General features: G+C 74.1%; 49 protein-coding genes and 1 riboswitch (1 of these 50 running past the window's edge). Of the genes, 24 read left to right on the top strand and 25 right to left on the bottom strand.

Going from position 1 to position 57,232, the window contains the following annotated elements:
• Positions 1-1,999, top strand: partial view of an AAA family ATPase gene (locus ACZ5OX_RS11835; RefSeq protein ID WP_465630128.1) — the 3' portion only. The gene continues 182 nt to the left of window position 1, outside the view; only the last 1,999 of its 2,181 coding nucleotides appear in the window; the start codon falls outside the window, past its left edge; it ends in the stop codon at positions 1,997-1,999.
• Between the two features lie 81 nt (positions 2,000-2,080).
• Here the strand turns inward: ACZ5OX_RS11835 and ACZ5OX_RS11830 are convergent, their stop codons facing one another.
• From ACZ5OX_RS11830 to ACZ5OX_RS11780, 11 genes are all read right to left on the bottom strand, one after another.
• Positions 2,081-3,067 (bottom strand): NAD-dependent epimerase/dehydratase family protein, encoded by a 987-nt coding sequence (locus ACZ5OX_RS11830; RefSeq protein WP_465629756.1) that lies wholly within the window; start codon positions 3,065-3,067, stop codon positions 2,081-2,083.
• 106 nt (positions 3,068-3,173) lie between these two features.
• The gene (locus tag ACZ5OX_RS11825) at positions 3,174-4,220 is read right to left on the bottom strand and encodes a hemolysin family protein (protein ID WP_449792906.1); all 1,047 of its coding nucleotides are present in this window, start codon (positions 4,218-4,220) and stop codon (positions 3,174-3,176) included.
• A complete protein-coding gene (locus ACZ5OX_RS11820) occupies positions 4,217-5,560 on the bottom strand; it encodes a hemolysin family protein (RefSeq protein WP_465629755.1) in 1,344 nt (447 codons plus the stop codon). The genes ACZ5OX_RS11825 and ACZ5OX_RS11820 overlap by 4 nt, the downstream gene beginning before the upstream one ends.
• Positions 5,561-5,923: 363 nt before the next feature.
• The gene (locus ACZ5OX_RS11815; protein ID WP_392918960.1) at positions 5,924-6,364 is read right to left on the bottom strand and encodes a PH domain-containing protein; all 441 of its coding nucleotides are present in this window, start codon (positions 6,362-6,364) and stop codon (positions 5,924-5,926) included.
• A gap of 156 nt (positions 6,365-6,520) precedes the next feature.
• Entirely contained in the window at positions 6,521-7,369 is an 849-nt protein-coding gene (gene hisG, locus ACZ5OX_RS11810; protein ID WP_449792909.1) for an ATP phosphoribosyltransferase, read from the bottom strand.
• Positions 7,370-7,426: 57 nt separating this feature from the next.
• Positions 7,427-7,699: a phosphoribosyl-ATP diphosphatase gene (locus ACZ5OX_RS11805; protein ID WP_097238956.1), complete on the bottom strand. Its 273-nt coding sequence runs from the start codon at positions 7,697-7,699 to the stop codon at positions 7,427-7,429.
• 102 nt (positions 7,700-7,801) lie between these two features.
• Entirely contained in the window at positions 7,802-8,275 is a 474-nt protein-coding gene (ribH, locus tag ACZ5OX_RS11800) for a 6,7-dimethyl-8-ribityllumazine synthase (protein WP_465629754.1), read from the bottom strand.
• A gap of 140 nt (positions 8,276-8,415) precedes the next feature.
• Entirely contained in the window at positions 8,416-9,720 is a 1,305-nt protein-coding gene (locus ACZ5OX_RS11795; RefSeq protein ID WP_465630127.1) for a bifunctional 3,4-dihydroxy-2-butanone-4-phosphate synthase/GTP cyclohydrolase II, read from the bottom strand.
• 5 nt (positions 9,721-9,725) lie between these two features.
• Positions 9,726-10,373 carry a nicotinamide mononucleotide transporter family protein gene (locus ACZ5OX_RS11790; RefSeq protein WP_465629753.1) on the bottom strand — a complete coding sequence of 216 codons (648 nt, stop codon included), beginning with the start codon at positions 10,371-10,373 and terminating at the stop codon, positions 9,726-9,728.
• Positions 10,370-11,089: a riboflavin synthase gene (locus tag ACZ5OX_RS11785; protein ID WP_465629752.1), complete on the bottom strand. Its 720-nt coding sequence runs from the start codon at positions 11,087-11,089 to the stop codon at positions 10,370-10,372. Before ACZ5OX_RS11785 ends, ACZ5OX_RS11790 begins: the two co-directional genes overlap by 4 nt.
• A 224-nt stretch (positions 11,090-11,313) precedes the next feature.
• Positions 11,314-11,441: riboswitch (FMN riboswitch) on the bottom strand.
• A 142-nt stretch (positions 11,442-11,583) separates the two neighbouring features.
• Complete coding sequence (locus ACZ5OX_RS11780) at positions 11,584-11,898, bottom strand: antibiotic biosynthesis monooxygenase family protein (RefSeq protein ID WP_465629751.1); 315 nt, start codon at positions 11,896-11,898, stop codon at positions 11,584-11,586.
• Positions 11,899-12,210: 312 nt separating this feature from the next.
• Here ACZ5OX_RS11780 and ACZ5OX_RS11775 point away from each other — a divergent pair, with 312 nt between their 5' ends.
• The 7 genes from ACZ5OX_RS11775 to ACZ5OX_RS11745 all read left to right on the top strand — a co-directional run bounded on the left by ACZ5OX_RS11775 (position 12,211) and on the right by ACZ5OX_RS11745 (position 21,887).
• A complete protein-coding gene (locus tag ACZ5OX_RS11775; protein WP_465629750.1) occupies positions 12,211-12,906 on the top strand; it encodes an MSMEG_1061 family FMN-dependent PPOX-type flavoprotein in 696 nt (231 codons plus the stop codon).
• A 236-nt stretch (positions 12,907-13,142) separates the two neighbouring features.
• Positions 13,143-13,556: an HIT family protein gene (locus ACZ5OX_RS11770; protein WP_392918971.1), complete on the top strand. Its 414-nt coding sequence runs from the start codon at positions 13,143-13,145 to the stop codon at positions 13,554-13,556.
• A 186-nt stretch (positions 13,557-13,742) separates the two neighbouring features.
• Positions 13,743-14,807, top strand: a complete 1,065-nt coding sequence (locus ACZ5OX_RS11765; protein ID WP_465629749.1) for a serine hydrolase domain-containing protein — start codon at positions 13,743-13,745, stop codon at positions 14,805-14,807.
• A 410-nt stretch (positions 14,808-15,217) separates the two neighbouring features.
• Positions 15,218-16,045, top strand: a complete 828-nt coding sequence (locus tag ACZ5OX_RS11760) for a hypothetical protein (RefSeq protein WP_465629748.1) — start codon at positions 15,218-15,220, stop codon at positions 16,043-16,045.
• A 180-nt stretch (positions 16,046-16,225) separates the two neighbouring features.
• Entirely contained in the window at positions 16,226-17,422 is a 1,197-nt protein-coding gene (locus tag ACZ5OX_RS11755) for an alpha/beta hydrolase family protein (RefSeq protein WP_465629747.1), read from the top strand.
• Between the two features lie 211 nt (positions 17,423-17,633).
• The gene (locus tag ACZ5OX_RS11750; protein WP_465629746.1) at positions 17,634-18,122 is read left to right on the top strand and encodes an Imm21 family immunity protein; all 489 of its coding nucleotides are present in this window, start codon (positions 17,634-17,636) and stop codon (positions 18,120-18,122) included.
• Between the two features lie 81 nt (positions 18,123-18,203).
• Entirely contained in the window at positions 18,204-21,887 is a 3,684-nt protein-coding gene (locus ACZ5OX_RS11745; RefSeq protein ID WP_465629745.1) for a SpoIIE family protein phosphatase, read from the top strand.
• Positions 21,888-21,999: 112 nt separating this feature from the next.
• On the opposite strand, the gene ACZ5OX_RS11740 is transcribed toward ACZ5OX_RS11745, so the two are convergent.
• Positions 22,000-23,088 carry an S-adenosylmethionine:tRNA ribosyltransferase-isomerase gene (locus tag ACZ5OX_RS11740; protein WP_465629744.1) on the bottom strand — a complete coding sequence of 363 codons (1,089 nt, stop codon included), beginning with the start codon at positions 23,086-23,088 and terminating at the stop codon, positions 22,000-22,002.
• Positions 23,085-23,891 carry an SDR family NAD(P)-dependent oxidoreductase gene (locus ACZ5OX_RS11735; protein ID WP_465629743.1) on the bottom strand — a complete coding sequence of 269 codons (807 nt, stop codon included), beginning with the start codon at positions 23,889-23,891 and terminating at the stop codon, positions 23,085-23,087. Before ACZ5OX_RS11735 ends, ACZ5OX_RS11740 begins: the two co-directional genes overlap by 4 nt.
• Positions 23,892-24,387: 496 nt before the next feature.
• Between ACZ5OX_RS11735 and ACZ5OX_RS11730 the strand changes: the two genes are divergently transcribed.
• The 4 genes from ACZ5OX_RS11730 to ACZ5OX_RS11715 all read left to right on the top strand — a co-directional run bounded on the left by ACZ5OX_RS11730 (position 24,388) and on the right by ACZ5OX_RS11715 (position 30,237).
• A complete protein-coding gene (locus ACZ5OX_RS11730; protein ID WP_465629742.1) occupies positions 24,388-25,593 on the top strand; it encodes a cytochrome P450 in 1,206 nt (401 codons plus the stop codon).
• Between the two features lie 346 nt (positions 25,594-25,939).
• Positions 25,940-26,995 (top strand): type III polyketide synthase, encoded by a 1,056-nt coding sequence (locus ACZ5OX_RS11725; RefSeq protein WP_465629741.1) that lies wholly within the window; start codon positions 25,940-25,942, stop codon positions 26,993-26,995.
• 392 nt (positions 26,996-27,387) lie between these two features.
• Positions 27,388-28,248: a DUF1259 domain-containing protein gene (locus tag ACZ5OX_RS11720; RefSeq protein ID WP_465629740.1), complete on the top strand. Its 861-nt coding sequence runs from the start codon at positions 27,388-27,390 to the stop codon at positions 28,246-28,248.
• A gap of 339 nt (positions 28,249-28,587) precedes the next feature.
• On the top strand, positions 28,588-30,237 hold the full coding sequence (locus tag ACZ5OX_RS11715; protein WP_465629739.1) for a multicopper oxidase family protein: 1,650 nt from the start codon (positions 28,588-28,590) through the stop codon (positions 30,235-30,237).
• Positions 30,238-30,427: 190 nt separating this feature from the next.
• Here the strand turns inward: ACZ5OX_RS11715 and ACZ5OX_RS11710 are convergent, their stop codons facing one another.
• The gene (locus ACZ5OX_RS11710) at positions 30,428-31,378 is read right to left on the bottom strand and encodes a pseudouridine synthase (protein WP_465629738.1); all 951 of its coding nucleotides are present in this window, start codon (positions 31,376-31,378) and stop codon (positions 30,428-30,430) included.
• A gap of 114 nt (positions 31,379-31,492) precedes the next feature.
• On the opposite strand from ACZ5OX_RS11710, the gene ACZ5OX_RS11705 reads away from it, so the two are divergent.
• On the top strand, positions 31,493-32,584 hold the full coding sequence (locus ACZ5OX_RS11705) for a PP2C family protein-serine/threonine phosphatase (protein ID WP_465629737.1): 1,092 nt from the start codon (positions 31,493-31,495) through the stop codon (positions 32,582-32,584).
• Positions 32,585-32,705: 121 nt separating this feature from the next.
• Positions 32,706-33,095 (top strand): DUF3224 domain-containing protein, encoded by a 390-nt coding sequence (locus ACZ5OX_RS11700; RefSeq protein ID WP_449792782.1) that lies wholly within the window; start codon positions 32,706-32,708, stop codon positions 33,093-33,095.
• 37 nt (positions 33,096-33,132) lie between these two features.
• On the opposite strand, the gene ACZ5OX_RS11695 is transcribed toward ACZ5OX_RS11700, so the two are convergent.
• Positions 33,133-33,972, bottom strand: a complete 840-nt coding sequence (locus ACZ5OX_RS11695; RefSeq protein ID WP_465630126.1) for a poly-gamma-glutamate hydrolase family protein — start codon at positions 33,970-33,972, stop codon at positions 33,133-33,135.
• Between the two features lie 189 nt (positions 33,973-34,161).
• Here ACZ5OX_RS11695 and ACZ5OX_RS11690 point away from each other — a divergent pair, with 189 nt between their 5' ends.
• Positions 34,162-35,088, top strand: a complete 927-nt coding sequence (locus ACZ5OX_RS11690; RefSeq protein ID WP_465629736.1) for a DUF5995 family protein — start codon at positions 34,162-34,164, stop codon at positions 35,086-35,088.
• Here the strand turns inward: ACZ5OX_RS11690 and ACZ5OX_RS11685 are convergent.
• On the bottom strand, positions 35,049-36,488 hold the full coding sequence (locus tag ACZ5OX_RS11685) for a GuaB1 family IMP dehydrogenase-related protein (RefSeq protein WP_465629735.1): 1,440 nt from the start codon (positions 36,486-36,488) through the stop codon (positions 35,049-35,051). The genes ACZ5OX_RS11690 and ACZ5OX_RS11685 overlap by 40 nt on opposite strands.
• Positions 36,489-36,851: 363 nt before the next feature.
• Between ACZ5OX_RS11685 and ACZ5OX_RS11680 the strand changes: the two genes are divergently transcribed.
• On the top strand, positions 36,852-38,339 hold the full coding sequence (locus tag ACZ5OX_RS11680) for an SDR family NAD(P)-dependent oxidoreductase (protein WP_465630125.1): 1,488 nt from the start codon (positions 36,852-36,854) through the stop codon (positions 38,337-38,339).
• A 21-nt stretch (positions 38,340-38,360) separates the two neighbouring features.
• Positions 38,361-38,849 carry a nucleotide triphosphate diphosphatase NUDT15 gene (locus tag ACZ5OX_RS11675; protein WP_465629734.1) on the top strand — a complete coding sequence of 163 codons (489 nt, stop codon included), beginning with the start codon at positions 38,361-38,363 and terminating at the stop codon, positions 38,847-38,849.
• Positions 38,850-38,941: 92 nt separating this feature from the next.
• On the opposite strand, the gene ACZ5OX_RS11670 is transcribed toward ACZ5OX_RS11675, so the two are convergent.
• From ACZ5OX_RS11670 to ACZ5OX_RS11660, 3 genes are read right to left on the bottom strand one after another with little or no spacing between them, the layout of a single operon-like run.
• Positions 38,942-41,176 (bottom strand): ABC transporter permease, encoded by a 2,235-nt coding sequence (locus tag ACZ5OX_RS11670; RefSeq protein ID WP_465629733.1) that lies wholly within the window; start codon positions 41,174-41,176, stop codon positions 38,942-38,944.
• Complete coding sequence (locus ACZ5OX_RS11665; RefSeq protein ID WP_465629732.1) at positions 41,173-41,859, bottom strand: ABC transporter ATP-binding protein; 687 nt, start codon at positions 41,857-41,859, stop codon at positions 41,173-41,175. Before ACZ5OX_RS11665 ends, ACZ5OX_RS11670 begins: the two co-directional genes overlap by 4 nt.
• The gene (locus ACZ5OX_RS11660; RefSeq protein ID WP_449792788.1) at positions 41,856-42,380 is read right to left on the bottom strand and encodes a PadR family transcriptional regulator; all 525 of its coding nucleotides are present in this window, start codon (positions 42,378-42,380) and stop codon (positions 41,856-41,858) included. The genes ACZ5OX_RS11665 and ACZ5OX_RS11660 overlap by 4 nt, the downstream gene beginning before the upstream one ends.
• A 416-nt stretch (positions 42,381-42,796) precedes the next feature.
• Between ACZ5OX_RS11660 and ACZ5OX_RS11655 the strand changes: the two genes are divergently transcribed.
• Entirely contained in the window at positions 42,797-43,459 is a 663-nt protein-coding gene (locus tag ACZ5OX_RS11655) for an Rv1733c family protein (protein WP_465629731.1), read from the top strand.
• Between the two features lie 78 nt (positions 43,460-43,537).
• Here ACZ5OX_RS11655 and ACZ5OX_RS11650 read toward each other — a convergent pair whose 3' ends face one another.
• Both ACZ5OX_RS11650 and ACZ5OX_RS11645 read right to left on the bottom strand, forming a co-directional pair.
• A complete protein-coding gene (locus ACZ5OX_RS11650; RefSeq protein WP_465629730.1) occupies positions 43,538-44,215 on the bottom strand; it encodes a YoaK family protein in 678 nt (225 codons plus the stop codon).
• 77 nt (positions 44,216-44,292) lie between these two features.
• Complete coding sequence (locus tag ACZ5OX_RS11645) at positions 44,293-45,027, bottom strand: MgtC/SapB family protein (RefSeq protein WP_449792791.1); 735 nt, start codon at positions 45,025-45,027, stop codon at positions 44,293-44,295.
• On the opposite strand from ACZ5OX_RS11645, the gene ACZ5OX_RS11640 reads away from it, so the two are divergent.
• From ACZ5OX_RS11640 to ACZ5OX_RS11620, 5 genes are all read left to right on the top strand, one after another.
• Complete coding sequence (locus tag ACZ5OX_RS11640; protein WP_465629729.1) at positions 45,022-45,171, top strand: hypothetical protein; 150 nt, start codon at positions 45,022-45,024, stop codon at positions 45,169-45,171. The genes ACZ5OX_RS11645 and ACZ5OX_RS11640 overlap by 6 nt on opposite strands.
• Positions 45,172-45,444: 273 nt before the next feature.
• A complete protein-coding gene (locus ACZ5OX_RS11635) occupies positions 45,445-46,251 on the top strand; it encodes an ABC transporter ATP-binding protein (RefSeq protein ID WP_465629728.1) in 807 nt (268 codons plus the stop codon).
• On the top strand, positions 46,248-48,989 hold the full coding sequence (locus tag ACZ5OX_RS11630) for an FtsX-like permease family protein (RefSeq protein WP_465629727.1): 2,742 nt from the start codon (positions 46,248-46,250) through the stop codon (positions 48,987-48,989). The genes ACZ5OX_RS11635 and ACZ5OX_RS11630 overlap by 4 nt, the downstream gene beginning before the upstream one ends.
• A gap of 226 nt (positions 48,990-49,215) precedes the next feature.
• On the top strand, positions 49,216-49,587 hold the full coding sequence (locus tag ACZ5OX_RS11625; RefSeq protein ID WP_465629726.1) for a BlaI/MecI/CopY family transcriptional regulator: 372 nt from the start codon (positions 49,216-49,218) through the stop codon (positions 49,585-49,587).
• A complete protein-coding gene (locus ACZ5OX_RS11620; protein ID WP_465629725.1) occupies positions 49,584-50,519 on the top strand; it encodes a M56 family metallopeptidase in 936 nt (311 codons plus the stop codon). The genes ACZ5OX_RS11625 and ACZ5OX_RS11620 overlap by 4 nt, the downstream gene beginning before the upstream one ends.
• A gap of 258 nt (positions 50,520-50,777) precedes the next feature.
• Here ACZ5OX_RS11620 and ACZ5OX_RS11615 read toward each other — a convergent pair whose 3' ends face one another.
• The 3 genes from ACZ5OX_RS11615 to ACZ5OX_RS11605 form a co-directional block, all read right to left on the bottom strand.
• Positions 50,778-51,797, bottom strand: coding sequence for an acetamidase/formamidase family protein (locus ACZ5OX_RS11615; protein WP_465629724.1), 1,020 nt, complete (start codon positions 51,795-51,797; stop codon positions 50,778-50,780).
• Positions 51,794-53,254 (bottom strand): APC family permease, encoded by a 1,461-nt coding sequence (locus ACZ5OX_RS11610; protein WP_465629723.1) that lies wholly within the window; start codon positions 53,252-53,254, stop codon positions 51,794-51,796. Before ACZ5OX_RS11610 ends, ACZ5OX_RS11615 begins: the two co-directional genes overlap by 4 nt.
• 116 nt (positions 53,255-53,370) lie before the next feature.
• Complete coding sequence (locus tag ACZ5OX_RS11605; protein WP_465629722.1) at positions 53,371-54,447, bottom strand: ABC transporter substrate-binding protein; 1,077 nt, start codon at positions 54,445-54,447, stop codon at positions 53,371-53,373.
• 56 nt (positions 54,448-54,503) lie between these two features.
• On the opposite strand from ACZ5OX_RS11605, the gene ACZ5OX_RS11600 reads away from it, so the two are divergent.
• Entirely contained in the window at positions 54,504-54,971 is a 468-nt protein-coding gene (locus tag ACZ5OX_RS11600; protein WP_392880005.1) for a MarR family winged helix-turn-helix transcriptional regulator, read from the top strand.
• A gap of 108 nt (positions 54,972-55,079) precedes the next feature.
• On the opposite strand, the gene ACZ5OX_RS11595 is transcribed toward ACZ5OX_RS11600, so the two are convergent.
• Positions 55,080-57,032 carry a hypothetical protein gene (locus ACZ5OX_RS11595; protein ID WP_465629721.1) on the bottom strand — a complete coding sequence of 651 codons (1,953 nt, stop codon included), beginning with the start codon at positions 57,030-57,032 and terminating at the stop codon, positions 55,080-55,082.
• Positions 57,033-57,232: the final 200 nt, after the last annotated feature.

Below are 57,232 nucleotides of genomic sequence, written 5' to 3'. Positions count from 1 at the left end.
CCGACGGCCGCTCAGCTCCTGGTACTGGCTGGGCTGGTGGGTCCAGCCGGTGCTGGAGGACGCCCGCGACCTCGCGCTGGCACACGCCTCGCACTGGCTGGACGGCCGCCACCTGGCCGAGCTGGACGGGGCGTTGGAGCAGTGCCCGGCACCCGGCGAGGACCCGTCCGCCCGCTTCCTGTACGCCTGCCGGTCCTACCTGCTCAAGGACTGGGAGCAGTTGATCCGGGACACCGACCGGCTGCTGGACGACCCGCTGCTCGGCATCGAGGCCGGGCTGTTCGCCGGCATGGCGCGGGTGCGCCTCGACATGTGCGCCCAGGCGCAGGCCCCGCTGGCCGCCTCGCTGGCCCGCTGCCGTTCCGAGCAGCCGCAGCGCAAGGAGCTGCGGTACTGGCTGGCCCGGGCGTACGAGGGGGCCGGGCGCAGCGCCGCGGCACTGCCGCTCTACCGGGCGGTGCACCGGGCGGATCCGGCGTTCATGGACGCCGCGGCCCGGCTGGCGGCCATCTCGGCCGAGGACGGGCTGGCGGACGGACTGACCGACGTGCTCGCGGACGGGCTGCCGACGGGCGGGCGCCCGGGTGCGGGCGACGCCGCGGGACCGGGCGGGCCGGGTGTCGGCGCCGGGTTTCCGGAGGAGGCCGGGTTTCCGGAGGAGGCCGGATTTCCGGAGGAGACCGGGTTCGCCGGACTGCCCGGGTTCGCCGGACTGCCCGGGTACGGCGGGGAGTTCGGGGAGGCGACGGGCGGGCCGAGCGGCGCGACCGTCTCCGGCGACGGGGTGTCGAACGGCACCGTGCCGACCGGCGGGTTCCCCGACGGCGGGCCTTCGGTGGACACCACCCTGTCGGAGGCCGGACTGGTCGACGCCGGGCTGGTGGACGCCGGACCGGTCGACGGCCCCCCGGCGGACGGGGCCCTGAACGGTGGCGGCCTGACCGGTAGCGCCCTGGACGGTGGCGGCCTGACCGGCGGCGCCCTGCTGGACGGCTCGCCGGCCGACGGCGCGCCGCGGGCCGCCGGGGAGCGCTCCGGCTCGGGCGCCCCGCCCGGCGGCGCCGCCGTACCACCGCCACTGCCCGCCCCCGGCCGGGTGCAGCCCCGCGCCGCCGCCGTGCCCGAGCCCCGGGCCGGCGGCGACGAGCGGGAGCTGGACGCGGCCCTGACGGAACTCTCGCTGATGGTCGGCATGGAGCCGGTCAAGCGCCAAGTACGGGCACTGTCAGCCCAGTTGAGAATGTCCCGGCTGCGGGCCGAACAGGGCCTGCCGGTCCAGCCGCCGAAGCGCCACTTCGTCTTCTCCGGCCCCTCGGGCACCGGGAAGACGACCGTGGCCCGCATCCTCGGCCGGGTCTTCCACGCCCTCGGGCTGCTCTCCGGCGACCACCTGGTGGAGGCCCAACGTGCCGACCTGGTGGGCGAGTTCCTCGGCCAGACCGCCGTGAAGGCGAACGAACTGATCGACTCCGCGCTGGACGGCGTGCTGTTCATCGACGAGGCGTACAGCCTCTCCAACTCCGGCTACACCAAGGGCGACGCGTACGGCGACGAGGCGCTCCAGGTACTGCTCAAGCGCGCCGAGGACAACCGGGACCGGCTGGTGGTGATCCTGGCCGGCTACCCCGAGGGGATGAACCGGCTGCTCGCCACCAACCCCGGTCTCAACTCCCGCTTCACCACCAGGGTCGACTTCCCCAGCTACCGCCCCGGCGAGCTGACCGCGATCGGCGCGGCGCTGGCCGGCCGGGACGGCGACGGCTGGGACGAGGACGCCGCCGAGGAGCTGGCCAGCATCTGCACCCACGTCGTGCGCGAGGGCTGGATCGACGAGCTGGGCAACGGCCGCTTCATCCGCACCCTGTACGAGAAGTCCTGCGCGTACCGGGACCTGCGGCTGTCGCTGCTGCGGGAGCCGCCGGGCCGGGAGGACCTGGCCACCCTGCGGCTACCGGATCTGGTCCAGGCGTACGGGGAGCTGATCGACGGCCGGGGCTGAGCGGCGGCCGGGGCCGATCGGCGGCCGCGTCCGCGGCCGAGCGGGCGGGCGAGCGGGCGGGCGGGCGGGCGGGCAAACCGTTCAGCTCTGGAGGAGCGCGGCCTCCCGCGCCCGGTCCAGCCCGACCGTGGCCCGGTCGGCCCGCTGCGGCGCGCTGCCGCCGATCGACCTCAGCCAGGCCCAGGTGTCCTCGACGGTCTCGGCGACCGGGCGGCAGCGCAGCCCGGCACCCAGCGCGCGCTCGACCGAGCCGGTGTGCAGGAAGTCGTACAGCTCGCCGGGCGCCAGCCAGATCGGCAGCTCGGTCCACGGCTCGATGCCCGCCGCGAGGATCCGCTCCGGGTCCGTCCAGCGCAGTTCGGCGTCCGAGCCGGTGGCCCGTACGCAGGCCTCCAGCAGCTCGCCCATGGTGGCGTGGCCGGACGGGCCGACCAGGTTGTACGGGCCGCCGAGCCGGGCGACCACGGCGTCCAGGGTCCAGGCCGCGAGGTCGCGCACGTCGATGTACTGGAGGGGGAGCTCGCGCGGGCCCGGGGCGAGCACCGGGCCGCCCTCGGCGATCCGGTTGAGCCACCAGGGCAGCCGACCGATGTCCTCGTACGGGCCGATGATCAGCCCGGCGCGGGCCAGCAGCGCCCGCCCGCCGAACTCCGCCTCCAACGCCAGTTCCGCGCCGCGCTTGGTCTCGGCGTAGGGCACCTCACCGGTGAGGTCCGGGGAGGAGTCGACCACCGGCGCCGCCTCGCCGGCTCCTGGCACCAGCGGGTAGTCGTACACCGACCGGCTGGAGACGTACGCGTAGTGGCCGACCCTGCCGTTGAGGAGGCGGGCGCTGTCGCGCACCGCCGCGGGCGCCCAGGACCAGGTGTCCACCACCGCGTCCCACTCCCCCGTGCCGAGCGCCGCGAGGCCGTCCTCGGCGGTGCGGTCGCCCGTCAGCTGCCGGACGCCCTCGGGCGCGGGCCGCGTGCCGCGGTTGAGGGCCGTCACCTCCCAGCCCCTGGCCAGCGCCTCCTCGGCGACGGCCCGTCCGACGAACTTGGTTCCACCCAGCAGGAGAAGTCTCATGCCCACCACCCTGGTGCCAGGGTGGTGGGCATGGAACGGCTGCCTGCTGTCAGCAGAATCGCCGGGAGCGAACGCTCGTCGGTGAGGGCCCGCGCGAGGGCGGCCGTCAGGCCGTGGCGCGGTGGTCCGGGTCGTGCATCTCGCCGACCAGCTCCTCCAGCACGTCCTCCAGCATGACCACGCCGAGCGTGCGCCCGTCCTGGTCCAGCACGGCGGCCTGGTGGCAGGCGGCCCGGCGCATCGCCCCGAGGGCGTCGTCCAGCGGGAGGCTGCCGCGCAGCACCGTGATCGGCCGCCACAGGCGGGCCGGGACGGGCGCCGACGGGTCGTCCACGTCGAGGATGTCCTTGAGGTGGACGTAGCCGAGGTAGCCGTGGCCGGCCGGGTCCCCGTCGGTGACCGGGAAGCGCGAGAAGCCGGTGCGCAGCGCCAGCTCCTCGACCTCGGCGGCGGTCGCCTTGGTGTCCACGGTGACCAGCTGCTCGGGCTTGAGCAGCACCTCGGTGACCGGGCGGCGGCCCAGCTCCAGGGCGTCCTCCAGGCGCTCCTGGCGGCTCTCGTCGAGCAGGCCGGCGTCCCGGGAGTCCGCCAGCAGGTACATCAGCTGCTCGGTGGTGAAGACCGACTCGACCTCGTCCTTGGCGTCCACCCGGAAGAGCTTCAGGACGCCGTTGGCGAAGGCGTTCAGCGCCCGGATCACCGGGGTGAGCCAGCGGGCCAGCCGGTCCAGCGGCGGGCCGAGCCAGAGCGCGGCCCGCTCGGGGCCGGCCATGGCCATGTTCTTCGGCACCATCTCGCCCATCACCATGTGCAGGAAGACCACGACGGCGAGCGAGATCCCGTACGAGAGCGGGTGCATCAGGCCGGACGGGACACCGATCGCGTGGAACGGGCCCTCCAGCAGGGAGGCGATGGTCGGCTCGGCGAGGGCACCGAGGCCCAGCGAGCAGACGGTGATGCCGAGCTGGGCGGCGGCCAGCATCGCGGAGACGTTGGACAGCGCGTGCAGCACGGTGCGGGCGCGCTTGTGCCCGGCCTCGGCGAGCGGCTCGATCTGGCTGCGGCGCACCGACACCACGGCGAACTCGGCGCCGACGAAGAAGGCGTTGCCGAGCAGGAGCAGCAGCGCGACGGCCAGTTGCAGGGCGGTCACCGGCTCTCCTCCCGGTCCTCGTCGAACAGCCCGGGCGCGGTGGTGCGCTCCACCCGGACCGCGGTGGTGCGGTGGCGGTCGACACCGGTCACGGTGAAGCGCCAGCCGGGCAGCTCGGCCCGCTCGCCCACCTCGGGGAGCTTGCCGAGCAGGTCGGAGACCAGGCCGGCCAGGGTCTCGTACGGCCCGTCCGGGGCGTTCAGGCCGATCCGCTCCAGCTGGTCGATCCGGGCGCGGCCGTCGGCCTCCCAGACCGGCAGGCCGTCGACGGGCGGCAGCGGCAGCAGCTCGGGGTGGTCCTCGGGGTCGTGCTCGTCCTGCACCTCGCCGACGATCTCCTCCACGATGTCCTCGACGGTGACGACGCCGGCGGTGCCGCCGTACTCGTCGACCACGATGGCCATCGGCTGGAGCCGGCGCAGCCGGTCGAGCAGCCGCTCGGCGGGCAGCGTCTCGGGCACCAGCAGCGGCGGCGAGGCCAGCTCGCCGACCGGGACCAGGCCGCGCCGGTCGGCCGGGACGGACAGGGCGTCCTTGAGCGTGACGATGCCGGTGACCTCGTCCAGGCTGCCGGTGTAGACCGGGAAGCGGGACAGGCCGGTGGCCCGGGTCAGGTTGATGACGTCGGAGGCGGTGGCGTTGCGCTGGAGCGCGGCCACGTCCACGCGCGGGGTCATCACGGACTCGGCGGTCAGCTCGCTCAGGGCCAGGGTGCGGACGAACAGGGTCGCCGACTCCTCGTCTATCGCGCCGGCCTTGGCCGAGTGGCGGGCCAGCGAAACCAGCTCGTCCGGGGTGCGGGCGTGGCCCAGCTCCTCCTGCGGCTCGATGCCGAAGGCCCGGACGGTCCGGTCGGCGGCGCCGTTCAGGAAGCTGATCAGCGGGCGGCACGCGAAGGAGAACGCCATGTGCGGGGCGGCGACCGCGCGGGCCACCTGGAGCGGGCGGGAGATCGCCCAGTTCTTCGGCACCAGCTCGCCGATCACCATCTGGACGACGGTGGCCAGCACCATGCCGACGACCACGGAGACCCCGCGGGCGGCCGAGTCGGGCACGCCGATGGCGGACATGACGGGTGCGAGCAGGGTGGACAGGGCCGGCTCGGCGAGCATGCCGACCACCAGCGAGGTGACGGTGATGCCGAGCTGGGCGCCGGAGAGTTCGAAGGAGAGGTGCCGCAGGGCCCTGCCGACGCGGCGGGACTTGGCGTCGCCCGCCTCGGCGGAGCGCTCCACCGCGCCGCGCTCGACGGTCACGAAGGCGAACTCGGCGGCCACGAACAGGCCGTTGGCGAGGATCAGGAGAACGGCTGCGAGCAACAGCAGCCAGGCGGTGATCACAGTGCCGCCTGCCTTCCGGAGGTCGGAAGCGAGGCGGCGCAGGTACTACCGGACGGATCGTCCATCGAGGGGGAGTGTCACTCCTCAGGTCGGGTTCGGGCACTCGATTCGGGGCAAGGCGGACTTTGCCCCGTTTTTACCAGCGTAGACCATACCCGGATGGCGAAAGAAGGCCGTGCGGCCCGCCGGGGCCACGGAACCGCAGGTGGGAGGCGGATCCGGGCCCGGACCAGAGCTCCGGGCCCGGATCAGGGCTCGCTTCCGGGCTCGTTCACGGGCTCGGAGCCGGGTTCAGGCCCGGGTTCAGGGTTCAGGCCCGGCTCGCTTCCGGGCTCGTTCACGGGCTCGGAGCCGGGTGCGGGCTCAGGCCTGGGCGTGCTGTTCGACCAGGTCGCGCAGCGCGCGGGCGTCCGCGATCGCCTGGGCCTTGCCGACGCCGGGCTGGATGCCCACCGCGGCGAGCGAGGTGCCGTCGGAGAGGTCGAGGGTGGCCCACGGGTCGCCCTGGCGGAGGTTGACCCGGACGATCTCGGCCCAGGCGAGCCGGCGGCGGCGAACGAAGTTGACCACGGTCACGCCGTCCGCGTCGGCGCTCACCCGCGGGCGGGCCAGCATCAGGCCGACGGCGGCGAACAGGACCCCGCTGGCCGTCATCATGATCCGGTCGTTCAGCTGCCAGTTCTCCGGGAGCAGCACGGCCATCGCGGAGAACAGCACCACCAGCAGCACGCAGACCGGGAGCAGCACGGCGCGGGTGCGGCGCGGGGCCCAGGTGACGGGGAACTGGACGGGCGGCGTGGACACGTGGGGTCTCCGGGGGTGGATCTGGTTGCGGCAGCACGAGGGGCGGGGACGCGGTCGGCGTCCCCGCCCATTGAACCGTTCTTTACCCGCGGACCGGCGGGCAGGTCACCCGGGCGCGCCGGTCACCGGGCGCGGGGCGCCCGGCGCGCGGGCAGGTCAGAGGCGGCAGGCGTGGATGTTGGTGACCAGGATGGCCCGGGCGCCGATGCCCCACAGGTCGTCCATGATCTGCTGGGCCTCCTTGCGGAGCACCATCGAGCGCACCGCGACCCAGCCCTCGGTGTGCAGCGGCGAGACGGTCGGCGACTCCAGGCCCGGGGTCAGCGCGACGGCGGCGCCCACCTTCTCGGCGCGGATGTCGTAGTCCATCAGCACGTAGCGGCGGGCCACCAGCACGCCCTGGAGGCGGCGCAGGAACTGCTCCACCCGGGCGTCCTCGCCCGCGCCCTTGGGCCGGATCACCACCGCGTCGGAGACCAGGATCGGGTCGCCGAACACCTCCAGGCCGGCGTTGCGCAGGCTGGTGCCGGTCTCCACCACGTCGGCGATCACGTCGGCGACGCCCAGCTGCACCGCGGTCTCGACCGCGCCGTCCAGCTTGGTGACCGTCGCCTTCACGCCGTGGTCGGCCAGGTGCTGCTCGACCAGGCCGGTGTACGAGGTGGCGATCCGCAGGCCCTCCAGGCCCTTGACGTCCTCGACGGCCACGCCCTCGGGGCGGGCGAAGCGGAAGGTCGACCCGGCGAAGCCGAGGGCGAGCACCTCCTCGGCGTTGGAGTGCGAGTCCAGCAGCAGGTCGCGGCCGGTGATGCCGACGTCGAGGCGGCCGGAGCCGACGTAGACGGCGATGTCACGCGGACGCAGGAAGAAGAACTCCACCTCGTTGTTCGGGTCGACGAGGACGAGCTCCTTGGGATCCTTCCGCTGGCGGTAGCCGGCCTCATGGAGCATCTCCGCCGCGGGACCCGAGAGAGAACCCTTGTTGGGGACGGCGATGCGCAGCATGGGAGGTTGCTTCCTTACCTGTTGGGAGGATGGGTGAGCTCGGGCGAGCGGGGGTGTCTAGAGGTACTTGTAGACGTCGTCGAGCGTCAGGCCGCGGGCGATCATCATCACCTGCAGGTGGTAGAGGAGCTGCGAGATCTCCTCCGCCGTCTGCTCGTCCGACTGGAACTCGGCGGCCATCCATACCTCGGCGGCCTCCTCGACGACCTTCTTGCCGATCGCATGGACGCCCTGCTGGACGAGCTGCGCGGTACGGGAGGACGAGGGGTCGCCGGTGGCGGCCTTCTGCTGGAGCTCGGCGAAGAGCTCCTCGAATGTCTTCGAAGCCATGATGGGGCCACCTTACGGCGTGCGGGCGGACAGACGGTAAACGGTCCCGGAGCGTGGACAGTCCAGTGGACGTTTCACCCTCCGGGACCGGGGCGGCCGGGGTCAGGGCGCGGCGCGCAGCACCACGGCGGTGGCGACGGCGGCGGTGACGGCCTCGTGGCCCTTGTCCTCGGCGGAGCCCGGCAGGCCCGCGCGGTCGATCGCCTGCTCCTCGTTGTCGCAGGTCAGCACGCCGAAGCCGACCGGGACGCCGGTGTCCACGCTGACCTGGGTGAGGCCCGAGGTGGCGGCCTGGCAGACGTAGTCGAAGTGCGGGGTGCCACCGCGGATCACCACGCCGAGGGCCACCACGGCGTCGTAGCCGCGCTCGGCGAGGCGCTTGGCGGCGACCGGCAGCTCGAAGGTGCCGGGCACCCGCAGCACGGTCGGCTCGGCGACCCCCAGCTCCTTGAGCGCGCGGTGGGCGCCGTCCAGCAGGCCGTTCATCACGGTGTCGTGCCACTGGGCGGCGACGACGGCGACCTTGAGGTCGGCGGCGCCGTCGATGGTCAGCTGGGGGGCTCCGTGGCCGCTCATGTCTCGTACTTCCTGTCTGTGCGGTCTGTCGCTGGCTGTCTTCGGTCGGGATTGATTCGGACCCGGTCGGGGTCGGTTCAGGCGCGGTCGGGGTCGGTTCAGACCCGGTCGGGGTCGGTTCAGGCGCGGTCGGGGTCGGTTCAGGAACCGAGGCCGGGCAGGTCGTGGCCCATCCGGTCGCGTTTGGTCCGCAGGTAGCGCACGTTGTGCTCGCCGGGCGCGATCTCGACGGCTTCGCGCCCCTTGACCTTGAGCCCGTGGTCGGTGAGCGCGGTCAGCTTCCGCGGGTTGTTGGTGAGCAGGGTGAGCGAGCGGACGCCGAGGTCCACCAGCATCTGGGCCGCGATGCTGTAGTCCCGGGCGTCGGCGGGCAGGCCGAGGTCCAGGTTGGCGTCGACGGTGTCCCGGCCCTGCTCCTGGAGTTCGTACGCGCGCAGCTTGTGCGCCAGGCCGATCCCCCGGCCCTCGTGGCCGCGCAGGTACAGCACCACGCCGCGCCCGGCCTCGGCGACCCGCCGCAGCGAGGCCTCCAGCTGCGGGCCGCAGTCGCAGCGCAGCGAGCCGAAGACGTCACCGGTCAGGCACTCGGAGTGGACCCGCACCAGGACGTCCTCGTCCTGCGGCAGCCGCCCCTCCGCGTCCAGGCCGCCGGCCACCAGCGCGATGTGCTCGACGCCGTCGATGGTGCCCTTGTAGCCGACGGCGGTGAACTCCCCGTGCGCGGTGGGCAGGGCGGTGACGGCGGCCCGGTCGACGTGCAGCTCGGTGCGGCGGCGGTAGGCGATCAGGTCCTCGATGGAGATGATCGCGAGGCCGTGCTCGCGGGCGAAGGCGACCAGCTCGGGCAGCCGGGCCATGGTGCCGTCGTCGTTGACCACCTCGGCGATCGCGCCGGCCGGCGGCAGCCCGGCGAGCCGGGCCAGGTCGACGGCGGCCTCGGTGTGGCCGGGGCGGACCAGCACGCCGCCCTCGACGGCGCGCAGCGGGAAGACGTGCCCGGGGCGGGTGAGGTCGCCGGGCTCGGTGCCGGGCGAGGAGAGCAGCCGTACGGTGCGGGCGCGGTCGGCGGCGGAGATGCCGGTGTCGACCCCCTCCCGGGCGTCCACCGAGACGGTGTACGCGGTGCCCTTGCGGTCCTCGTTGACCTGGGTCATCGGCGGGAGCCTGAGGCGGTCCAGCTCCTCGCCGGTCATCGGGGCGCAGATCACGCCGGAGCTGTAGCGGATGGTGAAGGCCATCAGCTCGGCGGTCGCGGCGGAGGCGGCGAAGACGAGGTCGCCCTCGTTCTCCCGGTCCTCGTCGTCGACCACGACCACGGCGCGGCCGAGGGCGATGTCGGCGATCGCGCGCTCGACCGGGTCGAGGACGAGCTCGGGCTCGGACTGGGGTTCGGGCCGGGCTTCGGGCCGGGTGGCGCCGCTGCTGCTGGACGGGTTCTCGGTCATCTCGGTCATGCCGTGGCTCCCTGGGGGACGGAGGCGGACTTGGCGCGCGACTCACGGGTGTTCAGCCACCAGGAGCGCAGGCCGAACAGCACCAGGACGAAGTAGACGGAGTAGGTGAGGCCGGAGAAGGTGTAACCGCTGTTGAAGGCGAACGGGACGCCGACCGCGTCGACCGCGATCCAGGCGAACCAGAACTCCACCCAGCCGCGGGCCTGGGCGACCATCGCGGCCAGCGTGCCGACGAAGATGTAGGCGTCCGACCAGGGGCTCCAGGACAAGCTGGGGAAGGACGTGAAGAGCAGGGCGAGCGCGACCGTGCCGACCGCCGTGCCCGCCACCAGCACGAGCCGCTCGGGCCAGCGCGCGAACCGTACGGCGATCGTGCCGCCCTCGCGGCGGCCCCGCTGCCACTGCGCCCAGCCCCAGGAGGCGGTGGCGATCACGATCAGCTGCTTGCCGATCAGGCCGGGGACGTGGCCGCCGAGGTACGCGGCGATCAGCACCGCGCCGGACAGCAGCTGGACCGGCCAGCTCCAGACCGAGCGGCGCCAGCCGAGCGCGAGCCCGCCGAGGCCGAGGATGTTGCCGATCATGTCGGCCCACTTGACGTGTTCGCCGAGGACGGTGAACGCCTCGCCGCTGAGCCAGCTCACTGGGACTCCCCCGGGGTTCCGCCGACCAGGAGGTCGGACGGGTTGGACTGGTCGGACTGGTCGGACGCGCCGGGCAGACCGGGCAGGGTGCGGGACTCCAGGAGGCGCTCGACGTACTTCGCGAGCACGTCCACCTCCAGGTTCACGCTCTCCCCGACGCCCTTGGCGCCGAGCGTGGTCAGCGCGAGGGTGGTCGGGATGAGGCTGACGGTGAAGCTGTCCTTCTCGGCCTCCACCACGGTGAGGCTGACGCCGTCGACGGTGATCGAGCCCTTCTCCACCAGGTAGCGGGAGATGGTCTCGGGCAGCGAGAACCGCAGCACCTCCCAGCGCAGGTTGCCCGCCGCGTCGCGCTCGCCGGGCTCGCGGCTCAACAGCCGCCCGGTGGCGTCGACATGGCCCTGGACGAGGTGGCCGCCCAGCCGGGCGCCGAGCGCCATGGCGCGCTCCAGGTTGACCCGGGAGCCGGGCGCCAACTCGCCGAGGCTGGAGCGGTGCAGCGTCTCGGCCATCACGTCGGCGCTGAACTCGCCGGTGCCGGCGGCCAGTTCGTCCGGGCTGTCGACGACGGTCAGGCACACGCCGTTGACCGCGATGGAGTCGCCGTGCCTGGCACCCGTACAGACCACCGGGCCGCGCAGACGGATCCGGGAAGAGTCGCCGATCTCCTGGATCGACACGACCTCGCCGAGCTCTTCGATGATGCCGGTGAACACCCGGGTTCTCCTCGCGCTTGGGGCGCGGACTCCGGGGCGGCATGGGAGATGACACGGACGGGCACCGGTGCGCGGGCCCGGGGCACGACCCGTCACCGGGGATGCCGAGGCCGCCGGGAGATCGCTCACCCGGCACGGGAGACACCGCTCCCGTCGTTCACCTGACCGGGGCCCGGGAGGCAGTCTCCTGCCGCTGGACCCACGGGTACTGCTCTTCGTCCGCCCGCGCACGCCTCCCATCCGGACTTTAACCGTCGGTCCAGGAATTTCACCTGGTCAACCGGCCGCTGGCTGCGGACGGGTCGCGGACTGTAACCGCCGGTTCGGATTTTCACCGACCCCGGAGTGCGCTGAACGTCACTGCTTGATGCCGTCATTGTGCCACGGACGGCGCAACGGCAGGGAGACCCTCGTGCTGTGGCCTGTTTCACGGACCCGCGGGGAATGCGCGGCAAGCAGCGAGGTGCGGCCGGCGCCCCGGGGTGGGCGGGTGCTCATGGGGAGGCGGGGTCGGTGATCGAGGTGAAGTGGGTGACCTCCGGCGGGTGGGCGAGGTAGCTCAACTCGCCCTCCGACCAGACCGGCCGGATCCGCCACATCGGCCCCGCGTACCCGCGCAGGGCCTCCTCGTCGCGCCAGCGGCTCAGCACCAGCACCCTGTGCCCGTCCTCGGACAGCGAGCGCAGCAGCTCGCCGCCGAAGCAGCCGTCGGTCCGCCCGAGCTGCGGGATCACCTGGGCGGCCAGGTGCGCGCAGAACTCCTCGATGCGCCCGGCCAGGACCTGCCCGGTCCAGATTCTGACGATCACGACCACCACCTCCGGCTGCGGCTGGCGTCCCTCGCCCGGTCCCGCTGGCCCTTGGCCCGGTGGCCCCCCTGACCGGCTGGTCACCGACCTGTTGGTCGCTGATCTGTTGGTCGCCGACCTGCTGGTCCCTGATCTGCTGGTCGCTGACGTGGTGGGCTCCGACCCAGTGGTCCCTGGCCCCCATTATGAGCGGAAAACCGCTGGTGGGGAGGGGTGGGGAGAGGATTTCGCGAAGGGCGGCGGCGGGCGCAGGAGGGTGACGGGGCACCGGCGGGACGGGGGCCACCGGGCGGCCTCGACTACATTCCCGGTATGACGACCACACCGGAATCTGCCGTTTCGTCAACCACCGTGCCGAACCTGCCGGGCAGCCTGTTCGACGCCCTCCACGCGGGCGCGCTCAGCGACCCCGCCCAGCTGCGCGAGGTCTACGAGCAGCCGAGCGACCAGGCACGCCGCAAGCAGGTCGACCACCTGCACGACGTCGCCCGGCGCCTGATCGCCTGCTCCCCGCTGGTGTTCGTGGCCAGCTCGGACGCCGCCGGGCGCTGCGACGTCTCCCCGCGCGGCGGGCCGGCCGGGCTGGTCTCGGTGCTCGACGAGTACACCCTGGCCATTCCGGACGCCACCGGCAACAAGCGGTTGGACACCCTGCACAACATCCTTGAGACCGGCCGGGTCGGGCTGCTCTTCGCCGTCCCCGGCCGGGACGCCACGCTGCGGGTCAACGGGCGGGCCTGCGTCTCGACCGACCCGGAGCTGCTGCGGCAGCTGACGGCCGTCGGCAAGCCGCCGCGCAGCGCGATCGTGGTCGCCGTCGAGGAGGTGTACGGGCACTGCCCGAAGGCCTTCCTGCGGTCCTCGGCGTGGAAACCGGAGAACTGGCTCGCCGCGGACGCGCAGCCGAGTTCGGCGGAGGTCACGCTCTCGCACCTGCGGGACGAGTCGCTGACGCTGGAGATCATCGAGCGGTACGAGCGGGAAGCTCTGCTGTACCGGTACGAGTGAGGCAGCGGGCGGCCGCGGGGGTGGCCGGGGTGGGTGGATCCCGAACTCGCCCGACATCCGGGCCACCTCCTCGCGGGGCCTCCTCGCGGACGCTCGATGCGGCCGCCGTCGGCCCCGGCGCCACCGTGTGCCCGGCACCGCGGCGGCCGCACCCGGGCGACAGCCGGACAGGTGAAGCGGGCTCCACGGGGGTTTGCGGGGGTGCCGGGGCTGCCGCCAGTGGTTTGAATGGACGGATGGACTGCGTCTTCTGTGCGGTCGTGGCGGGCGAGGAGCCGGCGCACCGGGTGCTGGACGACGAGGCGGCGGTGGCCTTCCTGGACCGTCGGCCGCTCTTCCCCGGGCACGTCCTGGTCGTCCCGCGCACCCACCACCCGACGCTGGCCGACCTGCCGACCGCCGAGGTCGGGCCGTTCTTCCTGCGGGTGCAGCGGGTGGCGGCGGCCGTCGAGCGCGGCCTGGGGGCCGCGGGCACCTTCGTGGCGGCGAACAACCGGATCAGCCAGTCCGTGCCGCACCTGCACGTCCACGTGGTGCCGCGCAATCCGAAGGACGGACTGCGCGGGTTCTTCTGGCCGCGGCGGCGGTACCCGGACGAGGCGGGGGCGGCGGAGGTCGCGGCCCGGCTGCGGGCGGCGCTGGAGGACTGAGCGAGGACCGAGGGGGTGCGGGAGGGGGTACCGGAGGAGGACCGACAGGGGGACCGGAGGGGGACGGGCGAGGCGCCGAGGGTGTACGGGCCCCGGCGGGGCGTACGTCCGCGGGAGCATCGGCGGGGGTGGATATCGTTTTCCGGGCGGACGATCCGGCCGGTCGGGGCGCCTAGGCTCGCGACCATGAACGAACTCGCCTGCCTCGTGCAGCAGACGGCCGACCGGCTCGCGAACCGACACGTCGGGGCGGTGGTAGCCGGGCTGGCCGGCGGCGAGGTGGAGATCCGTGGCGCCGGGCGGACGGGGCCGGGCGGCGGGGTGCCCGGGCCGCACACGCTGTTCGACACAGGCTCCGTCACCAAGGTGTTCACCTCTCTGGTGCTCGCGCGGCTGGCCCTCGACGGTGCGGTCCGGCTGGACGAGCCGCTCGCCGAGGTGCTCACCGGGGCCTCGGACGGGCGGGCCGTCGTCCCGGCCAAGGGCCCGCAGCCGATCACCCTGCGGCACCTCGCCACCCACACCTCGGGGCTCCCCCGGCTGCCCCGGGGCATGGTGAGGCAGTCGCTGCTGTCCCCCAACAAGGCGGATCCGTACGCCGACTGCACCGTCGAGCGGGTGCTCGACGGGCTCGCCCGGACACGGCTGCGGGCAGCACCCGGGCGGAGCTTCCGCTACTCCAACCTCGGCGCGGGCCTGCTCGGCCTGGCCCTCGCGCAGCGCTCCGGCCTCGGGTACGAGGAATTGGTGACGCGCGAGGTCTGCGCACCGCTGGGCTTGGTGGACACCTGTGTGCGGCCGGACGGGGAGCGGTCCGCGCGGCTGGCGCACGGGCACACCCCGGGCGGCCGGCCGGTGCCGCACTGGAGCTTCGCAGCCCTGCCCGGCATGGGCGGGCTCCGGTCGACCGCCGCCGACCTGGTGGTGTTCCTGCGCGCCCAACTGGCCGCCGAACGCTCGCCGGACGCGCCGTTGTCGCCGGCGATCGCGCTCACCCGGGAGACCCGCCACCGGGTCAACCCGTTCGCCTGGACGCACCTGGGGTGGCTCGGGCACCGGCTGCACACCCAGCAGGGCGGGCACCTCCAGGTCTGGCACAACGGGGGCACGGGCGGGTTCCGTTCGTTCGTGGCCTTCGACCCGGAGAAGCAGGTGGGCGTGGTGGTGCTGGTCAACACCCGCCGGTCGGCCGATCCGGTGGGCACGGCGCTGCTGCGCAGGCTGCAGAACGGGTTCGCGCCGGCGGGGTGAGGGCGCGGGGGTCCGCCCTTCCGTCGGATGTGCCGATCGGCACTGTCGGCGGGCCCGGCGAGGAGTCGATCCTGAGCATCCGATGGTTGCGGCTCCCCCGAGGGGCCCGTGGAGCGGAAGGAGCTCGGTGTGACGGTTGTACTGCCGGCGGTTGTGCTGTCGACGGTTGTGCTGCGGCCCGGGTGGGGGTTGGTGCCCTGGCAGGCGTTGGCGCCCGGCCAGGGAGGCGCCGGTCCCGTTCGTCACCACCCCAGTGACGGGAGCTCTCGGCCGGGGCGCGATGATGGCGGGGGCGATTCGGGCCAAAAGGTGCTGATTGGCACTGCCGCCAGGGGCGGCGGGCGGTCGATGCTGGGGATCCGTCAGCCGCGGTTCCGACAGGGGAATCCACCGAGCGAAAGGGGGCCGACATGGCGGTGACGTGGTCGCCGACGCGGGTGTGGTCGGCCGGTGCCACCGACGCGGCCGAGACGGTCGGCTCGGCCGGTTCGGCCGGTTCGGCCGGGCCTGCCGGTTCCGCCGGTCGGCTCGGCCCGGTGGTGCGGGTGTACCGGCGCTTCCGGCCGCTGTCCCGGTCGGCGCGGGTGTGGTTGCACTCCTGCGGGGTGGCCCTCTCCCTGGCGATCTGCCTGACACTCGGCGACTGGTGGCCCGCGCCCCTGCTGGCCGCCGTCGCGGTGGTGGCGGTGACGGGGTACGAACGGCTGCGGCCGTCGTGCGGGCTGCGGTCCGTACGGGTCCACGAAGGCGGGCTGGTGCTGGTCTCGGCCGGTGGCGGCGAGGAGTCGCTGCCCTGGTCCGCGGTGGAGGCCACGGAGTACTCCCCCGGAGGGCCGCGCGGGGTGCACGAGTACGGGCGAATATGGCCGGCGGGCGCGGACGAGCCGCTGGTGCTGGCGCACCTGCGCGGGCTGGGCGGGCTGTTCCGGGAGCTGGAGGAGCGCCTCTCCCCCGGGTTCCGGGCCGCGCTGCACGAGACGCTGCGCACCGAGGGGAGCGTCCGCTTCGGACGGGGGCGGCTGACGGTGACGGCCCACGGGCTGGTGTACCGGCCACCGCACCCGCTCGCCGCGACGGAGGCCCACCGGTGGACGGAGGTGCGCTCGGCCCGGATGTCCGGACTCGGCGAGTTGGAGATCCGGACGCACTCGGCCGGCCTGCCGCTCACCTTCCCGGTGCCCAACGCCCGTGCGGCCGCGGACTTCCTGGAGGACCTCCGGACGGCTTCCCCCGGCTGACCCACCGTCGGACGACCGCCCTCGGACGACCGCCGTTGGACGACCGCCCTCTCGGATGCCCCGCCTGAGCCGCCGCTCCCCAAGGCCACCCCTAAGGGGCGCCATGGCCCCATCCCGGAAGGGATCAGTACACCGCTGAGTGGAGGTCAACTCCCTTTCCCACCGCCTACCGTCACTGACATGAGCCGACTTCGTACGACCGCCGCCGCGGCGGCCCTGCTGTTCGCGCTGCCACTGTCCGTCGCCGCTGCCGCGCCCGCCCTGGCCGCGCCGCCCGCCGCCACCGCCACCGCCACCGCTTCGGCCGCACCGACCGGCCAGGTCGCCACCCGGATCGAACTCCCCCGCCCGACGGGGCCGTTCGCGGTCGGGCAGGAGGTCCTGCACCTGGTGGACCGGACCCGTCCGGACCCGTGGGTGCCCTCCGCCGGTCCGCGCCAGCTCATGGTCTCGATGTACTACCCCGCGCACGCCGGGACGGGCACCCCCGCCCCGTACATGACACCCGCCGCCGCCCGGGCGCTGCTCGACGGGAAGCTGCCGGGCAACACCATCCCGACCGAGGCCGTGTCCGGCACCCGGACGTGGGCCGAGACCGGGGCGCGCCCACAGGGCGGCCACTACCCGCTGGTGGTCCTGTCGCCCGGCTTCACCATGCCCCGGGCCTCGCTCAGCAGCCTCGCCGAGGACCTGACCAGCCGCGGCTACGTCGTCGCACTGGTCGACCACACCTACGAGAACACCGGAACCACCTTCCCCGACGGGCGGACGCTCCCCTGCGACCTGTGCGGGAAACTGAGGACCCAGGAGGCCTGGGCGGGCCTGGACGCGAGCCGGGCCAAGGACGTCTCCTTCGTCATCGACCAGCTGACCGACCGCCCGCACCCGGCCTGGCGCTACGCCCGCCTGATCGACCGCGACCGGATCGCCATGGCCGGGCACTCCGCCGGCGGCGCCGCCACCGTCCCGGCCCTGCTCAGCGACGACCGCATCCGGGCCGGGGTGGACCTGGACGGCAGCATGGACTACCTGGTGCCCGAGTCCGGCATCGGCGGCAAGCCGTACCTGATGGTCGGCCACCCGATCCCCGACGGCGCCGAGGACGACAGCTGGATCAAGAGCTGGCCCCGGTTGGACGGCTGGAAGCGCTGGCTGACCATCGACGGCACCGACCACGGCAGCTTCACCGACTTCCCGATCTTCTTCGACGGGCTCGGCATCCCCAAGGGCCCGGACACCACCATCGCCGGTCAGCGCGCCGTCGCCCTGACCCGGCAGTACGTCGGGGCGTTCCTCGACCTCCAACTGAAGGGCGTCCCGCAGCCGCTGCTCGACGGCCCGAGCACCGCCAACCCGGAGGTGCGCTTCACCCGGTGACGGACACCCCCTGGTCGGGGTCGTCGGCCCGAGCGCCGGCGGCCCCCGCCGACGCTCGGGCCCCGGAGTCGGGCCGCTCCGTGGTCTGCGGTACCCACCCGCTCCCCTGCCCCGTAGGGCCCCGCCGTCGGTGCTGCCACCGGCCCTGCCCTGCCCGGCCCGGGCAGGCCAGGCCAGGCCCGTGGTGGCGGTGACGTGCGAGGATGCCCGCGTGATCACGGTGGAGCAGGGCTGGCTGGACGGGACCGACTCGGGGTTCTTCGTGCTGTGTCCCGAGGGTGCGGTCGAGGGCTGGACGGGCTGCGAGGAGGCGGTGGTGGACGCGGCCGCGGAGTACGCGGTCGGCCATCCGGTGCCCGGGCACGGGGACGTGCTGGTGCTGGGCGGGGAGCCGTTGCCGGTCGGGTGGCTGGCGGAGGAGCGGGTGTTCGTGCGGCCGCTGTTCGCCGAGTGCTCGGACGCCGTCCGGCCGCTGGTGCGTGAGGCGCTGCGCTCCGGGATCTGGGAGGACGGGCCGGTCCTCGAGCTGGCCGCCGGGCGGTACCTGCTCGTGGACGTGTTCCAGGACGGTACGGACGCCCTGGAGAGCGGCGAGTACCTGATCGTCGAGGTGCCGCCCGGGCGCTACCTGGTCCAGTCGCTGCGGGCCGAACCCGAGCGGTGGCAGGAGTTCCTCCTGGAGCGGCTGCTGCCACGGTGAGCGGTCGCCCGGGGCCGCGTGCGAAGATGGCAGGGCTGGTGGGAACGATCTCCGGACGGTTTCTGGGACGGTTCTCTGGCCATGGTGGACGACTACGCGCAGCGCGCGGGGCAGCCGCAGCAGGACGCCCTGCTGATGGTGCCGATCGCCACGGCGCTGATCGACGCCGACGGGCGGATCCTGCACTGGAGCAGTGACGCGGAGGCGCTGCTCGGACACCCCGCGCAGGAGGCGGTGGGTGCCCGGGCGGCGACGCTGCTGGCTGCCGAGGAGCAGCGGTCGGAGGTGCTCGGGCTGTTCCAGGAGATCCTGGCGGGCCGGTCGTGGTCCGGGGTGTTCCCGGTGCGGCACCGGGACGGGCACCTGGTGAACCTGGAGTTCCGCACCCATCCGATCCGCGGCCCGGGCGGCGCCCCTATGGTGCTGGCGATCGCCTCCGAGGTGACCACGCTGCACCGGCTCCAGGCCGACCTGGCCCTGCTGGACGGGTTCTTCACCCAGTCCCCGGTCGGCATGGCGGTGTTCGACACCGATCTGCGGTTCGTCCGGCTGAACGAAGCGCTGGCGGAGGCGAACGGCCTGGGCACGAAGGAACCGCTGGGCCGGCGGCTCACCGAGGTGTTGCCGAGGATCAACGGCCCCGAGTCCGAGGCGGTGATGCGCCGGGTGCTGGAGAGCGGCGAGCCGGTGGTCGACGACCTCGCGCACGGCCGCACCCCGGGTGACCCGAACCACGACCACGCCTGGTCGGCCTCCTACTTCCGGTTGAAGGACCGTGGCGGCCGGGTGCTCGGGGTGTGCGCCACGGTCATCGACATCACCGAGCGGTTCCACGCCGATGCCAGGGCGGCCCGCGCCCAGGAGCGGCTGTCGCTGCTGGTCGACGCGACCGCCTCGATCGGCACCACGCTGGACCTGCGGCAGACCGCCCGGGAGCTGGTCGACGCGATGGTGCCGAGGGTCGCCGACATCAGCGCGGTGTTCGGGCTGGAGGAGCTGGTGGCCGGCCTGAGCGTCGAGCCGCCCGCGCCGGACGCCCCGGTGCGGGTGCGCCGTCTGGCGATCGCCTCCGCCGACGCGCTCTACCCGGCCGGGGCGCTGCCGTTGGACGCCGTGTACGAGCTGCTGCCGGACTCCCCGTACGCCCGGGCGCTGACCGGCGGGCGCACGGTGGTGGTGCCGTCCTGGGAGCTGCCGATGCTGGGCGAGCGCATCGACGAGAGCCACCGCCAGGCCTACCTCGGCGACCGCCCGCGCTCGGTGCGGATCACCCCGCTGGTGGCACGCGGGACGACGCTCGGCATGGTGGTGTACTCGCGGCGCGGCGCGCGGGAGTCCTTCGCGGCGGCGGACATCACGCTCGGCGACGAGCTGTCCTCGCGCGCGGCCGTCGCGCTCGACAACGCCCGGCTGTACCTGCGCCAGCACCAGACCGTGCTGGCCCGGCAGCAGGCGCTGCGCGAGGCCAAGGCCGCGCAGGAGCGTCTGGCGCTGGTCAACGAGGCCTCCGCCCGGATCGGCACCACGCTCGATCTCGCCCAGACCGCCGAGGAGTTGGCCGAGGTGGCGACGCCGACGCTGGCGGACACGGTGGTGGTGGAGGTGCTGGAGGATCTGGTCCGCGGCGAGCGCGAGGCGACCGCCCCGGCGGACGGTTCGGCGCTGCTGCGGCGGATGGCCTTCCACTCGGTGCCCGGCTCGACCATGGCGCCGATCAATCGCACCGGCAATCTGCACCGCTTCCTGCCCGGTTCGCCGTACGCGTGGAGCCTGGCCCACCGCAGGCCGGTACTGGTGCCGCGGATGGACGAGGAGGGGATGGCCTGGTTCGCCGAGGACCCGGTGCGCACCGCGGCCGTACGGGAGCAGAACGTGCTGTCGTTCATGGTGGTCCCGCTGATCGCGCGCGGCGCCGCGGTCGGCGTGGCGGGCTTCTACCGCACCCTGGTCGAGCGCCCGTACGAGGAGGACGACGTGGCGCTGGCCGGGGAGTTGGCGGTGCGGGCGGCCGTGTCGATCGACAACGCGCTGCTGTTCACCCGCGAGCGGGACGCGGCCGCCGCCCGGCAGCGGGCGCTGGACGAGGCCTGGGCCGCCCAGCAGCGGCTGTCGCTGCTGAACGAGGCCAGCAACCGGATCGGCACGACGCTCGATCTGCACCGCACCGCCCGGGAGTTGGTGGAGGTGGTGCTCCCGCGCTTCGCCGACTTCGCGACCGTGGACCTGCGCGAGGCGTTGCTCAGCGGCGAGGAGCCCGGGGCGGTCCCGGCGGCGGGCCCGGTGCTGATGCGGACGGTGGCGGTCGATGGCACCGGCCAGGACGGCAACCTGCAGGGGGCGGCCGACCTGGTGGGCGAGACCTCGGAGTCGGCCGACCTGTACGCGCAGAGCCTGCGCACCCGGCGTTCGATCCTGGTCGCCGAGGTGACCGAGGAGGAGCTGCGCCGGATCGTCGCCTCGCCGGACCGGGTGCAGCCGAGCCTGGACGCCGGGGTGCACTCGTACCTGATGGTGCCGCTGGTGGCACGCGGACACGTGCTGGGCGGCGCGGAGTTCGTCCGCACCCGCAACCCGGCGCCGTTCGGGCCGGCGGACCGCTCGCTGGCCGAGGAACTGGCCGCCCGCACCGCGCTGGCGATCGACAACGCCCGGCTCTACCGCCGCGAGCGGGACACCGCGCTGACCCTCCAGCGCAGCCTGCTGCCGCAGGAGGTGCACCGCACCCTCGGCCTGGAGATCGCCTACCGCTACCTGCCCAGCAGCGTGGTCAGCGAGGTCGGCGGCGACTGGTTCGACGTGGTGCCGCTGTCCTCCGGGCGGGTCGCACTGATCGTCGGCGACGTGATGGGCCACGGCATCCGGGCTGCCGCAACCATGGGTCAACTCCGAACCGCCGCAAGGACGTTGATCACCCTCGACCTGGAGCCAGCCCGGGTGCTGTACCGGCTGGACGAGGCGACCGCGACGGTCGGCGAGGGACAGTTCGCCACCTGCGTCTGCGTGGTGTACGACCCGGTGGACCGCCGCTGCACCGCGGCAAGCGCCGGGCACCTGCCGCCCGTGGTCGCCGACACCGAGGGGCGGGCGCGCCTGGTCGAACTGCCGTCCGGCACCCCCCTGGGGGTGGGCGGAGTCGCCTTCGAGAGCGCCGAGTTCACCCTCCCCGAGGAGGGCATCCTGACCCTCTACACGGACGGGCTGGTCGAACGCCGCGGCCAGGACCTGGACGAAGGGCTGGCGTTGCTCTGCCGGACCGTCGCCGACCGGCGCGGCTCACTGGAGCAGACCTGCGACGCCGTCCTGACCCGGCTCACCGAGACCACCGGCGAGGACGACATCGCCGTCATCATGGCGCAGGTCCGCCCGCGCGGCGCGGACCGGATCGCCACCCTGCCGCTCACCGGCGACCACGCGATGGTCGCCCACTCGCGCCGCTTCACCCGCGAGACGCTGGCCGCCTGGGGGCTCGAAGCACTCACCGACTGGGCCGAGTTGCTCACCAGCGAACTGATCACCAACGCCCTGGTGCACGCCGGATCACCCACCCAGCTGCGGCTGTACTGCAACCGGGTGCTCACCGTCGAGGTCGCCGACCAGGAGCCCGAGGTGCCGCGGATCCGCCGCGCCCGCAGCGAGGACGAGGGCGGGCGGGGCATCCACCTGGTCAACGAGCTCGCGCACCGCTGGGGCAGCCGCCGGACCCAGGACGGCAAGGTGGTCTGGTTCGAGCTGGAGCTGCCCCCGGGGGTCACACCGCCTTCGTGAACGGCTTCCCGCGTGAACGGCCGCCCGCGTGAACGGCCTCCTGAACGACGGAGGGACGTCGGGCCGCCGCGACGGCCGCCGGCCCGTTCCCGCCCGTGGTGAGCGGCCCGGATCAGTCCGGCAGCAGCAGGTTGACGTCACCGAACTCGTGCCACAGGTAGCGGTGTCGGACCGCCTCGCGGTAGCAGGAGGCCAGCAGCGGGCGGCCCGCGACGGCGGCGAGCATCAGCAGGTGGGAGGCCCGGGGCTCGTGCCAACCGGTGAGCAGGCCGTCCACGGCGCGCACGCCGCGCTCCGGTGTGATGACCAACTCCGTCCAACCGCGGGCCTCCTGGACGGTTCCGTCCGGGGCGACGGCGGACTCCAGGGCGCGGACCACGGTGGTGCCGACGGCGATCACCCGGCCGCCCCCGGCCCGGACGTGGCCGACCAGGCGGGCGGTGGCGGCCGGGACGTGGAACCGTTCGGCGTACGGTGCCTCGTGGGCCTCGGGCGAGGACACCCCGGTGTGCAGGGTGACCGGCGCGAGGAGCACGCCCCGACCGGCCAGCCGGGCCACCACCTCGGAGCTGAACGGGCGGGCGGCACTGGGCATTTCACTGCTGCCGGGAACGGTGGCGAAGACCGTTCGGTAGGCCTCGATCGGCCAGTCACGGTCCACGTAGCCGTACCGGATCGCCCGGCCGTGCAGCTCAAGGTACGGCAACAGCTGGACGGGCAGAGCAAGTTCGGCACGCCAGAGGCGGGCGGTGAAGGGCCGGGTCAGCACCGCCGCGCCGCCCGAGGGCAGCGAGACCGGCAGACCCGGGCGGGCCGGCGACTCCTCCGGCGGGTAGTGGGCCGCCGCCTCCCCCGGCACCACCCGACGCAACTCGACCAGGTGGGCTCCTGATTCGTCCGGCTGGGCGGAGGAGAGGTGCAGCACGACCGGGGTGCCGTCGGGCAGCCGGCCGGGCAGCGCGGCGGGTACGGTGGCCGAGTTGTTGACCACCAGCAGGTCCCCCGGTCGCAGCACCTCGGGCAGGTCGGTGAAGCGGCGGTGCTCGACTCCGCCCGAGGCGCGCCGGCCGACCAGCATCCGGACGCCGTCCCTGGCCGTGCCGCGCGCCTCGGCCGGTGCGCGGGCGGAGAGTTCGGGCGGGACGACGAGGTCGGAGCCGAGGGGGAGGTCGGCGGGGTCGAGGTCGGTGGGTGCCGTCATCGCCCGCCCCGGTCCTCGGCGGGGACGGCCGGGTCTGCGGCGGGGCCGGCGAGGTCCGCGGACGGAGCGGCCAGGTCCGCGGCGCGGTAGCGCCCGGAGGGCCTGCGGTCGCGCAGGAGGCCGAGCAGGACCGGCGCCACCTGCTCGGGCAGCGGCTCGCCGGAGATGTCCTCGCCGGGGCTGGCCTCCTGGAGCATCCGGGTGCGCATGTTCCCCGGGTCCACCGCCCAGACCCGCAACTCCGTCTCCTCCCGGGCGAGTACCCCGCTGGCGAGGTCCAGGGCGGCCTTGCTGGCGCCGTAGCCGCCCCAGCCGCGGTAGGGCACCACGGCGGCGTCGGAGCTGATGTTGAGCACGGCGCCGGCGTGGGCGCGCAGCTGGGGTAGGACGAGCTGGGTGAGGGCGATCGGGGCGAGCACGTTGACCTCGAAGGTCTCCAACAGGTCCGGCAGCGGGAAGTCGGCCAGCCGGGGCAGCGGCTCCCTGCCGGGGCCGGGGGCGCCGTTGAGCGTTCCGGCATTGTTGACCAGCAGGCTCACGCCGCCGAGCCGCTCGGCGGCCTCGGTCAGGTGGGCGCGGTGGTCGTCGTCGACGACGGAGCCGGACAGGGCGACGACCTTGGTGACGACGGCCAGTTCGGCCTCGGCGGCGGCGAGTCCGGCCGCGTCCCGGGCGGTGATCACCAGCTGCCAGCCGTCGGCGGCGAGGGCGCGTGCGAGGGCCAGACCGAGGCCGCGAGAGGCTCCGGTGACCAGGGCGACGGGGGCGGCGTGCGGTGCGGCGGTGCGCTGTGCTGCGTTCATGCCCCCACGATCGCGCCGCGGGCTCGGGCGGCGGATCGGCCACCGGGCCGGGGACCCCGTCGTCCGTTGGGCCTAGTACTGCGACGGTGTCCCACGTGACGGGGTTCGGTTCCAGGACTGTGGCCTCGGCGTTTGCGCGGGTGGTGCGGGCCTGGTGTCGGCGTCGGCGGCGCCGCCGAGACCGGTGCAGGACGTGGTCGATGCCGCGGCGGGCCGGCGCCCGGCGGCCAGGGCGACATCGTGCGTGGAGGGCAGGGCCGCCCGGGCCGGGTCGGCCGGACGGGGACGCCGTGCCCGGCGGCCGTGATCGCCGGATCGTCCGCTGTCGGATCGCCGTCCGCGGGGTACCGGCGCTCCTGCCGCTGATCAGCCCGGATGAATTACCGGCGGTCCCGCGCGTCCACCGGTGTGTACGGCCGACCGAGCGGGTACCGGTGCTCCGCCCGTTCCATCCACCTTCCCATCCGGCCTGCACGGCCCAGACCTGGAGGTCCGCATGTCCACCGACTCCAGCCCACGGAACTGCCCGTTCGACTTCGCCGAGGCCCTCGAGTTCGACCCGACGCTCCGGCAGCTCATGAACGAGGCACCGGTCAGCCGCATCCGCCTCCCCTACGGCGAGGGGGCGGCCTGGCTCGTCACGGGGTACGACGACGTGCGTACGGTGACCACCGACCGGCGTTTCAGCCGGCACGCCGTCGTCGGCCGGGACTTTCCGCGCATGACTCCCGAGCCGATCGTCCAGGCCGAGGCGATCAACGTCATGGACCCGCCTGCCAGCGCCCGCCTGCGCAGCCTGGTGTCCAAGGGCTTCACACCCGACCACATCGAGCGGATGAGGGACCGTACCCAGCACGTGGTCGACGAGCTGCTGGACCGCATGCGGGACCAGGGCTCCCCGGCCGACCTCATGGAGCACCTGGCCCACCCGCTCCCGCTGATCACGATCTGCGAGGTCCTGGAGATCCCCGAGGCCGACAGCGCACAACTGCGCGCCAACGCCCGGACGATGATGAACGTGGGCCTGGCCAACAAGCCGGACGCGGTGCGGGCCAAAGCCGACCTGCGGGCGTACTTCGCCGAGCTGACGGCCGAACGGCGCAGGAACCCCGGTGACGACCTGATCAGCGCCCTGGCCACGGCCCGCGACGGCGACGAGGTCCTCGACGAGAAGGAACTCACCGTGATGGCCATGGTCCTGCTGATCACCGGCCAGGACACCACGACGTACGAGCTCGGCAACCTCTCGTACACCATCCTCACCCGGCCCGACGTGCGCGCCGTCCTGCGCGAGCGGCCCGAGATGCTCACCCAGGTGATCCACGAGATGCTGCGCTTCATCCCCTTCCGCAAGGGCGTCGGCATCCCCCGGGTGGCCCTTGAGGACGTGGAGCTGAGCGGGGTGACGATCCCGGCGGGGGACATCGTGCACGTCTCCTACCTGACCGCCAACCGGGACGGCCGCAAATTCGACCGGCCTGACGAGCTGGACCTGGAGCGGACCAGCCCCTCCCACATGACCTTCGGCTGGGGCGCGCACCACTGCCTCGGCCAACCGCTGGCCATCACCGAACTCGAAGTCGCCCTCGGGACCCTGCTGGACCGCTTCCCCAGGATCGCCCTGGCGAAGCCGGCCGCGGAGCTGGCGTGGAACACCACGTCGATCTGGCGCTATCCGCTGGCGCTGCCCGTCACCTGGTGACGGTGCCCCCACGCTCCGGCGCCGGCCTGCCGCGACCCCGCTTCCGGCATCGCCGCGCACGTCGGCCCGCGCACCTCGGAGGTGCGCGGGCCGACGTGCGCGGCGAACCCACCTTCCGTACATTGGGGTGATGTGGCTCGAACCAGCTCGCGGCCGACACGACCGCCCGCACGGCGAGCATCCGATCCTCGCCCTGCCGGCTCGTCCGCCGTGCTGTTGGGCCCCCCGGTGAATCCCGCCGCCGCGCCGTCTCGACGCGTCCGGCTCGCAGCGGCTGCCGTCGAGTGATGAACTCCCCGCCCGGCCGAGGGCTCACCGGGAACTCCGCCCGTCAGGAGGCAGTCCCATGGCCGTTCTGTGTAAACCGGCGATAGCTGTGCCAGAGCACGTCATCACCAACGAGGAAACCCTCGAACTGGCACGCCGACTCCACCACGACCATCCCCAGCTCGATCTGGCGTTGCGCCTCATCAAGAACACCAGAGTGCGGAAGCGGCATCTGATCCAACCCATCGACGTGGTGCTGAAGCACCCGGGGCTGGACGAGCGGAGCGCCGTCTTCGAGGCCGAGTCCAGGGCCCGCGTCCCGACGGTCGTGGTCAGGGCCCTCGAACATGCCCAAGTGGAGCCGTCACAGATCGACCTGATCATCTATGTGTCGTGCACCGGTTTCATGATGCCGTCGCTCACGGCGTGGCTGATCAACAAGCTGGGCTTCCGGCCGGAGACCCGGCAGCTGCCGATCGCACAACTGGGCTGTGCGGCCGGCGGTGCGGCGGTGAACCGGGCCCATGACTTCTGTTCGGCCTACCCGGGCGCCAACGTGCTGATCGTGGCCTGCGAGTTCTGCTCGCTGTGCTACCAGCCCACCGACCTGGGCGTGGGATCGCTGCTGTCCAACGGCCTGTTCGGCGACGGGGTCGCCGCCGCCGTGGTCCGGGGCGAGGGCGGGACCGGGATCCGGCTGGAGCGTAACGGCTCCTACCTCATCCCGCACACCGAGGAGTGGATCTCCTACGCGGTCCGCTCCACCGGGTTCCACTTCCAGCTGGACAGACGGGTGCCGGGGACGATGGAGCCCCTCAGCCCGGCCCTGCGTGCGGTGGCGGAGCAGCACCAGTGGGACGTGGGCAGGCTGGACTTCTACATCGTCCACGCCGGCGGCCCACGGATCCTGGACGACCTGAGCCACTTCCTGGAGGTGCCGTCCGAGGCGTTCCGCTTCAGCCGGGCCACCCTCACCGAGTACGGCAACATCGCCAGTGCGGTCGTGCTCGACGCCCTGGCCCGGATGTTCGACGAGAGGTCGGCTCTCGACGGCCACCACGGGCTGCTGGCCGGGTTCGGCCCGGGTATCACCGCCGAGATGTCCCTGGGCACCTGGGCATCGTCCGATTCCTGACGCGCGAAGGAGAGCGCTCCACCTTCCGGGGCCGGGCCGGTCGCCCAGGGTGCCGGGTGGCGCTGTCGGGTGGCTACCGTCCCGTGCCCCCGCTCCTCCATCCGGCCGCCCGTCCGGCCGCCGGCGTACCCCGACCGGTCGATCCGGACGGGGTCCGGTGCCGGCGCACCGCCATGGCAACAACGCGGGGACCGACTCCTGTGTTTGCCTTCGGCTCTGGAGGTGTGCCTGTGAAGATCGGAGACGGAACGCCCGGGAAAAGTATTCCCGCCACTGTCCCACGACGGCCGCTGCTGGCGGCGGCCGGGCTGGCGTCGGTGCTGGTCGGCCTGGGAGGTGACACCGCCGTACAGTCGGCTATGGCCCGTGCTCCCGGCGGTGGTCAACCGGCCGTGCCGGTGCCCACCCCGGTGCCCACCACCGAGGCGGACTGGGTCGACGTCGTGCGGGCTCTCGGCCGGCCGGGCAGGCTCATCCGCGGGACCTACCACCACACGCCCTTCCCCCGGCACGACCTGCACGTGGTCAGCCGCGGCGTCGTCGTCAGCACCGGGCTCGCACTGGGCTCGCACGTCTCCTTCGCCCGGTACGACGACGGCGGCACGCTGCTGATGGGCGATCTGGTGGTCACCGCAGATGAACTGCCGGCCCTGACCGACGCCCTCCATGCCCACGGGATCGCCCAGACCGCCATCCACAAACACCTGCCGGCCCAGACTCCTGACGTCTGGTGGACCCATGTCTGCGCACACGGCCATGATGCCGCGGCACTGGCCCGCGGGCTGCGGACCGCGCTCGACTCCACCGGCACTCCACCGCCCCACCCGCCCCGGCCCCACCCGCACCGCCCCCTCGATCTGGACACCGCCGGCATCGATGCCGCGCTGGGCGCCAAGGGCACGAGCAGCGAGGACGTCTACGCCTGCATCTTCGTCCGCCGCGAGACCATCATGGAGGAGGGGCACGTCCTGCCGACCGGCCTGGGCGCGACCTCGGCCTTCAACTTCCAGCCGCTCGGCGGGGGACGGGCCGCGCTCAGCGGCGATCTCTCCATGGTCGCCGCCGAGGTCCAGCAGGCGCACGCGGCGCTGCGGAGGGGCGGTATCGACCTGGTCGAACTCCACAACCACGGTCTGACGGACGAACCGCGCCTCTTCTTCACCCACATCTGGGCCGAGGGCGATGCCGTGGCCCTGGCCAGAGCGGTCCGCCCCGCGGTCGCCGCCACCAATGCCGTGCCGGCCACCGCCTGACCGACCGGCGCCGGTGGCACGCCTCGGCCATGCCCGACGAGCGCGGCCGGCTGCCGGGAGCGCACCCGGGGCTCCCCCCGCCCCCGCCAAGTGGCCGCCGGCCGTCCCGAGGGGGGCGCCCTGGTTCCCGGCAGGTTCGGTCGCGATGCGGAGCGCACGAAGCTCACTGATACTGAGCCCGAGGGGCGGTGACGGAGCGCAGCGCTGTTGCCACGATCCGCGCCCGGCCGTGCACCGTCGTGGGCGCAGCAGCCGCTGGGCGGGGCGGACGGACGCCACGACCGGCGACCACCTGCTGGCGGCGTACCGACCGCCGAGTCCTGGACGGAGAAACCGAGGATGCTGAACCGACGAGACCTCCTCAGGGCCGCCGCCGTAGGCGGCCCTGTGGCTGCCCTCTTCCCCTGGGGCCTCACACCGAGCCCGGCCCATGCCGCGCCGGCCGCACTGCCGGCCGGTCCGGCCAGGTCGGGGCCCAGGGGGCGGGCCGCCCGGATCGTCCCCTTCGAGCACGCCATGCGGGTGCCCCCGGTGCTGAGTCCGGTGTCGCGGACGGACTCCTCGGACCTGTACCGGCTGCGGATGGCCGAGACGGAGGTGGAGATCGTCAAGGGGCTGCTGACCACCGTCCGGACCTTCGGCGGCTGCTTCCCCGGGCCGACCATCCGGGCGGTCAAGGGCCGGGAGGTGGTGGTCCAGCAGACCAACGACCTGAGCGTGCACACCTCCGTCCACCTGCACGGCGGCAATGTGCCGTCGCGGTACGACGGCCTGCCGATGGACCTCGTCGAGCCCGGCGAGACCCGCGAGTACCGCTACCCCAACGAACAGGTGGCCGCCTCGCTCTGGTACCACGACCACGCGCACCAGCTGGAGGCCGAGAACGTCTACCGCGGTCTGGCCGGCGCCTACCTGATCAGCGACCCGCACGAGAGCGGCCTGCCGCTGCCGAGCGGCGAGTTCGACATCCCGCTGCTGATCCGGGACGCCCGGATCGAGACGGACGGCAGGCTGGTCTACACCGACCCGTACGAGTGCCCGCACATGCTGGTCAACGGCAAGGAGCGGCCCTACTTCGAGGTGGCGGCGCGCAAGTACCGCCTGCGGGTCTTCAACGTCTCACCCAACCGCCACATATCGCTGCGCCTCGCCGACGGCGAGCCGTTCACCCAGATCGCCTCCGACGGCGGGCTGCTCGCCGGGCCGGTGCAGTTGGAGGAACTGACCCTGGCCGGCGCCGAACGCGCCGAGATCGTGGTGGACTTCGCCCGCTACCCGGTCGGCGAATCGGTGGTGCTGGAGAACACGGCCGCGCTGGAGAGCGAGCGGTCCGAGGTGCTGCGCTTCGACATCACCCGGGAGGCCGAGGACCGTAGCCGGATCCCGGACGTCCTGGCCACCCTGCCGCCGGTCCCGGAGGCGACGGTGCACCGGGAGTTCTGGCTGACGACCTTCCCGGACACCAGGATCAACGGGCGCAAGTACGACCCGGACCGGACCGACGTGCGGACCACCCTCGGCTCCAGCGAGATCTGGACGATCCACAATCACCTCACCCGCCGGCCGGCCGGGGTCTTCCACGCCCCCCACTCCTTCCACACCCATCTGGTGCGGTTCCGGGTGCTGGACCGCGACGGGGAGCCGGTCGGCCCGGCCGAGGCCGGGTTGAAGGACACTGTCCCGATCCATCCGGGCGAGACCGTCCGGATCGCCATGACCTGGGGCGACTACCCGGGCCAGTACGTCTATCACTGCCACCACCTGGTGCACTCCTCGCACGGCCAGATGGGCCGGATCGACGTGCTGGCCTCAGCGCCGGAAGGCTCCGACCAAGAGTCGGACGAGACCGACTCGTCCTCGTCCTCGGATGCCTCCGGGTTCGGAGCCGGCCGGTCCGGATCGTCGGCGTCCGGAACGGGTCGGCGGCGGCAGCGGCAGCGGCAGCACGGTCGACACCGCCACGGGCACCGCGTCGGTGTCCGGGCCTGACCCTGTCGGCATCCCGGCGTTCGACTTCCTGTGATCACGGTCGTGAGCCGGTCTCGCGGGCACCCGGGGCCCGCGAGACTCCCGAGGAGTGCGGAGCGGTGGGCAGTGCCGCGTTCACGGCCCCGCGATCGCGCCACGGGGCCGGACGGCGGACCGGCCACCGGGCCCAGGGGCCCGTCGTTCGCCGAACCTAGGACGCGCCGAGAGCCCAGCTCTCCGGGTCGGTCCAGGCGGACAGGGTGCGGCGGCTCTCGAAGCGGCACTCGCGGCCGGTCAGCGGGTCGGTGAACTCGACAGCGGAGGCGAGGAGCTGGAGCGGGCGGCGGAAGTCGTCCGGAGCCGGTTCGGGCAGCACCACCGGGTACACCGGGTCGCCGAGGATCGGCACGCCGAGCCCGCACATGTGCAGGCGCAGCTGGTGGGTGCGTCCGGTGAGCGGGCGGAGCCGGTAGCAGGCGAGGCCGTCGCGGTGGTCGAGCAGATCGATCCGGCTCTCGCTGTTCGGCGGGGCGTCGACCTCGCGGGCCGCGATCACGCCCCGTTCCTTGACGATGTGGCTGCGGACGGTGCGCGGCAGGTTCAGCGCCGGGTCGTAGGGGGCGACGGCCCGGTACTCCTTGCGGACCAGCCGGTCGCGGAAGAGGGTCTGGTAGGCGCCGCGGTCCTCCGGCCTGACCACGAACATGGCCAGGCCGGCGGTGAGCCGGTCGAGCCGGTGGGCGGGGCTCAGCGCGGGCAGGTCGAGGGCGTGCCGCAGCCGGGAGAGGGCCGTCTCGACGACGTGCCTGCCGCGCGGGGTGGTGGCCAGGAAGTGCGGCTTGTCGACGACGACCAGGTGATCGTCCCGGTGCAGCACCTCCAGGTCGAACGGGACGCGGACCTCGTCCGGCAGGTCCCGGTAGAACCACAGGTGCGCGCCGGGCCGGAACGGCGCGTCGGGCGCGACCGGCCCGTCCTCGCCGACGATCTCCCGCCCGTGCAACGCCGCGTCGATCCGCTCGGCCGCCACGGCCGGCAGCCGCTCGACCAGGTGGGCGCGAACGGTCGGCCAGGGACCCTCGGCCGGCAGCCGCAGGTGCACCGGGTCCACGCCGTTGCGCTGTGGGAGGGGGGAGGCAGGGCGGCGGCTCTTTCGTCTCATCTCGCGGCCCAGCCTAGTCGGGTGCGCCCGGCCGTCCTCGTCCGAGGTGCCGCCCGCGGGGGCGCGGAGCAGAGTGGACGGTAGGCCCGCTCAGCCGCTCGCTCTGGAGGACGCGTGACCGCCGACGGCTCGGCCGGTATGCCGCCGCTGCACGTGCCGCGACGCACCCGGCTGCTGCTGTACGTCTCCTTCGCGCTGCTGGTCGGCGCCGTCGTGGCCGATCTGGTGACCGGCCCCGGCACGACGCTCTCCCCCGTCCTCGCGGTGGCGCCGGTGCTGGCCGGAGCGGTCACCCGCACGGCCCGGGTGCCGCTGATCGCCGGGGCGATCGCCGTCCTCGCGGTCGGGCTGCTGGAGTCCACCAACACCGATCTGCCGACCGAGGTGCACGTCACCGCGCTGATCACGGTGCTCGCCGCGACGCTGGCCAGTGCCGCCAGCGTCGTCCTGGTGGCGGCCCGCGAGCGGGAGCTGCTCCAGGTCCGGACGGTGGCCGAGGCGGCGCAGCGGGCCCTGATGCGCCCGCCACCGGAGCGGGTCGGGCCGCTGCGCCTGGCCGTGCGGTACGTGGCGGCGGCCGCCGAGGCCCGGATCGGCGGGGACCTGTACGCCGTGGAGGAGACCCGCTTCGGGGTGCGCATCCTGCTCGGGGACGTCCAGGGGCACGGCCTCCCGGCGGTGGAGACGGCGGCGGACGTCCTCGGGGTGTTCCGGGAGGCCGCGCGGACCGAGTCCGACCCCGGGCGGCTCGCCGAGCGGCTGGACGCGGCGCTGGCCGCCCGGCCGTCGGACGAGGGCCGGTTCGCCACCGCGCTGCTGCTCGACGTGGCGCCGGACCGGGGGCCGGTGCGGCTGGTGAACTGCGGCCACCCGCCCCCGCTGCTGCGCCGGGCGGGCCGGGTGAGCGAGCTGGAGCCGCCGTTCCCGGCGCCTCCGCTGGGGCTGCTCGGGCTCACCGGCGACGCGTACCCGGACCGTCGGTTCGACCCGGAGCCGGGCGACCTGCTGCTCCTGCACACCGACGGGGTCTCGGAGGCCCGGGACGCCGGGGGCCGGTTCTACCCGATCGCGGAACGGCTGCCCGGCCTGCACGGCGGCACCCCGGCGGACCTGCTGGACGCCGTGCTGGCGGACGTCGGCGGCTGGGTCGGGGACGCCGGGCTGGCCGACGACGCGGCGGTGCTGGCGATCCGCTGGGAGCCGTGACGGTGACGGGCGGCCGACTGTCAGTGGTGTGTGCAAGGCTTCGCGCACGGTCGGGTGGTGCCCGGCCGCCACGGTCGGCGCGCCCGTCGGCCGTGGAGACGTCCGACGAAGGGAGCGTGCCATGGGTGCCACGGCGAGCGGGTCGTTCGAGCTGACGGCGTTCGAGCCGGTGGAGACGGAGGAGCGGGAGGGCGCGTCCTTCGGGCGGGTCGTCGTCGCCAAGACCTTCACCGGCGGGCTGAGCGGGGCGAGCGAGGTGCGGATGCTTTCGGTCACGGGCCCCACCGGCAGCCCGGCCTCGTACGTCGCGGTGGAGCACGTGACGGGTGAACTGGGCGGGCGCAAGGGCTCGTTCGTGCTCCAGCACGCGGCCTGGGACACGACCGGCACGACGATACGCGTGGTGCCGGGCACGGGCACGGGCGAGCTGGCCGGGATCACCGGGGAGTTCCTGCTCACCGTCGACGAGTCCGGCACCCACACCTACGTCCTGGAGTACGAGCTGGGCTGACGCCGGCTGCGGCGCGCGCAGCCGGCTGCCCGAGCCGTCAGAGGACGGGCTGGCCCGCCTCCAGCCGCTGGATCGCGGTCCGGACCGCGTTCGTGAAGCTCCAGAACAGCGGCAGGGTGTTGGTCGCCCGCTCGGCGCGGGTGTTCTTGCCCGGCGCGAACATCGCGACCCGCAGGTCGGTGGTCATCTCCAGCTGGGCGCCCATCCCGAGCAGGCTGCGGTTGCAGATGTTGTCCGGGGAAATGCCCGCGATCTCCTCCTCGCCGGAGGCGGTCACGGCCCGGATGCCCGCCGCCGCGAACTCCTCCATCAGGTACTGCCGGAGGGTGGAGTTCAGGCCGCCGACGAGCACGGCCTGGGCGCCGGCCTCCAGGCCGGCCTGGGCGGCGGTGCAGCCGTGCAGCGACACCACGTTGCGGCTGCCGGCGCACATCGCGCGGGCCACCGCGTCGTCGCAGTGGGTCGAGGTGACGTGCAGTTCGCTGTTGTTGGAGGAGCGCAGGCCCTCGAACATCCAGAAGTCGTGCACCGGCCCGGCGGCCGGGGTCGGGGTGAGGTCGGCCGGGTGGTAGCCGGAGATGGCCAGGCACAGTTCGGAGGTGCCGACCTCGATGCCGCCGCCGTGCGGGGCGATGGCGGTGGTCCGGACGAACGGCGTACGGCTCTGCAGGCTCTGGTCGTCGATCAGGTGCCTGCGGTAGCGGCGGCCGTAGTCCACGCCCTCGACCACGGTCGAGCTGGCGTAGAGGGCCGTGTTGGAGGGGTAGAGGTCGGCGGCGGCGCTCGCGGGGGTGCTTCCCACGGCGGCGCCGAGGGTGCTGAGGGCCGGGGCCGCGGCGAGCGCGGCGATCAGGGTTCGACGATTGATCACGGTCAGGGATCATGACAGGAGGTGGGCGATAGGCAAAGACCCCGTAACGCCGTCACCAAGTCGACGCCATGTCACGGCGGGATCGTCCTGACGGTGCGACACCGGCTCGACGGACGCGGGCCGCGTCCACTGGAGCACCCGTCCACGCTGTCACGATGATGCGATCAGTGCACGATCGACATCGGAGGGTGGCGCATGCCCGGCACGGCGGTGGATCGTACGACGGCGGTGAACGCGGAGGCGGAGACGGTCGAGCAGGTGGTCGGCCGGCTGCGGGAGATCGGGGCGGCGCTGCCCCCGGCCGACGGGGTGGCGGTCTTCGACCGGCTCTACCTCACCGTGACGGAGGCGGTCCTCGAACGGCTGGGCGCCGGGTACTTCGCCGACCCGCCGGCGGTGGCCGAGCTGGACGTGCTGTTCGCCGGGCGGTACCTGCGGGCCGTGGCCGCCGACGCGGCCGGGCAGGAGCCACCCGCCTGCTGGCGGCCGCTGTTCGCGCTGCGCGCCCACCCGGGCGTGCACCCGCTGCAGTTCGCGCTGGCCGGAATGACCGCCCACATCCAGCACGACCTGCCGCTGGCCGTCGTGGACACCTGCCGCCGCCGGGGCTGCGGGCCGGCCGACGTCGAGGAGGACTACCGCCGGATCAACCGGGTGCTGGCCGAGGTGGAGACGGCCGCCCGGGAGCAGCTGATGCCCGGGCCCGACCTGCTGGAGCTCGCCGAGCCGCTCACCCACCTGCTCGGCGCCTGGTCGGTCGAGGCCGCCCGCGAGAGCGCCTGGGGCACCGTCGAAGCCCTGTGGGGCCTGCGGCACCTGCCGGGCGCCGCCCGGGCCTTCGCCACCGCGCTGGACGGTTCGGTCGGACTGCTCGGCCGCGCCCTGCTGCTCCCGCTCGGGTCCCTGTTCCCACCCGAGCCGGGCACCGGGCACGCCGGGAACGCCGGGAACGCCGGGGACACCGGGCCGGAGGACGGCCAGGGCGCCGTCCCGGGCACCGGGCACCCATCCCCCGCACCGGCCGCAACCGCGGCCGCGGCCGTCCGGCTCCCCGAGGCGAGGAACCGGACGGCCCGCGGCGATCAGGCCCAGCTGGAGTGCAGCGGCTTGCCCTCGGCGTAGCCCGCCGCGCTCTGGATGCCCACGATGGCCTTCTCGTGGAACTCCTCCAGGCTGCCGGCGCCCGCGTAGGTGCAGGAGCTGCGGACGCCCGCGATGATCGAGTCGATCAGGTCCTCGACACCCGGCCGGGCCGGGTCGAGGAACATCCGGGAGTGCGAGATGCCCTCCTCGAACAGCGCCTTGCGGGCCCGGTCGTACGAGGATTCCTGGGCGGTGCGGTTGCTCACCGCGCGGGCCGAGGCCATGCCGAAGCTCTCCTTGTACTGGCGGCCGTCGGCGTCGGTCTGGAGGTCACCCGGGGACTCGTAGGTCCCGGCGAACCAGGAGCCGATCATCACGTTGGAGGCGCCGGCGGCCAGCGCCATCGCGACGTCGCGCGGGTGGCGCACGCCGCCGTCGGCCCAGACGTGCTTGCCGAGCCGGCGGGCCTCGGCGGCGCACTCCAGGACGGCGGAGAACTGCGGCCGGCCGACGCCGGTCATCATCCGGGTGGTGCACATGGCGCCGGGGCCGACGCCGACCTTGAGGATGTCGGCACCCGCCTCGACCAGGTCGCGGACGCCGGCGGCGGAGACCACGTTGCCGGCCACGATCGGGATCTGCGGGTCCAGGCCGCGCACCGCGCGCAGCGCGCTGATCATGGACTCCTGGTGGCCGTGCGCGGTGTCGACGACCAGCACGTCGGCACCGGCGTCGATCAGCGCCTTGGCCTTGCCCGCGACGTCGCCGTTGATGCCGACGGTGGCGGCGATCCGCAGCTTGCCGGCCGCGTCCACGGCCGGGGTGTACAGGGTGGCGCGCAGCGCGCCCTTGCGGGTGAGGATGCCGACCAGCCGGCCCTCGCCGTCCACGACGGGGGCGAGCTTGCGGTGCGCCCCGGAGAGCTTGTCGAAGGCGGTCCGCGGGTCGATGCCCTCGTCCAGCACCAGCAGCTCGCGGGACATGATGTCGGCCAGGCTGGTGAAGCGGTCCACGCCCTGGCAGTCGGATTCGGTGACCACGCCGACCGGCCTGCCGTCCTCGACCACCACGAGGGCGCCGTGCGCGCGCTTGGGCAGCAGCGACAGCGCCTCGGCCACGGTGGCGCCGGGGGCGAGCGTGATCGGGGTGTCGAAGACGAGGTGGCGCTGCTTGACCCAGGAGACGACCTCGGCGATGACCTCGGTGGGGATGTCCTGCGGAATGGCGACCAGGCCGCCGCGGCGGGCCACGGTCTCGGCCATCCGGCGGCCGGCGATGGCGGTCATGTTGGCCACGACCAGCGGGATGGTGGTGCCGGTGCCGTCGTTGGAGCAGAGGTCGACGCCCTGCCGGGAGCCCACGGCGGAACGGCTGGGGACCATGAAGACGTCGTCGTACGTGAGGTCGTACGAGGGCTTGAGGTCGTTCAGGAAGCGCATGAAGAAGGGCTCTCTGGCTGGGGGGATACACCTCGGGTGCGGTTGCGGCGGTGCCGCCGGAGCGCACTCGGGCGCCCGGCACCCAGCATTCGATTCTCCGTGAGGGTGGGGGGCAAAAGCCAGTTCGAGGAGCATTGCTGGGGCTGTACACAATCCGTGATCAATGCTCCGCGCGTAGACATGGAGGATCCTCCAAAGACCCCCTCCGACGTCCGGTTTTCGCCCCGGCCCGGAGCGCTCCCGTAGCATTCACGCGGTAACGGGCATGGCTTCACGCGTGTGGGCGTGGCGAACGGGAAAGCGACAGCAGGCGTGGGCATCGGGCAGACCGACATCCGGCAGACGGACATCGAGCAGACGGACATCGAGCAGGACCGGGTCGAGGGCAGCGAGGAGGAGATCGACTACGGCCCCGGCCTCGACCCCGAGCGGCTGAAGCTCTGCCTGGAGGTGCTCGCGGAACTCGACGAACTGCACGTGGACCACCCGGACGCGATCACCGTCCGCCAGGCCGTCGGCGGCATATTCCGCACCCTCAAGCAGCGCCGCCGCCAGGAGACCCGGGCCCGCAAGACCGCCAACGACCGCGCGGTCACCGCCCGCACCGCCACCGGCGCGCCCACCCGGATCGACGACGAGACGGCCGGCGCCTTCGGCCTGACCACCGTCACCACCACCGAGATCGCCGGCATCCTGGAGCGCCCGCGCTCCTGCTACACCTGCAAGCAGCGGTACGTCGAGGTCGACGCCTTCTACCACAACCTCTGCCAGGACTGCGCGGTCAAGAACCGCTCCCGCCGGGACGCCCGCGCCGACCTCACCGGCAAGCGCGCGCTGCTCACCGGCGGCCGCGCCAAGATCGGGATGTACATCGCGCTGATGCTGCTGCGCGACGGCGCCCACACCACCATCACCACCCGCTTCCCCAACGACGCGATCCGCCGCTTCAAGGCGATGCCGGACAGCGCCGAGTGGATCCACCGCCTCAAGATCGTCGGCATCGACCTGCGCGACCCGGCCCAGGTGATGGCGCTGGCCGACGAGGTCGCCGCCGACGGCCCGCTGGACATCCTGATCAACAACGCCGCGCAGACCGTGCGCCGCCCGCCGGAGTCCTACCGCGAGCTGGTCAACGCCGAGTCCGCACCGCTGCCGGCCGGCGAGCTGCCGCAGGCCACCACGATCGGCCGCTTCGGCAGCGGCAGCGTCGACCTGCCCGCCCTCCCCCACCAGGCGAGCGGCGACCCGCAGCGGATGGCCGCCGAGGACGTCACCTCGCTCGCCCTGGTCACCGGCTCCGCCACACCCGCCCGGATCGCGGCCGGCACCGCGATCGACGCCGGCGGCCTGGTCCCCGACCTCGCCGACACCAACAGCTGGGTGCAGACCGTCTCGGAGGTCGGCCCGATGGAGCTGCTGGAGGTCCAGCTCTGCAACTCCACCGCGCCGTTCATCCTGATCAGCCGGCTGCGTCCGGCGATGGCCGCCTCCGGCTCCCGCCGCAAGTACGTCGTCAACGTGTCCGCCATGGAGGGCGTGTTCTCCCGCGGCTACAAGGGCGCCGGCCACCCGCACACCAACATGGCCAAGGCCGCGCTCAACATGCTCACCCGCACCAGCGCGCAGGAGATGTTCCAGACCGACGGCATCCTGATGACCGCCGTCGACACCGGCTGGATCACCGACGAGCGCCCGCACCCGGACAAGATGCGCCTCGCCGACGAGGGCTTCCACGCCCCGCTCGACCTGGTCGACGGCGCGGCCCGGGTGTACGACCCGATCGTGCGCGGCGAGGCGGGCGAGGACCTGTACGGCTGCTTCCTCAAGGACTACGAGCGCGCCAACTGGTAACCGACTGAAGGAGACGGCGAGTTGAGCACAGCACCGACCGTACCCACCGCACCGTCCCCGCCGACCGCGCCGCTGCTCGGCGCCGGGATCGTCGTGCCCACCGGGGACGGCCGGGTGCTGCTCGGCCGCCGGATCACCGCCGGCGAGCCGCCCACCTGGAGCCTGCCCGGCGGCAAGGTCGACCTCGGCGAGTCCTTCGAGCAGACCGCGGCCCGCGAACTCGCCGAGGAGACCGGCATCGTGCTGCCCGCCGCGGCGATGCGGGTGCTCGCCGTCCACCTCGACCACGAGCTCGGCCGGCCCCGGCTGACCGCCGCCGTGCTGGCGCCGCCCAGCCTGGCCGAGGCGCTGGTCACCGAGCCGCACGCCTGCGCAGGCTGGGAGCGCTTCCCGGTGGACGCGCTGCCGGAGCCGATGTTCTACCCGTCCGCGCTGGTCCTCGGCAGCTGGCTGCCCGGGCTGGCCGTGGCGCGGGCGGACGGGACGCACGGCTACCCCGTCGCCCGCTGACGGCGGGCGACGGGGCGGCACAGGGCAGCGGGCAACAAGCAACAGGCAACAAGCAGCGGGCAACGGGCAACGGGCAACGGCCGGGGCCGGGATCAGCCGTTACGGGCCGCCTCGGGCCCGGTGATCCGCTTCAGCAGCGGCAGCGTCGAGGCGATGATCCCGAGCGAGGCGACCAGCCCGAAGCCGGTCAGCCCGTAGTACACCGCCCCCGGGGACACCAGGTCGTACTGCATCTGCGACTTGAGGAACATCGCCGCCGCCGCGAAGCCGGTGCCGATCGCGATCGCCGACACCACCAGCAGCGGCAACGCGCTCTCCAGCCCGATCACCCGCTGGAGCAGCCGCAGCGGTGCCCCGGTGAGCCGCAGCATCGCGAACGGGCGGCGGCGGTCCGAGAGCCCGGCCACCACGCTCACCGCGAGGCTGCACCCGGCGATCGGCACGGTGGTCAGCAGCACCACGTGCGCCAGCTGCCGCCAGGCCCGGAGCCGCTTCTGGGCCTCGGTGCCCCAGTCCTCGGCCATCCTGGCCTCGTACCTCGGGTAGGCCTCGGCGAACAGGGTGCGCAGTCGCTCCTTGGCCGAGGACGAGCCGTCGGTGGTCGCGTAGAGCAGCTTCACCGGAAGCGCGGCGGCCTCCGTGGCCGGGACCGGCGCGGTCGGCCACTCCTGGTTCGCGCCCTCCTGGAGGTCGAGGAACTGCTGGACGGGGACGGCCGCCACCGCCGCTCCGGGCGCGCAGCGCCCCAGCACCGGCACCTGTGCCAGATCCGAGCAGAGCACCAACGCGGGCGCGGGAAAGCGGGGTCGGGCCGGGTCGGCACCGATCCGCGTCGGGTTGTCGTGCGCCGACACCAGCCCCCGGAAGCCCGGGACGGCCCGGGCGGAGGCCACCAGGGAGTCCGGTACGGCGCCGAGCGTGTCCGCGGAGTCCAGCCGGTGCGGGAGGTCGACGACCGACTTGCGGACCTCCGGGTCGCCGCTCAACTCGGCTCCCCGGTTGGCGTCGATGGTCCCGATGATGCCGACGGTCGCACTGGTCACGAACAGGGCCACCACCAGGCCCGCCACCGCGCGGAAGCCCGCCCTCGGATCGTCGGCCAGTCGGCGCACCGCGATCAGCGCGGCCGGCCGGCTGGTCCGCAGGGCCACCGCCCGGGCCGCCGCCATGGTCAGCCAGGGCCCGGCGATCACCAGGCCGAGCATCACCAGCACGAACCCGGTGAGGTAGGCGGCGGCCTGCCCGTCGGAGGTCGACGGCCGGTTGTCGACGAAGTAGCCCAGCTCGGCGAGGCCGAGCAGCAGCGGGACCAGCCGCCAGGCCCGCGGCGGCTTCGGGGTGACCCTCCGGCTGACCCCGAGCGGGGAGATGGTGACCCGGCGCAGCGCGAACCGCGCGGCCAGCGCCGCCGCCGCCGGCACGCCCAGCGCGACCACGAGTGCCTGGTCCAGGTGCAGGCCCAGGTCCGCGAGGTAGAACCGCTCCCCGGTGAGCCGCATGCCGGCGACCAGCGGGCGCAGCGCGAGGTGGACGCCGAAGCCCGCGACCGTACCGATCACCGAGGCGACCGTGGACTCGACCGCCGAGATCACCGACACCTGCCGGGGCGTCGCCCCCACCAGCCGCATCGCGGCGAAGCGCTGCTCCCGGGTGGCGGCGGAGAGTCGGGTCGCGGTGCCGATGAAGACCAGCACCGGGAAGATCAGCGCGCCGATCACCACGCTGAGGATGAGGGTCACGGCGTCGCCGTGGACGCCGAAGCCGAAGCAGTCGGCCTCGCACGCGGTCGGCATCGCGGTCGCGATCGCGGTGACCGGCCTGGCCTCCGGGATGCCCTTGAGCTCGTCCACGGTGCGGCCGGCCACCATGGCCAGGGTGTCCGGGGAGGTCAGCGCCTCGGGTCCGATGGTGCCGACCGGCCGGCCCTCGAAGCGGTCGCCCAGTTCGACGGCCGGGGCCTTGCGCAGCAGCTCCGCCAGGGCGGGCGAGGCGTAGTACTCGCCGGGGGCCGGCAGCCCGGTCAGGCCCGGCGGCAGCGGCGAGGTGGGGCCGGTCGGGGCGACGTCGAACTCGACGATCCGCTTGCCCTGGTAGTAGTGGTCGTGGCCGTACCACCAGAGCGGGTCCGCCCGGGCCGTCCCGGTCCAGCCCTTGGAGCCGGTGTTCATCCAGAGCAGCCGTCCGTTGGAGTGGTCGACCGCGTTGAGGCTGGCGAGGCTCGACAGCAGCAGCCCGACCCCGATCGCGACCGCCGCCGCGAGCATCAGCAGCCGGGCCACCGCCTCCCGGCCGCCGCTGACGGCCAGTCGGAGCGAGAAGGGGATCACGAGGCCACCGTTCCGGCGGAGAGGGCGCGGGCCCGGCCGTCACGGACGACCGCCTCGCGGTCGGCGTAGGCGGCGACCCTGGCCTCGTGGGTGACCACGATGACGGTGGTGCCCTGTTCCCTGGCCGAACCGACCATCAGCTCCATCACCTGTTCGCCGGTCAGCGAGTCCAGCGCGCCGGTCGGCTCGTCGGCGAACAGCACCTGCGGACGGGCCACCAGGCCGCGGGCCAGGGCGACCCGCTGGGCCTGACCGCCCGACAGCTCGCCGGAGCGGCGCCTCTCCAGGCCGTCCAGGCCGAGCCGGGCGAACCACGGACGGGCCTCGGCCAGCGCGGCGGCTCGGCGTACGCCGTTCAGCAGCAGCGGCAGGGCGACGTTCTCCTCGGCCGTCAACTCCGGCACCAGCTGGCCGAACTGGAAGACGAAGCCGAACCGGTCCCGGCGCAGGGCGCTGCGCCGGGCCTCCGGCATGGTGTCCAGGCGCTGCCCGTTGAACAGCACCTCTCCCTCGTCGGGCACCAGGATGCCGGCCAGGCAGTGGAGTAACGTCGACTTGCCCGAGCCGCTGGGGCCCATGACGGCGAGCACCTCACCGGCCTCCACGGACAGGTCGGCCCCGCGCAGGGCGGGGGTCTCGCCGAAGGAGAGGGTGACACCGCGGGCCTCCAGGATCGTGGTCATGCCTTCACCTCCGCGGCGAGCGCGTCCAGCCGGGCGGCGGTGAGGTCGATCCAGCGCAGGTCGGCCTCCAGGTGGAACAGGCCGTGGTCGGCGAGCAGGGCGTCCACCAGCGCGCCGGTGCGGCGCAGTTCGGTGAGTTCGCGCATCCGGCGCAGGTGGGCGGCGCGCTGGGTGTCCAGGTAGTGCTCGGCGTCGCGGCCCAGCATCAGGGCCAGCACCACCTTGGTGAACAGCACGGACTGGAGGTTGGGCTCGGGTGCGACCGGCTCCTGGAGCCAGGTCTCGAACTCGGTGGCCCCGGTCTCGGTGATGACGTAGCGCTTGCGCTCGGGCCCGTCGCCGGGCTCCGCCTCGCCGGCCACCACCTTGCCGTCGCGGGCCAGTCGGCCGAGGGTCGAGTAGACCTGGCCGTACGGAAGGGGCTTGCCGCGGCCGAAGAGGGCGTCGTAGTCGCGCTTGAGGTCGTAGCCGTGGCTCGGCTCACGCTCCAGCAGCCCCAGGAGGGTCAAGGGAACACTCATGGGGGAAACATACACCCGGCGTATACCCCGAGTGTATAGCTGGGCGGAATACGGCCCCGACCTGGGAGTTCGTCAGCTTCGCCGCAGAGAAAGGGCGCAGAGCGGGCGGCAGAGCGGGCGGCGGACCGGCACGGAACAGGCAGGGGGTGACCCCACGACCACCCCCTGCCCCATACCTCGACCCGGCGCCCCCACGGCCGAACCGGGCCACGGCCGCGCCCAAGCACCGGGAGGACGCCGCCGATCTCCAGCCTGCCGGGTCCGCACCGTCGGTGCCGAGGGCCGAACGTCCCGACGGCGGGGTCGAGCGGCCCTGGCGGTCCTACGGGCGCGCACGAGTCTTGTGCGCGAGGGGCCGCCGGGTGGACATTGGGCGTAACCGCCTCGCGTCCCCGCGCCCCTGAGGAGCCCTCACCGTGTCCAGCACCCCCCGTCCGGCCCGGCCCGCGTCGCTCCCCCGACGCGTCGGCCGACAGCTGCGGCGGGCCGTCGGCACCCGGCACGAGCCGCTCGCCCGTCCCCTCGACCGCTCCCGGGCCCGCGCCTGGCTCTGCGCCGTCCTCGGCGCGGTGCTCGCGCTCGCCCTGGCCACGGGCGGATCCCTGCTCCTCTACCGCAACACCGAGCACCAGGTCGGCGCGGACCGCGGACGGCTGCGGCAGGTCGACGCCGTGGTCCGCGGCCTGCCCGACCGCGCCGCCGCCACCGCCGCCGGCAGCCGCTTCTCCGGCGGCTACAGCAGCCGGGTGGACGTCGACGCGACGTGGACCGCCCCCGACGGCACCCAGCGCCTCGGCACCGTCCAGGCCCCACGCTCCGCCGTCCCCGGCAGCCACGTCGCCGTCTGGGTCGACCCGGCCGGCGCCGCCTCCGCTCCCCCGGCCGACCGGGTGGCCCTCGCCGTCTCCGCCGCCTGCACCGGCGCCGGCGCCCTCCTCGCCCTGCTGGCCCTGCTCGTCCTCGCCCTCCGCCTGCGCCTCCACGCCCTCGACCGGCGCGGCGAGGCCGCCTGGACCGCCGACTGGGCCCGCCTCGAACCCCGCTGGAGCGGCCGCGCCGGCCACCGCAGCGAGGACTGACCGGGCCCCGGGCCCGGCCCGCCGGTCGCCGGTGACGCCCCGGAAGCAGAGGGGACGAGGGCACGCCGGCGAGGCGGCTCAGCGGGGGTGGGTCCAGGCGGGGGCGGGGGTGGCTCGGGCGGCGCGGTGGGTGAGGACGGCGACGCCGAGGAGGAGGACCAGGGCCAGGGCGAGGGCGACGGGGACGCTGGTGCGCAGGACCAGGAGGGCGCCGATGAGGGCCCCGGCGAACATCCAGACGGCGGAGGCGAGGCGACGGGGGCCGGTGCGGTCGGCGGCGAGGGCCGTGATGGTCATGGTGAGCACGGTGGTGGTGAGGTCGGGGACCTTCAGGGCGCGGACCACCGCGTTCTGGCCGCCCATGGCGAAGCCGAGCAACCCGATCAGGGTGTAGCGGGCCGGGTCGAAGGTGTGGCCGGCCACGGCCGCCAGCACCGTGGCCGCCGCGACCAGCACCGACTGGGCGGCGACGGCGGCGGTCAGCAGGTGCCCGCGATGGCCGGGCAGCCGGCGGGCGAGGTGGCCGCCGGTCAGGGCACCGAGCAGGAAGGCGACGAGGGCGGCCAGCGAGGCGGTGGCGGAGAGGTTGGCCGCACCGGCCAGGGCGAAGCCGAGGAACACCACGTTGCCGGTCATGTTGGCGACGAAGACGTGGCCGAGTTCGAGGTAGCTGACCGCGTCCACCACTCCGGTGACCACGGTCAGCGCCAGCAGCATCGGCACCAGCGGCCCGTGTTCGGGGTCGGGGGTCGGCATCGGGCCTCCAGCGGGATCGGACGGGGTTCGGACGACGGGGCGCGTACGACAACGGCGGCGAGTGACAGCCCTTCCGCTCAGGCGAGCGCCGGGTTGCCGGGCTCCTCCGGCTCGTCGTCCAGGTGCCAGTGCAGATCGCGCACGCCGGGCTCCAACGACAGCCGGGTGACGACCTGTTCGAGCGCCGGGGTCACCCGGCCGGTGATCGCGACGGTGGCCCGCAGGCTGGTGGCGTCGCCGCTGTCGGTGCGGCGGGCGCGCAGGCCGGTCGGGGCGAGGCCGGAGGCGGCGAGGGCCTGGAGCAGCAGGGCCCTGATGTGGGTCTCGGACTTGCGGTCGCATTCCAGGTGGACGGTGGCGCGGCAGGTGGAGTCCGGGTCGCTGCCGGACTGCGGGGCCCGGTCGAGGAGCCGGCCGGCCGGGCGCAGCACCAGGTGGACGCCGAGCACGGCGAGCGTGCCGAGGACGGCGAACTCCAGGTTGCCGGAGGCGGCCAGCACCCCGACGGCGGCCGAACACCACAGCGTGGCCGCGGTGTTGAGGCCGCGCACGCCGGCGCCGTCGCGCAGGATGACGCCACCGCCGAGGAAGCCGATGCCGGAGACGACGTACGAGGCGACCCTGGTGGGGCTGCCGGTGTCGCCGACGGCCTCGCTGTACAGCACGAACAGGGTGGCGCCGGCGGCGACCAGGGCGTTGGTGCGCAGGCCGGCCATCCTGGCCCGCCACTGGCGTTCGACGCCGATCAGTGCGCCGCAGGCGACGCCGGTGGCGAGTCGGACCAGGAACTCGACGGTGGTCAGGGTGTGCACGACGGCACCTCCTTCGCGGGAGGAGGGTACGAACAGGTGGCGGTCGGTCTGACGACCTCGATCATGGCCATCGCCGCCGCGGCCGACGGGGAGGCGCGCGCGACGGCCGCACGGGCCCCGAGGCCTGCCGCGCTCCGGATCTGACCGCACGTCGGGTGCCGGGCCTTCCGGCACGGCGGGAGGCCCACCCCCGGGGCCGTGAACCTTCCCGAGCATAGACCGCCCCCGAACGATCCGGCCCGGGTTTCCGCCCACATCCTCGACAGCTTTGTAGAAGTTTGACCGAACCCGACCGACCGGCCCCGTGAACACCTGTGGACACCCGCGGACCCTCGGGAACCGTCTCACCTTGCATCACGTCCTCCGGCATATATAGTTCACCGACATATGCAGTTGAGCAGCTCACGAGGGGGAAGTGTGTCCCACACCGATCCGACCCGGCCCGCACCCGTCCTGCGCCTGACCGACGTCACCCGGGTGCACGGGCGGGGCGCCGCCGAGGTGCACGCCCTGCGCGGCGTCGACCTGGCCGTCCACCCCGGCGAGTTCGTCGCCGTCATGGGCCCGTCCGGCTCCGGGAAGTCCACCCTGCTGACCCTGGCCGGCGGGCTGGACCAGCCCAGCGACGGCGAGGTGCTGGTGGAGGGGGTCGCGCTCGGCGGTCTCGGCCGCGGCAAGCTCGCCGACCTGCGGCGACGCTCGATCGGGTACGTCTTCCAGGACTACAACCTGATCCCGGCCCTCACCGCCGCCGAGAACATCGCCCTGCCACGCGAACTCGACGGCGTCCCGGGGCGCCGGGCCCGCCGGGAGGCACTGGCCGCGCTGGAGGAGCTGGGCATCGGCGAGCTCGCCGACCGCTTCCCCGACGACATGTCCGGCGGCCAGCAGCAGCGCGTCGCGATCGCCCGCGCCCTGATCGGCGACCGCCGCCTGGTCCTCGCCGACGAGCCGACCGGTGCCCTCGACTCGGCCACCGGAGAGGCGGTGCTCGCCGTGCTGCGCGCCCGGTGCGACGCCGGTGCCGCCGCCATGATGGTCACCCACGAGGCGGCCCACGCCAGTTGGGCGGACCGGGTGGTCCACCTGCGGGACGGCGCGATCGCCTCGGAGGCCCCGGGCCGCCGCGCCTCCGCCCGCCTCACGGCCGTGCAGCCGTCCGACGCGCTGCACAGGTCCGGTACGGCGTTCCCGTCGGGCCCGGCCGGCGAGGTGGCGCGGTGAGGCTCGGAGCCTGGCGGGTCGCCCTGCGCATCGCCCGCCGTGACGCACTGCGCGCCAAGGGTCGCAGCGCGCTGATCGCCGCCATGATCGCGCTGCCCGTCCTCGGCGTCACCGGCGCCGACGTGGTCCACCGCAGCGGTCAACTGACCCCGGCCGAACGGGTCGAGCGGGTGGTGGGCGGCGCGGACGCCCTGGTCACCTCACTCGATCCGGGCCGGCCGGTCGAACAGGCCCCGATCGCCGAGGACGGCGCCTTCTCCGTCCAGCCCCGCCCCGGGGACCAGCCCACCGCCGAACAGCAGAAGGGCGCGAGCACCGATCCGGCCGTCCTGGTCGCCTCGCTGCTGCCGCCCGGCAGCTCGCTCACCCCGGCCCGGCCAGGCCCTGAGGCCGGCGCGACCTCGCCCGAGGGCCTGGTCCGCACCCTCACCACCGAGGCCGACCTCGCCGACCCGGTCTGGCGCGGCCGGCTCGACCTGGTCGAGGGCCGCGCCCCGGAAGCCCCGCACGAAGTGGCCGTCACCCGGGCCTTCCTGGAGCGCTCCGGACTCGCGCCCGGCGCCACCACGACCCTCCAGGGCCTGGAGCACACCACCTACACCATCACCGGCATGGTGGAGCGCCCGGGCGAGCTGGGCAGGGTCGAACTCGTCGCCCGGCCGGGCGAGTTGATCGACCCGCTGAGCGCCGCCCTGGCGGCCGGGGGGCCGGCGGCGGCGAATCCCACGGCCGTCCGGTCCGCCTGGCTGGTCCGGCTGCCGTCCGGCGCCGCCCTCGACTGGGCCGCGGTCCAGCGGTTCAACGCCCACGGCTACACCCTGACCGCTCGTTCGGTGGCGCTCGCCCCGCCACCCGAGCGGGCCGTCCCCTACTACCGCGACGCGTACCGCTACAGCGACCCGACGGCCGCCAACAACACCAGGATGGTCGTCGCCACCGTCAGCGGCATGGCGCTGCTGGAGGTCGCCCTGCTCGCCGGGCCCGCCTTCGCGGTCGGCGCCCGCCGCTCGCGCCGCCAGCTCGCCCTGCTCGGCGCGGCCGGCGGCAGCCGCGCCCACGTCGGCGCGGTGGTGCTCGGCGGCGGCGTGGTCCTCGGCGCGACCGGAGCGGTGGTCGGCGTGGTGCTCGGCACCGCGGCGGTCGCGGTGCTGCGGCCGTGGATCGAGCAGTTCGGCGGGGCACGCTTCGGCCACTTCGCCGTACCGCCACTGGACCTGCTCGCGATCGCCGGAATCGGCCTGGTCACCGCGCTGCTCGCGGCCGCGCTGCCCGCGCTGCAGGCCGCCCGGCGCAGCGTCACCGCCGGGCTCACCGGCCGGGACACCGTCCGCGGGCCCAGCCGCCGGGTCACCGTCGCCGGTGCGGCGCTGCTCGCCCTCGGCGCCGCGCTCGCGATGTACGGGGCGGGCGCGGTACAGCGCGACCAGCCGGGCGTGGGCGGCTACGACACCCGCACGCTGACCGTGCTCGGCGGCTCGGTGGTCGCCGAACTCGGCCTGCTGCTGTGCACCCCGATGCTGGTCGCCCTGATCGGCCGGGCCGCCGGCCGGCTGCCGCTCGGGCCCCGGCTCGCCCTGCGCGACTGCGCCCGGCACCGCTCGCGCACCGCCCCGGCGGTGGCCGCGGTGATGGCCGCGGTGGCCGGCGCCGTCGCCATCGGCGTCTACACCACCAGCACCGACGCCGAGAACCGACGCGACTACCGGCCACAGGCCCCGTACGGCGCCGTCCAGTTGATCAGCCACATCGACGGGCCCCGGCTCGCCGACGAGCGCACCGAACTGGAGGGGCAGCTGAGCGGGCTCGGCCCGCGCGGCGACCTCGGCCAGGTGGAGTACCGCTGGTGCGAGAACTGCTCCAGCACCGTCCAGCTCAAGGGCCCGGTCGAGCGGCGCGGCCTCGGCGCACCGCCGCGGCTGGCCGCCGGTGACGTGACCGTGCTGCACAACCTGTTCGCGGTCCACGACCAGGCCGCGGAGCAGGCGCTGGCCGCCGGGAAGCTGCTGGTCTTCGACCGGGCCCTGGTGGGCGCCGACGGCAAGGCCGTGCTGCTGCTGCGCGGCGGGGGCGGCGCGCCGCTGGAGCCGGGCCAGGTGCCCAAGCCGGAGATCCAGGAGGTCCCGGTCGACGCGGTGCTGGTGGACGACCCGGCCGCCGCCGACTTCGCCCAGGGCCTGGTGCTTCCCTCCGCGCTGCCCGGGCTCGGGCTCGCCGCCCGGCCGACCGGCTCGGTCTGGCTGCCCGCCACCCCGCCCGACCGCAAGGCGCAGCAGCGCGCCGAGGCGGCCGCCATCCGGCTGGACCGCCTCGCCCAGCTGACCGTGGAGCGCGGCTACCAGCCGAAGGGCGACGCGCTCACCCTGGCGCTCACCGGCTTCGCCGGGCTGGTCGTGCTCGGCGCGGCCGGGATCGCCACCGGCCTGGCGGCCGCCGACTCCCGGCAGGACCAGGCCACCCTGGCCGCCGTCGGCGCGCCGCCGCGGATCCGGCGGACCATGGCGGGCCTCCAGTGCACGCTGATCGCCCTGCTGGGCGCGCTGCTCGGGGCGGTCAACGGGTTCGTGCCGGCGGTGGGGCTGCTGAAGTCCCGGGCCAGTGGGTTCGGGGCCGAGCCGGCGCTGATCACCGCGCCCTGGGGCGAGCTGCTGCTGATCGTGCTGGTGCTGCCGCTGGTCGCGGGGCTGCTCGCGGCGCTGCTCACCCGCTCCCGTGTCCCGCTCGGGCGGCGGCTGTCCTGAGCGCGGCGCCTGCCCCGGGCAACGGCTGCACGTGCACCGGACACCGGCGGCCGGCGTCGGACACGGCTTGGACACCGGCCGACCACCACCCGGGCACCAGCCGGGACCCGCCGGGCGTCCGCCCCCCTTTCATCCGGGGGCGGGCGCCCGGCGCTCGCCGTACCATGGGCCGCGTTCCGGCGGGCGAAGGGCGCCGACGGTCGGCTCGGCGAGGGAGAAGAGGGCGGTGCTACGGGGGTTCGGCGATCTGGAGGCCGAGATCATGGACCGCTTCTGGTCCTGGGGCCGGCCCGCCACGGTGCGCGAGGTGGTGGACGATCTCCAGCGGGAACGGGCGGTCGCGTACACCACCGTCACCACGGTCGCGGACATCCTGCACACCAAGGGCTGGTTGCGCCGCGACAAGGTCGGCCGCGCCTGGGTGTACGAGCCCACCTGCACCCGCGAGGAGTACACCGCCCAGCTGATGCACCAGGCACTGGAGACCACCCCCGACCGGGCGGGCGCGCTGCTCCACTTCGTCGACCGGATCACCGGGGACGAGGCATCGGCCCTGCTCAGGGCCCTGGAGCAGGTGAAGTCCCGGGGCGCCGAGTGACCCTCGCGCTGCTCTGCCTCCACCTGGTGGTGACCGGCGTCCTGCTGCCCCGCCGACTGGTCGGCTCCGCCCGGCTCCAGGCCCGTCCGCTGGCGGGCGCGGCGCTCTGGCTCGCGCTGATGGCCTCGTTCACGGTGGGCCTGCTGCTCACGGCCCACCACGCGGTCGAACCCTTCGCCCACCGCCCGGCCGGGCTGCTCGGCCTGCTCGACCTCTCCGGTCTGCTCGGCCGCTCCGGTCTCCTGCCGGGCGCCGCGCCGACCGGGCCGGTGCCGCCGCACACCCACGACTGGTGGCTGCTCGCCGCCGGCGGGGCGCTGCTCGGCGCCCTGGTGACGGCCGTCGGCCTGCGCGCCGGGCGGGCCAGGCGGCGGCACCGGGCGGTGCTGGACGTGGTCGCCGTACGGGACCGGCGCTGGGACGCGCTGGTGCTGGAGCACGCGCATCCGACCGTCTACTGCCTGCCCGGGCGGCGTTCCCGGGTAGTGCTGTCGCGCGGGGCGCTGCGGCTGCTGAACGAGCGGCAGCTCACCGCGGCCGTCGCGCACGAGCACGGCCACATCCGCGGCCGTCACCACCTGTTCCGGCTGCCGGCCGACACCTTCGCGCTGCTGCTCGGGCTGCTGCCGCTGGCCCGGCTGGGGCGCTCCGAGGTGGGGCTGCTGTTGGAGATGGCGGCCGACGACGCGGCGCTGGAGCAGGTGTCGCGGGGCGAACTGGCCTCCGCGATCTGCGCGTTGGCGACCGGCGGCGCTCCCGGCCGGGGAGCCCCGGCGGGCGGCGCCGCGCTGGGTGCGACGTCCACCGGGGTGCTCGCCCGGGTACGGCGGCTCGCGCGTCCGGGGAGCGGACGGGTCCGGCCGGCCTGGCGCTTCGGGGTGTCGGTGCTGCCGCTGCTCCCGTACCTGCTGGTCTGCGCGCCGCACCCGTGAGGCGCCCGGCGGGACACCGCGCCCGGACAGCTGCCGGGAGGCCCGCCGAGACGCCCGCGGGCCCGTCGGCGTGGGGGTGCCGACGGGCCCGCCGTGGGGGTGGGGTGGGGGTCCGTGAGATTTGCCGGGGCCTTGACCCGGGCGCCTGAACGCGCGGGCCCGGGGCCGCGTTGTCCCCCGGCGCCGCGCTGCCACCGGCGCCGCGCTGCCACCGGCGTCGCGCTGTCACTGGCGCCGCGTGTCACCGGCGGCCGCGTGTCACCGGTGCCGCAGGTACGCCCCGGCGGTCTCGCGCAGCCGGTCGTGCAGCCCGTCGTAGGCGCGGGCCCGGCCCAGCAGGCTCTTCGGCAGCTTGGCGACCATCGTGTAGTTGGTGTCGCAGACGTTCGCCGCCGGCGCCAGCCCGGCCTGGCTGACCAGCTGGTAGGCGTCGAGCTGGTCCAGGCCGAGCAGTTCGCCGGTCCAGCCGACCAGGTCGTGCTGGCTGATCCGGAACGCGTCCTCCAGCGGGCGGGCGGAGCCGGTGCTGATCAGGAAGTCGTCGTTCTCCAGCCGGGGCCAGGCCGGGCCGCCGCCCTTGACCAGGTCGACGATCACGGTGGTGCGCATCGCCGCCTCCACCGCCGTGCCGCACACCTCGCCCTCGCCCTGGCGGGCGTGGCCGTCACCGATGGCGACCAGACCGCCCTCGACGTTGACCCCGAAGTAGGCGGTGGTACCGGCCCGCATCTCGGGGGTGTCCAGATTGCCGCCGTGCGCGCCCGGGGTGATCGAGGCCAGCACCTCGCCGGCCGCCGGGGCGACGCCGACCGTGCCGTGCATCGGGTCCAGCGGCAGCTCCGCCGTGAACTCGCTGTTGCGGGCCCGGAACCGGCAGACGCCCACCTTGACGTCCAGGTCGTAGACCCAGACCCGCTCCTCCAGCGCCGGGTGCAGCATCGCGGTGGTGTGGGTCGCGGTCAGCGCGCCGAAGTGCGGGAAGCTGCTGGAGATCCCGTACTCCCGGGCCGGGGTGATCTCCACGAAGTGCACCGCGAGGACGTCCCCCGGCTCGGCGCCCGCCACCGCGATCGGACCGGTGACCGGGTTGAGGTAGGGGAAGACGCACACCTGGCTGGGCAGGTCGCCGGTGCCGCGCACCTTGCCGCCGAAGCAGTCCTCGGTGGTCAGCTCGATGACGGTGCCGGGCTGGACGGTGACCAGCGGGGCGCGGCCGCCGAAGGTGTAGGCGTAGTCCTCCGGGGTCGGGCTCAGCTTGACGATCTCGGGCAGGCTCACTGGTTCTCCTCGGGGGTGGTGGCGGCGCTCGCGGCGTTCGCGGTGTTCGCGGTGGAGGCTTCGGGGCCCGACTCGGCCTCGGCGACGGCCAGTCGGGGCTTGCGCCCGGTCGCCATCAGCCCGGCGAGCACGATCCCGCCGACGAGCAGCCAGACGAAGCCGAGCCGCTGGGCCGCGATGTTGGCGTTGACCACCACGTACGCGAGGATCGCGAAGCCGAGCGCCGGGGCGATCAGGTGCCGCCAGTAGTCCCTGCTGCGCTTGCGGACCAGGTAGTGGACGACCACGGCGACGTGCAGGACCAGGAAGGTGGTCAGCGCACCGAAGTTGACCAGGGTGCTCAGCAGGGTGATGCCGTCCTCGCGCGAGGCCGTGTAGAGGCCGAGCACCAGCGAGATCCCGGCGGTCAACAGGGTCGCGTTGACGGGCACCCGGCGGGTGGGGTGGATCCGGGACAGGAAGGCGGGCAGCTGGCGGTCGCGGGCCATCGCGTACAGCAGCCGGGAGGTGGCCGCCTGGGCGACCAGCGAGTTGGCGAAGCCCCAGGCCACGGCGGTGGAGGCGGCGGTCAGCGTGGCGAGCCAGCCGCCGGCGGCGGTGCGGGCCGCGTCGTAGAAGGCGGTGCCGTTCGGGTCACCGTCCCGGATCAGCGCGTCGGGGTCGGCGACCAGCAGCGAGGCCACCCAGGTCTGCACGATGAACAGTGTGCCCGCGAGCAGCAGCGCGGCCACCATGGACCGGCCGATGGCCTTGGCGGAGTCCCGGTTCTCCTCCGAGAGGGTGGAGATGCCGTCGAAGCCCAGGAAGCTGAGCACCGCGATCGAGACCGCCCCGAAGACCAGGCTCCACGAGAAGGTGTGCGAGTCGTACAGCGGGGTGAAGTCGAAGCCCCGGCCCTTGCCGTCGGCCAGGGCGATCACGCCGACCACCACGAACAGGGCCAGCACGACGAGTTCGCCGATCAGCATCGCCTTGTTGACCCGGTTGGTGGTCTCGATGCCGAGGTAGTTGACCACGGTGTTGAGCAGCACGAAGCCGATCAGCCAGAGCCAGACCGGGATGGACGGCACCAGCGAGTTCATCGCGACGCCGGCGATCAGGTACAGCAGTCCGGGCACCAGCACGTAGTCGAGCAGGATCATCCAGCCGGACAGGAAGCCGACCGGGGCGGCGATGCCGCGGCCGGCGTAGGTGTAGACCGAGCCGGCCATCGGGAAGGCCCGGGACATCTGGGCGTACGACAGGGCGGTGAACATCATCGCCACCATGCCGAGGACGTAGGCCAGGGCGACCATGCCGCCGGAGCCCTGGAAGACGCCGCCGAAGATGCCGAAGGGTGCGATCGGCACCATGAACACCAGCCCGTAGACGAGCAGGTCGGTGAAGCCGAGCGAACGGCGCAGTTCCTGCTGGTAGCCGTAGCTCTCGATGCCCTGGGGTGCGGGTGTGTCAGCCATGGTGCTCTCTCTCCGTGACGACCCTGCGGGGTGTGTGGAGAGACTGTAGGGGCAAGTATTTCCAGATGGAAGGGTTTTGTCGCGCCGTCCCGACTGGCGAGAAGGAGCGACCCGGGTTACCGCGACAGGACGGCGAAGCCGAGGCCCTCGGCCCGGGCGAGGTGGACCGGCGCCCGGGCCGCGCCCTCGCGGTGCAGCAACCGGCCCGCGGCCGCCCGCAGGCCGTCCGGGGCCAGCGCCCGACGGGCCGCCAGGTCGGCGAGCAGGTGCAGGCCCTCGTACAGCCCCACCGCGTAGGCGTCCAGGACGGGCGCCCACGGGCCGCACAGCGCCCGGTGCCGCTCGGCGAGGCTCTGCCGGCGCTCCTCGGCCAGCGTCGCGAAGGAGGGCATCGCGGCATACAGCGTCCCGGTGTCGTCGCCGCCGAGCGCGAGCAGGCCGTTCTCCTCCAGGGCGCCGGAGAGCCGCACCAGCCCGCGATCCAGCCCGCTGCGCCGCAGCGCCCGGTTGAAGTGCACCTGGTCCCGCCCGATCAGACTGAGCAGCAGGGCGTCCGCACGGGCGGCGCGCAGCGCGTCCAGCAGCGGTTCGAGCGCCTCCTCGACCGCCCCGAAGGGGATCCGCCGCTCCAACACCACCCGGGCACCGGCCCGCGCCGCCAGCCCCTCGGCGGCCCGGTGGACGGAGCGCGGCCAGATGTAGTCGTTGCCGATCAGCGCCCAGCGGGCGAGGTGATGACGACCAGTCAGTTCTGCCATGGCAGAGCCGAGTTGACGGGACGGGTCGATGCCGGTGCAGAGCACCCCGGGCAGTCGGGAGCCGCCCTCGTGCGGCGGGGTGAAGACGTACGCGACGCGGCCCGCGGCGACGGTCTCGACCGCCCGGTGCACGTCGCTGGTGTGGCACCCGGCGAGCGCGTCCAGCGCCCCGGCGTCCAGCAGCCGCCGCACCTCGCCGGCGACCGGGCCCGGCGCACCGCCGCCGTCCACCAGCACCAACTCCAGGGCGCGGCCGAGGACCCCGCCGGCCGCGTTGACCTCGTGCGCGGCGAGCAGTGCGCCGTCCAGCGCGGACGGGCCGGTGAGCCCGAGCGGGCCGGACTGGGGCACGACGAGGCCCACCCGAAACGCCGGCTCCTCCCGCACGGAGTGCAGCGCGTCGAGCGGATCGATCAACCTCACCTCGGCGCTCACAGTGCGAGTATCGTCGTACTGCCGATATCGGGAAAGGCCGGAAACGGGAGGGTCCGATGACCGCAGTTGGTGCCGCACCGCAGATCGAGGGCCGCTCCCCCGACACCACCGGAGCCTCGGCCGCCGCGGAGCCGCTGCTGGTCGAGCTGGTCACGCTGGCCCACCGCAGGCTCTCCGGCGGCCTCGCCGCCGCCCTGGCCGAGGAGGACTGCACCGTCGACCAGTGGCGGCTGCTGCGCGTCCTCGCGGACGGCCGGGGGCACGCGATGGGCGAGCTGGCCCAGGCGCTGCTGATCCCACAGGCGAGCCTGAGCCGACTGGTGGACTCGCTGGCCGACTCGGGCTGGGTCTACCGGCGCCAGGACGAGCAGGACCGCCGCCGGATCACCGCCCACCTCTCCCGCCAGGGCCGCACCCGGCTGACCCGCCTCGACGCCCTCGCCGCCGCCCACGACGCCGCCGTCCGCCGCGCCTGCGGCCTCACCGACCCCGCGCACCTGCTGCAACGGCTCGCCGCGCTCTGACCGTCGGCCGCCGGGGGGCGAGCAGGCCCTTCGCCGAGTGCGGGCGGGCCGGGCGCCGCCCCCGAGGAGCGACGCCCGGCCCGCCCGCATGTCAGGCCCGCCCGTCGGTCAGGCGAGCTTCTGGCAGAGCAGCGCGTACGGCCGCGCCGCCCACAGCTGCCACCAGGGCTGGCTGTAGGCCACACCGGCGACGAACTCGTCGTTCGCGCACTGGCCCTTGGCGAAGCCGTACGCGAAGTCGCCGCCCGAGGCCGTCGCGGGCCGGTTGTCACCCTTGTCGAACCACAGTGTGCGGATCGAAGTCCCCAGCGGGGACGCCGACTTGGCGCACAGCACGCTCATCGTCCGGCCGTTGCGGCCGTATCCGGAGACGAAGGAGCCGGCGGGGCACTGGGCCTTGGCGTAGCCCGGCGCCCAGTCGGTGGTCACATAGGTGCCGCCGTGGTCGACGACGTACGAACGGCCGGCGTCCCACAGGTCCGCCTTGGTGACGTCCGTGCACAGGCCGTCGTCACCGCCGTGGCTGAGCCCGATCAGCCGACTGCCGTCCGGGCAGGACGCCTTGAGGGCCGACGGGTCCCAGTCCGGCCGGGTCTTCAGGTAGGCGGAGTGGGCGTCGTCGGACAGGCCGGAGCTGAGCGAGGTCCAGTCCACCAGGCGCGGCGGGTTCGGGCCGGTGCTCACCGAGGCGAGCAGCCACTCGCGGTGGAACGCGAGGAAGGGCAGGTCTGCCGAGAGGATCGGGGTGCCGAGGATGGCGAGCTGCGCCATCAGAGCCCCGTTGATGTCGAGTCCGCCGTAGAGCGCGGCCGTGCCGTTGATGTCCGGCGTGCCGCCCGCGCCGGCGAGCACGATCGAGCCGTTGACGGCGGCGCGCAGGTACGGCTCGATCGAGGCCTTCACGCCGACCGTGTCGTACAGGGCGATCGAGCCTTCGGCGAGCAGGCCGGCCTTCGCCGAGGCGGAACCCTTGAGGTTGAGGCGCAGCGGGGCGACGGTGGAGGTCCCGGGCTCGGTCGTGGTGGTCCAGCCCGGACCCTTGACGTAGTCGGAGTGGACGCCCCACTGGCCGTCGTACGACTGCTCGGCGTCGAGGGTGACGGTGCCGTCGGCGCCGATGTCGGCGGAGAGGGTGAAGTTCAGGTTGATGACGACGGGCAGGGGGCCCACCATCACCACGGGGTTGGCGCTGTACTTGGCCAGCGGGATGCGGACGGACCCGGTGCTCGCGGTGAGGTCCGCGCTGACGTGCCAGTCGGCGTGCGCGCCCAGGGTGAAGCCGATCCGGGCCTGCTGGGGGTCGAGCAGCCCGAGGGCGCCCTGGTAGGAGAAGTCCACGGACGGGGTGAGCGAGACCGAGCCGGAGAGCGTCGCCGAGGAGCCGTTCGGCAGCGGAACGGTGGCGTGGGCGCTGAGCCCCAGGCTCCCGGAGACGGAGCCCTGGCCCGAGGTCGCGCCGAGGTCGGTGGTGACCTGGATGCCGCCGATCTGCGGCTGGACCTCGAACGCGCTCGGGCTGACGGCGCTGCGCAGGCTGGTGCTGGTCGCGCCGAGCAGCTCGGGGAGGGTGGCCGGGCGGGTGGTGACGGCGACCTTCCCGTCGGCGGTCGGCTGCACGCCGGTGACGGCGACCAGCGCGCCGTGCGGGGCGGCCGGGGTGGGCGGGCTGTCGATCAGCTGCCCGGGCTGGACAGCGGCCGCGGCGGCATCGGGGGCCGCGGCCCGGGCGGACGGCGCCTGCGGACCGGTGGTGGCCGGTGCGAGCACGGCGGTGCCGGTGGCCGCGTCATAGGAGGAGAGCGCGAGGCCGAGGGCGGCGGTGGCGGTGGCCGGCGTGCTGCCCTGCGCCGGTGTCGCCACGACGGCCGCGGCCGTGCCGGACGCCGGGGGTGCCAGCGCTGCCGGGGCGCTGGGGCCGGTGGCCGACACGGCCGTCGTGGTGGTCGTGCTGGTCGTGGTCGCGGCGGCCGGTAACGCCGCCACTCCGTTCAAGACGGCGCCGCAGAGGAGGAGCACGGTCGTTGTCGCGGCGGCTGACGACGTCAGCTTGCGCACGGTCACGTGGAGGGTCCCTTCGGGTCAACGGTGCTGGAACGATGGTGACTTGCGTGGCTGGGCGGAGTGCCCGGAGCAGTCCGCACTGGCCCTGACCGACGGGTAACCTAGCAGTGACCGGGAGCACTTCTGAATGGTTCGCGCGGTACCGGAACCGGATCACCGCGACTTCACGAGCGAGGAACCGGGCTTTCCCCCACGGTTCA

The sequence above is a fragment of the Kitasatospora sp. NPDC032121 genome (assembly GCF_055580145.1).
Note: the sequence above shows the minus strand (reverse complement) of the source record. Positions and strands in the feature narration are given on the sequence as shown.

What these genes read in the sequence shown, in the direction of transcription:
- ACZ5OX_RS11830 (WP_465629756.1), bottom strand. Translation starts at nt 3,067, where the DNA reads ATGAGACTTCTCCTGCTGGGTGGAACCAAGTTCGTCGGACGGGCCGTC.
- hisG (WP_449792909.1), bottom strand. Translation starts at nt 7,369, where the DNA reads ATGCTGCGCATCGCCGTCCCCAACAAGGGTTCTCTCTCGGGTCCCGCG.
- ACZ5OX_RS11805 (WP_097238956.1), bottom strand. Translation starts at nt 7,699, where the DNA reads ATGGCTTCGAAGACATTCGAGGAGCTCTTCGCCGAGCTCCAGCAGAAG.
- ribH (WP_465629754.1), bottom strand. Translation starts at nt 8,275, where the DNA reads ATGAGCGGCCACGGAGCCCCCCAGCTGACCATCGACGGCGCCGCCGAC.
- ACZ5OX_RS11795 (WP_465630127.1), bottom strand. Translation starts at nt 9,720, where the DNA reads ATGACCGAGAACCCGTCCAGCAGCAGCGGCGCCACCCGGCCCGAAGCC.
- ACZ5OX_RS11775 (WP_465629750.1), top strand. Translation starts at nt 12,211, where the DNA reads ATGACGACCACACCGGAATCTGCCGTTTCGTCAACCACCGTGCCGAAC.
- ACZ5OX_RS11770 (WP_392918971.1), top strand. Translation starts at nt 13,143, where the DNA reads ATGGACTGCGTCTTCTGTGCGGTCGTGGCGGGCGAGGAGCCGGCGCAC.
- ACZ5OX_RS11765 (WP_465629749.1), top strand. Translation starts at nt 13,743, where the DNA reads ATGAACGAACTCGCCTGCCTCGTGCAGCAGACGGCCGACCGGCTCGCG.
- ACZ5OX_RS11760 (WP_465629748.1), top strand. Translation starts at nt 15,218, where the DNA reads ATGGCGGTGACGTGGTCGCCGACGCGGGTGTGGTCGGCCGGTGCCACC.
- ACZ5OX_RS11755 (WP_465629747.1), top strand. Translation starts at nt 16,226, where the DNA reads ATGAGCCGACTTCGTACGACCGCCGCCGCGGCGGCCCTGCTGTTCGCG.
- ACZ5OX_RS11745 (WP_465629745.1), top strand. Translation starts at nt 18,204, where the DNA reads ATGGTGGACGACTACGCGCAGCGCGCGGGGCAGCCGCAGCAGGACGCC.
- ACZ5OX_RS11740 (WP_465629744.1), bottom strand. Translation starts at nt 23,088, where the DNA reads ATGACGGCACCCACCGACCTCGACCCCGCCGACCTCCCCCTCGGCTCC.
- ACZ5OX_RS11735 (WP_465629743.1), bottom strand. Translation starts at nt 23,891, where the DNA reads ATGAACGCAGCACAGCGCACCGCCGCACCGCACGCCGCCCCCGTCGCC.
- ACZ5OX_RS11730 (WP_465629742.1), top strand. Translation starts at nt 24,388, where the DNA reads ATGTCCACCGACTCCAGCCCACGGAACTGCCCGTTCGACTTCGCCGAG.
- ACZ5OX_RS11725 (WP_465629741.1), top strand. Translation starts at nt 25,940, where the DNA reads ATGGCCGTTCTGTGTAAACCGGCGATAGCTGTGCCAGAGCACGTCATC.
- ACZ5OX_RS11715 (WP_465629739.1), top strand. Translation starts at nt 28,588, where the DNA reads ATGCTGAACCGACGAGACCTCCTCAGGGCCGCCGCCGTAGGCGGCCCT.
- ACZ5OX_RS11710 (WP_465629738.1), bottom strand. Translation starts at nt 31,378, where the DNA reads ATGAGACGAAAGAGCCGCCGCCCTGCCTCCCCCCTCCCACAGCGCAAC.
- ACZ5OX_RS11700 (WP_449792782.1), top strand. Translation starts at nt 32,706, where the DNA reads ATGGGTGCCACGGCGAGCGGGTCGTTCGAGCTGACGGCGTTCGAGCCG.
- ACZ5OX_RS11690 (WP_465629736.1), top strand. Translation starts at nt 34,162, where the DNA reads ATGCCCGGCACGGCGGTGGATCGTACGACGGCGGTGAACGCGGAGGCG.
- ACZ5OX_RS11685 (WP_465629735.1), bottom strand. Translation starts at nt 36,488, where the DNA reads ATGCGCTTCCTGAACGACCTCAAGCCCTCGTACGACCTCACGTACGAC.
- ACZ5OX_RS11665 (WP_465629732.1), bottom strand. Translation starts at nt 41,859, where the DNA reads ATGACCACGATCCTGGAGGCCCGCGGTGTCACCCTCTCCTTCGGCGAG.
- ACZ5OX_RS11660 (WP_449792788.1), bottom strand. Translation starts at nt 42,380, where the DNA reads ATGAGTGTTCCCTTGACCCTCCTGGGGCTGCTGGAGCGTGAGCCGAGC.
- ACZ5OX_RS11650 (WP_465629730.1), bottom strand. Translation starts at nt 44,215, where the DNA reads ATGCCGACCCCCGACCCCGAACACGGGCCGCTGGTGCCGATGCTGCTG.
- ACZ5OX_RS11610 (WP_465629723.1), bottom strand. Translation starts at nt 53,254, where the DNA reads ATGGCTGACACACCCGCACCCCAGGGCATCGAGAGCTACGGCTACCAG.
- ACZ5OX_RS11600 (WP_392880005.1), top strand. Translation starts at nt 54,504, where the DNA reads ATGACCGCAGTTGGTGCCGCACCGCAGATCGAGGGCCGCTCCCCCGAC.